At 42.8% G+C, this 57,671-nt stretch carries 52 protein-coding genes (1 of these 52 running past the window's edge); 43 read left to right on the top strand and 9 right to left on the bottom strand.

The window, feature by feature from the left end; all coding sequences use genetic code 11:
- Together DW650_RS12135 and serS are read left to right on the top strand one after the other, a co-directional pair.
- Positions 1–188, top strand: the 3' end of a protein-coding gene (locus DW650_RS12135; protein WP_243102946.1) for a glycosyltransferase. It extends 994 nt beyond the left edge of the window; 188 of the gene's 1,182 nt are visible here — the last part of the coding sequence; its start codon lies off the left edge, out of view; the stop codon is at positions 186–188.
- A gap of 419 nt (positions 189–607) precedes the next feature.
- Complete coding sequence (gene serS, locus DW650_RS12130) at positions 608–1,897, top strand: serine--tRNA ligase (protein ID WP_118210059.1); 1,290 nt, start codon at positions 608–610, stop codon at positions 1,895–1,897.
- Between the two features lie 101 nt (positions 1,898–1,998).
- Here serS and DW650_RS12125 read toward each other — a convergent pair whose 3' ends face one another.
- Positions 1,999–2,517 (bottom strand): peptidylprolyl isomerase, encoded by a 519-nt coding sequence (locus DW650_RS12125; RefSeq protein ID WP_117921529.1) that lies wholly within the window; start codon positions 2,515–2,517, stop codon positions 1,999–2,001.
- Between the two features lie 214 nt (positions 2,518–2,731).
- Here DW650_RS12125 and DW650_RS12120 point away from each other — a divergent pair, with 214 nt between their 5' ends.
- The 13 genes from DW650_RS12120 to DW650_RS12060 all read left to right on the top strand — a co-directional run bounded on the left by DW650_RS12120 (position 2,732) and on the right by DW650_RS12060 (position 15,137).
- Positions 2,732–3,625 carry a C39 family peptidase gene (locus tag DW650_RS12120; RefSeq protein WP_118210058.1) on the top strand — a complete coding sequence of 298 codons (894 nt, stop codon included), beginning with the start codon at positions 2,732–2,734 and terminating at the stop codon, positions 3,623–3,625.
- A 47-nt stretch (positions 3,626–3,672) separates the two neighbouring features.
- Positions 3,673–4,965, top strand: a complete 1,293-nt coding sequence (locus DW650_RS12115; RefSeq protein WP_117921525.1) for a glycoside hydrolase family 3 protein — start codon at positions 3,673–3,675, stop codon at positions 4,963–4,965.
- 94 nt (positions 4,966–5,059) lie between these two features.
- Entirely contained in the window at positions 5,060–5,824 is a 765-nt protein-coding gene (locus DW650_RS12110; protein ID WP_118210057.1) for an adaptor protein MecA, read from the top strand.
- Positions 5,825–6,045: 221 nt separating this feature from the next.
- Entirely contained in the window at positions 6,046–6,228 is a 183-nt protein-coding gene (locus DW650_RS12105) for an aminotransferase class-III (protein ID WP_117921521.1), read from the top strand.
- Positions 6,229–6,443: 215 nt separating this feature from the next.
- The gene (locus tag DW650_RS12100; protein ID WP_118210056.1) at positions 6,444–6,755 is read left to right on the top strand and encodes a hypothetical protein; all 312 of its coding nucleotides are present in this window, start codon (positions 6,444–6,446) and stop codon (positions 6,753–6,755) included.
- A 59-nt stretch (positions 6,756–6,814) separates the two neighbouring features.
- On the top strand, positions 6,815–7,849 hold the full coding sequence (locus tag DW650_RS12095) for a V0D/AC39 family V-type ATPase subunit (protein ID WP_118210055.1): 1,035 nt from the start codon (positions 6,815–6,817) through the stop codon (positions 7,847–7,849).
- Between the two features lie 17 nt (positions 7,850–7,866).
- The gene (locus DW650_RS12090; RefSeq protein ID WP_243102945.1) at positions 7,867–9,804 is read left to right on the top strand and encodes a V-type ATP synthase subunit I; all 1,938 of its coding nucleotides are present in this window, start codon (positions 7,867–7,869) and stop codon (positions 9,802–9,804) included.
- 13 nt (positions 9,805–9,817) lie between these two features.
- Positions 9,818–10,231: an ATP synthase subunit C gene (locus DW650_RS12085; protein WP_117921514.1), complete on the top strand. Its 414-nt coding sequence runs from the start codon at positions 9,818–9,820 to the stop codon at positions 10,229–10,231.
- Between the two features lie 27 nt (positions 10,232–10,258).
- Entirely contained in the window at positions 10,259–10,567 is a 309-nt protein-coding gene (locus DW650_RS12080) for a V-type ATP synthase subunit F (protein ID WP_117921512.1), read from the top strand.
- Positions 10,568–10,582: 15 nt separating this feature from the next.
- Positions 10,583–11,149 (top strand): V-type ATP synthase subunit E, encoded by a 567-nt coding sequence (locus tag DW650_RS12075; RefSeq protein ID WP_118210054.1) that lies wholly within the window; start codon positions 10,583–10,585, stop codon positions 11,147–11,149.
- An 89-nt stretch (positions 11,150–11,238) separates the two neighbouring features.
- A complete protein-coding gene (locus DW650_RS12070; RefSeq protein WP_118210053.1) occupies positions 11,239–13,005 on the top strand; it encodes a V-type ATP synthase subunit A in 1,767 nt (588 codons plus the stop codon).
- Between the two features lie 79 nt (positions 13,006–13,084).
- Positions 13,085–14,470 (top strand): V-type ATP synthase subunit B, encoded by a 1,386-nt coding sequence (locus DW650_RS12065; RefSeq protein WP_118210052.1) that lies wholly within the window; start codon positions 13,085–13,087, stop codon positions 14,468–14,470.
- Between the two features lie 40 nt (positions 14,471–14,510).
- Positions 14,511–15,137: a V-type ATP synthase subunit D gene (locus DW650_RS12060; RefSeq protein WP_117921504.1), complete on the top strand. Its 627-nt coding sequence runs from the start codon at positions 14,511–14,513 to the stop codon at positions 15,135–15,137.
- 116 nt (positions 15,138–15,253) lie between these two features.
- Here DW650_RS12060 and DW650_RS12055 read toward each other — a convergent pair whose 3' ends face one another.
- Positions 15,254–16,489, bottom strand: a complete 1,236-nt coding sequence (locus DW650_RS12055; protein ID WP_117921502.1) for an EAL and HDOD domain-containing protein — start codon at positions 16,487–16,489, stop codon at positions 15,254–15,256.
- 241 nt (positions 16,490–16,730) lie between these two features.
- On the opposite strand from DW650_RS12055, the gene pap reads away from it, so the two are divergent.
- The 4 genes from pap (at position 16,731) to DW650_RS12035 (ending at position 21,123) form a co-directional block, all read left to right on the top strand.
- Positions 16,731–18,203 (top strand): polyphosphate:AMP phosphotransferase, encoded by a 1,473-nt coding sequence (gene pap, locus DW650_RS12050; protein ID WP_117921500.1) that lies wholly within the window; start codon positions 16,731–16,733, stop codon positions 18,201–18,203.
- A 100-nt stretch (positions 18,204–18,303) separates the two neighbouring features.
- Positions 18,304–18,759 (top strand): signal peptidase II, encoded by a 456-nt coding sequence (locus DW650_RS12045; protein ID WP_117921498.1) that lies wholly within the window; start codon positions 18,304–18,306, stop codon positions 18,757–18,759.
- The gene (locus DW650_RS12040; protein ID WP_117921496.1) at positions 18,756–19,256 is read left to right on the top strand and encodes a phosphatase PAP2 family protein; all 501 of its coding nucleotides are present in this window, start codon (positions 18,756–18,758) and stop codon (positions 19,254–19,256) included. The genes DW650_RS12045 and DW650_RS12040 overlap by 4 nt, the downstream gene beginning before the upstream one ends.
- A gap of 94 nt (positions 19,257–19,350) precedes the next feature.
- Positions 19,351–21,123: a GGDEF and EAL domain-containing protein gene (locus tag DW650_RS12035; RefSeq protein ID WP_243102944.1), complete on the top strand. Its 1,773-nt coding sequence runs from the start codon at positions 19,351–19,353 to the stop codon at positions 21,121–21,123.
- Positions 21,124–21,172: 49 nt separating this feature from the next.
- On the opposite strand, the gene DW650_RS12030 is transcribed toward DW650_RS12035, so the two are convergent.
- Positions 21,173–22,072 (bottom strand): AraC family transcriptional regulator, encoded by a 900-nt coding sequence (locus tag DW650_RS12030; protein ID WP_118210051.1) that lies wholly within the window; start codon positions 22,070–22,072, stop codon positions 21,173–21,175.
- 185 nt (positions 22,073–22,257) lie between these two features.
- Between DW650_RS12030 and DW650_RS12025 the strand changes: the two genes are divergently transcribed.
- The 4 genes from DW650_RS12025 to DW650_RS12000 all read left to right on the top strand — a co-directional run bounded on the left by DW650_RS12025 (position 22,258) and on the right by DW650_RS12000 (position 28,992).
- Positions 22,258–24,510 (top strand): glycogen/starch/alpha-glucan phosphorylase, encoded by a 2,253-nt coding sequence (locus DW650_RS12025; protein WP_118210085.1) that lies wholly within the window; start codon positions 22,258–22,260, stop codon positions 24,508–24,510.
- A gap of 1,661 nt (positions 24,511–26,171) precedes the next feature.
- Complete coding sequence (locus DW650_RS12010; protein WP_118210048.1) at positions 26,172–26,513, top strand: PadR family transcriptional regulator; 342 nt, start codon at positions 26,172–26,174, stop codon at positions 26,511–26,513.
- Positions 26,514–26,602: 89 nt separating this feature from the next.
- Entirely contained in the window at positions 26,603–27,916 is a 1,314-nt protein-coding gene (locus DW650_RS12005; RefSeq protein ID WP_243102943.1) for a permease prefix domain 1-containing protein, read from the top strand.
- Between the two features lie 47 nt (positions 27,917–27,963).
- A complete protein-coding gene (locus DW650_RS12000; RefSeq protein WP_118210046.1) occupies positions 27,964–28,992 on the top strand; it encodes a dipeptidase in 1,029 nt (342 codons plus the stop codon).
- A gap of 142 nt (positions 28,993–29,134) precedes the next feature.
- Here the strand turns inward: DW650_RS12000 and DW650_RS11995 are convergent, their stop codons facing one another.
- A complete protein-coding gene (locus DW650_RS11995; RefSeq protein WP_118210045.1) occupies positions 29,135–30,154 on the bottom strand; it encodes a sugar kinase in 1,020 nt (339 codons plus the stop codon).
- Positions 30,155–30,436: 282 nt separating this feature from the next.
- Here DW650_RS11995 and DW650_RS11990 point away from each other — a divergent pair, with 282 nt between their 5' ends.
- From DW650_RS11990 to DW650_RS11975, 3 genes are all read left to right on the top strand, one after another.
- Positions 30,437–31,462 carry a sugar kinase gene (locus DW650_RS11990; RefSeq protein ID WP_118210044.1) on the top strand — a complete coding sequence of 342 codons (1,026 nt, stop codon included), beginning with the start codon at positions 30,437–30,439 and terminating at the stop codon, positions 31,460–31,462.
- A gap of 335 nt (positions 31,463–31,797) precedes the next feature.
- Positions 31,798–32,202, top strand: coding sequence for a site-specific integrase (locus DW650_RS11980; protein ID WP_241070909.1), 405 nt, complete (start codon positions 31,798–31,800; stop codon positions 32,200–32,202).
- Positions 32,203–32,419: 217 nt separating this feature from the next.
- A complete protein-coding gene (locus tag DW650_RS11975; protein ID WP_118210042.1) occupies positions 32,420–32,917 on the top strand; it encodes a CarD family transcriptional regulator in 498 nt (165 codons plus the stop codon).
- Between the two features lie 1,057 nt (positions 32,918–33,974).
- Here the strand turns inward: DW650_RS11975 and DW650_RS11970 are convergent.
- The 5 genes from DW650_RS11970 to DW650_RS11950 form a co-directional block, all read right to left on the bottom strand.
- Positions 33,975–35,231: a DUF4317 domain-containing protein gene (locus DW650_RS11970; protein WP_118210041.1), complete on the bottom strand. Its 1,257-nt coding sequence runs from the start codon at positions 35,229–35,231 to the stop codon at positions 33,975–33,977.
- Positions 35,232–35,345: 114 nt separating this feature from the next.
- The gene (locus DW650_RS11965) at positions 35,346–36,185 is read right to left on the bottom strand and encodes a GDSL-type esterase/lipase family protein (protein ID WP_118210040.1); all 840 of its coding nucleotides are present in this window, start codon (positions 36,183–36,185) and stop codon (positions 35,346–35,348) included.
- 12 nt (positions 36,186–36,197) lie between these two features.
- Positions 36,198–37,550, bottom strand: coding sequence for an MBOAT family O-acyltransferase (locus tag DW650_RS11960; protein WP_118210039.1), 1,353 nt, complete (start codon positions 37,548–37,550; stop codon positions 36,198–36,200).
- A 29-nt stretch (positions 37,551–37,579) separates the two neighbouring features.
- Entirely contained in the window at positions 37,580–38,413 is an 834-nt protein-coding gene (locus DW650_RS11955; RefSeq protein ID WP_243102942.1) for an RsiV family protein, read from the bottom strand.
- Between the two features lie 71 nt (positions 38,414–38,484).
- Positions 38,485–38,994, bottom strand: coding sequence for an RNA polymerase sigma factor (locus DW650_RS11950; RefSeq protein ID WP_330414640.1), 510 nt, complete (start codon positions 38,992–38,994; stop codon positions 38,485–38,487).
- A gap of 328 nt (positions 38,995–39,322) precedes the next feature.
- On the opposite strand from DW650_RS11950, the gene DW650_RS11945 reads away from it, so the two are divergent.
- The 17 genes from DW650_RS11945 to DW650_RS11865 all read left to right on the top strand — a co-directional run bounded on the left by DW650_RS11945 (position 39,323) and on the right by DW650_RS11865 (position 57,464).
- A complete protein-coding gene (locus DW650_RS11945) occupies positions 39,323–39,814 on the top strand; it encodes a GNAT family N-acetyltransferase (protein ID WP_117919870.1) in 492 nt (163 codons plus the stop codon).
- Positions 39,815–39,835: 21 nt separating this feature from the next.
- On the top strand, positions 39,836–40,999 hold the full coding sequence (locus tag DW650_RS11940; protein WP_118210037.1) for a tetratricopeptide repeat protein: 1,164 nt from the start codon (positions 39,836–39,838) through the stop codon (positions 40,997–40,999).
- Positions 41,000–41,019: 20 nt separating this feature from the next.
- Positions 41,020–42,264, top strand: coding sequence for a GTPase HflX (hflX, locus tag DW650_RS11935; RefSeq protein WP_118210036.1), 1,245 nt, complete (start codon positions 41,020–41,022; stop codon positions 42,262–42,264).
- A gap of 113 nt (positions 42,265–42,377) precedes the next feature.
- Positions 42,378–43,703 carry a dihydroorotase gene (locus tag DW650_RS11930; protein WP_118210035.1) on the top strand — a complete coding sequence of 442 codons (1,326 nt, stop codon included), beginning with the start codon at positions 42,378–42,380 and terminating at the stop codon, positions 43,701–43,703.
- Positions 43,704–43,732: 29 nt separating this feature from the next.
- On the top strand, positions 43,733–44,509 hold the full coding sequence (locus DW650_RS11925) for a dihydroorotate dehydrogenase electron transfer subunit (protein WP_118210034.1): 777 nt from the start codon (positions 43,733–43,735) through the stop codon (positions 44,507–44,509).
- The gene (locus tag DW650_RS11920; protein WP_118210033.1) at positions 44,509–45,417 is read left to right on the top strand and encodes a dihydroorotate dehydrogenase; all 909 of its coding nucleotides are present in this window, start codon (positions 44,509–44,511) and stop codon (positions 45,415–45,417) included. The genes DW650_RS11925 and DW650_RS11920 overlap by 1 nt, the downstream gene beginning before the upstream one ends.
- A gap of 20 nt (positions 45,418–45,437) precedes the next feature.
- A complete protein-coding gene (locus DW650_RS11915) occupies positions 45,438–47,681 on the top strand; it encodes a DUF5722 domain-containing protein (protein WP_118210032.1) in 2,244 nt (747 codons plus the stop codon).
- A 24-nt stretch (positions 47,682–47,705) separates the two neighbouring features.
- Positions 47,706–48,626 (top strand): GNAT family N-acetyltransferase, encoded by a 921-nt coding sequence (locus DW650_RS11910; protein ID WP_117919856.1) that lies wholly within the window; start codon positions 47,706–47,708, stop codon positions 48,624–48,626.
- 81 nt (positions 48,627–48,707) lie between these two features.
- The gene (locus DW650_RS11905; protein WP_118210031.1) at positions 48,708–51,020 is read left to right on the top strand and encodes a RelA/SpoT family protein; all 2,313 of its coding nucleotides are present in this window, start codon (positions 48,708–48,710) and stop codon (positions 51,018–51,020) included.
- A 166-nt stretch (positions 51,021–51,186) separates the two neighbouring features.
- Entirely contained in the window at positions 51,187–51,816 is a 630-nt protein-coding gene (locus DW650_RS11900) for an MBL fold metallo-hydrolase (RefSeq protein WP_118210084.1), read from the top strand.
- Positions 51,817–51,831: 15 nt separating this feature from the next.
- A complete protein-coding gene (gene hemZ, locus DW650_RS11895; RefSeq protein ID WP_118210030.1) occupies positions 51,832–53,352 on the top strand; it encodes a coproporphyrinogen dehydrogenase HemZ in 1,521 nt (506 codons plus the stop codon).
- A 275-nt stretch (positions 53,353–53,627) separates the two neighbouring features.
- Positions 53,628–54,092: a DUF6075 family protein gene (locus DW650_RS11890; RefSeq protein ID WP_118210029.1), complete on the top strand. Its 465-nt coding sequence runs from the start codon at positions 53,628–53,630 to the stop codon at positions 54,090–54,092.
- Positions 54,092–54,271 (top strand): hypothetical protein, encoded by a 180-nt coding sequence (locus DW650_RS11885; protein ID WP_118210028.1) that lies wholly within the window; start codon positions 54,092–54,094, stop codon positions 54,269–54,271. The genes DW650_RS11890 and DW650_RS11885 overlap by 1 nt, the downstream gene beginning before the upstream one ends.
- Before the next feature lie 32 nt (positions 54,272–54,303).
- Complete coding sequence (locus DW650_RS11880) at positions 54,304–55,086, top strand: ParA family protein (RefSeq protein ID WP_118210027.1); 783 nt, start codon at positions 54,304–54,306, stop codon at positions 55,084–55,086.
- Entirely contained in the window at positions 55,079–55,963 is an 885-nt protein-coding gene (locus DW650_RS11875) for a ParB/RepB/Spo0J family partition protein (RefSeq protein ID WP_118210026.1), read from the top strand. The genes DW650_RS11880 and DW650_RS11875 overlap by 8 nt, the downstream gene beginning before the upstream one ends.
- A 15-nt stretch (positions 55,964–55,978) precedes the next feature.
- Entirely contained in the window at positions 55,979–57,112 is a 1,134-nt protein-coding gene (locus DW650_RS11870; RefSeq protein WP_118210025.1) for a DUF6017 domain-containing protein, read from the top strand.
- Positions 57,093–57,464, top strand: coding sequence for a DUF6050 family protein (locus DW650_RS11865; protein ID WP_118210083.1), 372 nt, complete (start codon positions 57,093–57,095; stop codon positions 57,462–57,464). Before DW650_RS11870 ends, DW650_RS11865 begins: the two co-directional genes overlap by 20 nt.
- The last annotated feature ends 207 nt before the right edge of the window (positions 57,465–57,671 follow it).

Raw genomic sequence — 57,671 nt, 5'->3', positions numbered from 1 at the left:
GAGATGGTGTCTCGTATTATGACCTGAAACATTTAGAGCAGCTACCGGTAAAAGTAAGTGATCTGCTGAAAAATGAACAGCAGATGAGAGATATTGTTATGCGTGGAGTGGAGAAAACGGCAGGGAAGCATATCTGGGCGATGCGGGCAATCGAACTGGAAGAAAAAATCAGGCAGGAAGCATATTAGACTTGCATTACGGAAATAATGAGTGTATAATAACGAAAGAATTTGGCAGTGATGGAAGCTGCGGCAGCAAGACTGTTTCAGAGAGCCGGTGGGTGCTGGAAACCGGTACAGAAAAGATGCCTTTCCACTTCCGGAGTCAGTGATGAAAGTCACGGGGTCGTATCCCATAGCATACGAATTGAGAGGTCACAGTAGGAGAAACAGATACTGGAAATGAGCATCTGTGTTAAAAAGAAAAAGCAGTGACAAGATGGGTGGCAACGCGGAAGAGTTTTAGAGCCTTTCGTCCCATGTGTAGGATGGCACATAGGGCGGAAGGCTTTTTGTGTTATCGTTAAGAAAATGTCAGACAGATATTAGGTCAGGCAAAATGAAAATCTACAAAAACGGGCGGCATGTTCCGCAGAAAGAGGAGAAAGATGATCGATTTAAAATTTTTAAGAGAGAATCCGGAAGTTGTAAAACAGAATATTAAAAATAAGTTCCAGGATCACAAACTGCCATTAGTAGATGAGGTGATTGAGCTTGATGCAAAAGCGAGAGCTGTACAGCAGGAAGCAGATGATCTGCGTGCAAGCAGAAATAAACTGTCAAAACAGATCGGACAGTTAATGGGACAGGGTAAAAAAGATGAGGCAGAAGCAGTAAAGGCACAGGTAAATGCCAATGCAGCACGTCTTGCAGAGTTAGAGGAGCAGGAAAAAGAACTGCAGGAAAAAGTAACAAAGATCATGATGACGATCCCGAATATCATTGATCCGTCTGTACCGATCGGAAAAGATGACAGCTGCAATGTAGAGATCGAAAAATTCGGCGAGCCGGTCGTACCGGATTTCGAGATCCCATATCATACAGAGATCATGGAGCGTTTTAATGGTATCGATCTTGATGCTGCAGGAAAAGTTGCAGGAAATGGTTTTTATTATCTGATGGGCGATATCGCACGCCTTCATTCTGCAGTGATCTCTTATGCGCGTGATTTTATGATCGACCGTGGCTTTACCTATGTGATCCCGCCATTTATGATCCGAAGCAACGTTGTTACAGGTGTTATGAGTTTTGATGAGATGGATGCAATGATGTACAAGATCGAGGGTGAGGATCTCTATCTGATCGGTACTTCCGAGCATTCCATGATCGGTAAATTCATCGACACGATCAACGATGAGGAGAAATTACCGTATACACTGACTTCCTACTCTCCATGTTTCCGTAAAGAGAAAGGTGCACATGGTATTGAGGAGCGTGGAGTATACCGTATCCACCAGTTCGAGAAACAGGAGATGATCGTTGTCTGCAAACCGGAAGAGTCTAAAACATGGTATGATAAATTATGGCAGAACACGGTAGACTTATTCCGCAGCCTTGATATTCCGGTTCGTACCTTAGAGTGCTGCTCCGGCGACCTTGCAGACTTAAAAGTAAAATCCTGCGATGTTGAGGCATGGTCTCCAAGACAGAAGAAATACTTTGAAGTTGGAAGCTGTTCTAATTTAGGAGATGCACAGGCAAGACGTTTAAAGATCCGTGTGAAAGGTTCCGACGGAAATAAATATTTTGCACACACTTTAAACAATACTGTTGTTGCACCACCTAGAATGTTGATCGCATTCTTAGAGAACAACTTAAATGAAGACGGCAGTGTTAATGTACCGAAGGCATTACAGTCGTATATGGGTGGAAAAGAGAAACTTATTCCGGTAAAATAATTGACGGTTCAAACAATTTATAATAAAAATCCACAGTGCACACGATATGGTGTGCGCTGTGGATTTTTTGTCTTGTCAGGATAACAGATTTGCAGTCTGGATCAGCATTTCTCCGGTTCCGGATAATCCACACCGAAAGTCTCAACAGTAACAGTTTTCATGCGCTGTGTCTCTAATGGCCTGTCACTGTAATCGGTTGCGGTTTCAGCGATTTTATTTACGATATCCATTCCTTCAGTGATTTTACCGAAAGCAGCATAAGCTCCGTCTAAGTGCGGAGATGTTTTGTGCATGATAAAGAACTGGCTGCCGGCAGAATCCGGGTGCATAGCTCTTGCCATGGATAAAACACCTTCGGTGTGTTTTAAATCATTTTTGAAACCATTCTGGGAAAATTCGCCTTTGATATCATAGCCAGGACCGCCCATGCCGGTTCCGTCAGGACATCCGCCCTGGATCATAAATCCTTTGATCACGCGGTGAAAGATCAGTCCGTTATAATAACCTTTCTGGATCAGGCTGATAAAGTTATTGACAGTATTCGGAGCGATTTCAGGATAAAGTTCCGCTTTCATGATATCGCCATTTTCCATTTCAATCGTAACGACTGGATTTGCCATAATTGTGTACCTCTTTTCAAAATAATAGTGTCTGTAATGATACTGCTCTATTGTAGCGGAAAAAAAAGGAGTAGTAAAGTAAATAATTTAAGAAAATCTTTGCTTGAATAAAGATTCTTTACAAGGTAACATAAATATAGACGGGTTTGAGATGAAAATGGGAGATACTATTTAAAAATATCAGAAATCAGATCAGAATTGGGAGGAAGGGTATTTGAATCGTCAGAAAAGAAAGGAGTACAGATTCTATGCGATGTTAGCAGGAATGTTTCTGCTGATTGCTGGGGCATACTGTCTGGATGGAGATTTTACATCAGAAAATGATCAAAATGCTGCAGACGTTTCTGCCACGCAGCCGGAATATGTGCCGGCAGTGAAACTGTATGCTGGTATTTTTACAAAACTGGACGGCGAAGAGTATGCTGTGATCAAAAAAAATAAAGACATTCTGGTAGCTGCGGCAAACAGGGGATATTATGATGAGACGGATGTCTACTCTTTTTTGCAGGGACCAAAATCCTGGGGAGAGGGACGGGCCTGGTCCGGCGAATGGAGTAATCAGTATGTAAGAGGCAATTATTTTGGTAATTTCGGGTGTGGACTGTGCTGTATGGCAAATATATACAGTACATTTTCGGATCATACCTGTTCGCCATGGGATATGTTTCTATATGCACGGGAGACTTCCGGATATACGCCGACGAAAAAGATTGGGGCGATCGGCTGGGGTGATATGAAAACGGTTATGCGTAAATGCGGATTTGATGCGGAGCTTTATACAAAACCACAGACTTATGAGGCATTCCGGGAGCAGATCAAAACAGCAAAAAGTGCCATTGTTTTAGTCAGCAGTCATGATGATAATACTTACTGGAAAAAGACAGGTGGTCATTATGTGAATATCTGTCTGTACAAAGAAGAGACAGATGAAGTATTTCTTGCAGATCCGGCAGACCCGGATGGAAACCGGAATTATATTCCGCTGCGCTATGTTTATGATGCTTTAAAAACGGTCAGTAAATATCAGTATCTGGTTGTAGATGGTTATTCTGAGGAACAGAACCAGTGGAAACAGGATGGAATAGATGAGGCATGGGTGGCACCATAAAAAATGTGCGTACAATATAAACAGAAATATATGGAAATGGAGAATGTATGAATCAGGAAGAAAGAAGACAGAAAAGACAGGACGATTTTAAACATGCAGTAGTTGTAGTAGCTGTGTTTGTGTTGATTTTGGCGGCATTGCTTGCAGGGGCAGCAGCTGCCATACATAAGTTTTTACCAAAGAATGATAAAGCAGAAAAAATACCGGAAACACAAAGTACGGAGATAATGGAGGATTCACAGACCGTACAGGAACAGAGTGAAGCAGCAGAACCTGTAGTTGATCCGTTAGTTGAGCAGGCTGCACAGCTTGTGTCAGGCATGTCACTGGAAGACAAAGTCGCACAGATGTTTGTTATTACACCGGAGGCGCTGACAGGGTATGCGAGTGTGACGGCAGCCGGCGATACAACAAAAGCGGCATATGAAAACAGGCCGGTCGGAGGTCTGATCTATATGGCAGATAATCTTGTCAGTACGGAACAGACGACAGAGATGCTTACCAATATGCAGAATATAGCCATGGAGCGGACCGGGCTGCCCGTCTTTTTAAGTGTGGATGAAGAAGGCGGAACAGTTGCAAGAGTTGCAAAGAATGAAGCGTTTGGTGTTACAGATGTTGGGAACATGAGTGATATCGGTGCGACCGGTGATCTGCAGAAAGCATATGATGCGGGAGCATCGATCGGAACATATTTAAAACAGCTTGGTTTTAATGTGGACTATGCACCAGTAGCAGACGTACTTACCAATCCGGACAATACAGTTATTGGGACAAGATCTTTTGGCTCGGATGCATCTGTGGTGGCAGATATGGTCACAAAAGAACTTGAAGGATTAAGCAGTCAGGGAGTTTTTGGCGTAGTAAAACATTTTCCGGGACATGGCGGCACTTCGGGCGACTCCCATGACGGAGCAGTGACACTTGATAAATCATTAGAAGAACTGATGCAGACCGAACTTGTGCCATTCCAGAGAGCGGTTGAAAACGGTGTGTCATTTGTTATGGTCGGACATATCTCAGTTCCGCAGGTAGTTGGAGATAATACGCCGGCATCACTGTCCCAGATGATGGTAAGCAATGTGTTGAGGGAACAGCTTGGATATCAGGGGATCGTGATCACAGATGCCATGAATATGGGGGCAGTCACAGGCAGTTATACGGCAGACCAGGCAGCAGTCATGGCAGTCAATGCAGGTGTTGATATGATCTTAGCACCTTCTGATTATGAAACAGCATATAACGGACTTCTTCAGGCGGTAAAGGATGGAACGATCACGGAGGAACGTATCAACGAATCGGTTGTGCGTATTGTAAAAGTAAAACTGCAGATGCAGTAAAGAGTTGTTATTCTCCAGTGATTCAGACTTTACAAATAACCGGAAAAATAGGATAATAGTAATAGATTTATGATATACGAATGGGGAATACGACATGGAAATAAAGCGCGTAGGAGAAAATAAAATCAGATGTGCCCTGACCGAGGAAGAAATCCGGGATATGGGTTTTGATATTGATGAGATCATTGGAAATGGAGAAGCAACACAGAAATTTATGCGTGTTGTCTTAAAGATCGTGGAAGAACACGAGAACATCAGTCTGGAGAACATTTCACCGATGGTAAAAGCAGAACTTCTTTCAGATCACAGTATGGCGATCACATTTGGCGGCGATTCAGATACGAGTTTTCAGCAGCTGATGGAGGCAATCTCTGATCTGGTCGGTCAGATGACGCCGGAGAAGATGCAGGAGTTCCGAAAATTAAGCAAAGAGGAGCGCCAGGGAGTACTGGATGCGTTCTTAGACCGGAAGAAAGATACAAAAGAACAGGAATATACGCAGGAAAAAGAAAATCAAAAGAAGTCATCAAAAGAAGAAAAAAAATCAAAAAAACAGCAGATGATCAACAGACAGATGGTCTGTGCACTCCGGTTCTTTGATTTAGATGAAGCATCACGCATGGGAAGGGCATGTTTTGAGGAGATTTTTCCAAAGAGCAGTCTTTACCGGTTAGAGGGTGCATATTATCTGATTATGGATTTTTCGAAGTTCCCAAGAGACGAAATGAGGGCGTTTGCATTCGGTGCTGTCGAGTATGATGCGGGCAGAATTTCGGAGATAGGACAAATTTCCTATATCCGTGAACACGGAGATTGTATTGTTAAAAAAGAGGCTCTGCAAACGCTGATAGCGTTGTAACAAATGAATAAAAGATAGTTTGTAAATAGGCAAAATGGGAAAATCCATCTCCAAAATTTGGTGAAATTGCCGAACAAGTTGATGCTCTAAAATTTACCAGATATGCTATTATGTCATAGGTGCGTGCACAGCATATAGTTATACTTATGGCGAAGGATTTGCCGTATGTCGGCAGATCAGAGAAGGCAGTATAGAATAAGAGCAGGAGATGGAGAAGCGTTATGAGCAGAGAGCAGCTTTTGGAACTCGAAGACATGAAGAGGGGACTTTTAGTACAGGCATATCGAATGAAACAGGAGTGCCCGCATATGTCACCAGTGGGATTAGAGCATGAAATGTATGCGGCTATTATGGCTGAGGTAAGGGATATTACAGCCAGAATACAAAGGTCTGCAGAAGCATAGCGGAGAAAAAGTAAATATTGTATACAAGAAGATCAGCCGGTGTAGCGATACATTGACTGGTCTTTTTTGTATTATAAAAAAGCATCTGACATTTATATTGACTGAAAAAACAACCGAAATAATGCCTTGCTATCAGATTAAGAAACGAATATAATTAATATATCAGTAATTTTTGGGAAACGTAATAGACAACAGAAAGGTTACAGGGGTTTTTCATGAATGAGATCATTACGAAGCTTGATGAGATCGAAAAGAAGGCAGAGTCTATTCTGACGGATGTAGCTGCGGAAAAAGAAATGATGTTAAAACAGTTAGAATTTGATAAACGAGAGATGGACAGGCAATATGCTTCCATGAGACAAAAACAGGAAGAAGAGATAAAACAGCAGCTTTTATCGGAGTCTAAGACAAAACTTTTGGGGCAGAAAGAACATTACGAAGCCAAAATGAGACAGTTGGAAGAGGAATTTCTGCAGAAAAAGGAGACTCTTGCAGAGGAAATTTTTGAAAGTATTATAAGCTCCTGATGTTATGCGCGGTGATAGCTTGAGAAAATGCTGATAGCATGGCGAAATGGGGGAAGATAATGGCAGGAGGATTGTTAGAGTACAGCGGTCTGGTGACAAAGACTAAAGCAATGCGTGCAAGACTGCTTGAGGCGGATGATTATGCGGTAGTTTCGGAATATGAATCTGTGACAGATTTTATTGCTTTTTTGCGGGAACAGCCTGCATATGCACCGGTATTTGAGCGGCACGGGGAAGTGGCACACCGTGGTCAGGCAGAAGCGGTGATAAGGGATTCACTGTATATGGATTACTGCAAGTTATACCGGTTTTCCGGTGTGCAGCCAAGAAGTGCATTGCAGTTTGTATTTTCACGCTATCAGGTCAATGTGATTAAAAACTGTCTGCAGTCTGCGATGGAAGGAAACGGACGTGAGCTTACCTTAAGCGGAGGTTTTTTTGAGCGGCATGCAGATTTTGATTTAAGAGCAGTGATGGCGGCATGCAGTGTGCAGGAGCTGATACAGGCGGTGGCTGGAACGGAATATGAAGCTCTGTTAAGGGAATTAGAGATGGAAACAGGACAAAACTACGCGGATTATGCATTTGCACTTGATATTTATTACTATAAGAAAATATGGAAAGAGATCGCAAAGGTTTCCGACAAAGAAACGAGGCAGATCTTAGAACAGATTTTCGGAACAGAGATCGACTGGCAGAATCTGATGTGGATGTACCGGGCAAAGCGGTTTTATTCGATGGGAGAGGCGGATATGAAAAAGCACCGGATACCGGTAAGCTACCGTTTAAAGCCTGCGGAGACAAACAGACTTTTAGAAACAGAATCGGCAGAGCAATTTGTGGAATTTGTCCGGCAGACTGCATATTTTCGTGGAAAACAGGCAGTGCTTGAGCCGGAGGATGAACTGACGTGGGAGCGGGTCATGATAAGGACATATGAGAAAATATGTAAAAAGCATCCAATGTCTGTGGCACCGGTTCTGCGTTATCTGTATGAGAAAGAGCATGAGATCGATCGCCTGACGACGGCACTTGAGGGAATCCGTTACCACATACCGCCGTATGAGATACGGAATCTTATTTTTGCAATGTAAAGGATGGAGGGGTGCAAGTGGTAGAGAAAATGAAACTGCTTCATATTACCGGACCGAAAAATGATATCGACCGTGTAATGGAGCAGTATCTGAGCAGATATGAGATACATTTTGAAAATGCCACATCCGGGTTTGGCATATCCGGTCATGTAAGACCGTTTGCCGAGACGAATATCTACAAGGATGCCTGTACAAAAGCACAGGCATTGTGGGAGCATATCAAAGATAAGCCGGGTGGGACAGCAGATTATGCCGTACCGGTAAAAATGGAACCTGCAGAAGCAGAGAAAGTAGTGGAAGCCGCGTACCGTCTGACCGACGAGATCGTAAAACGTCAGGAAGAAGTGCGGAAGGAACGCATGGAGAATCAGAGTCTGATGGATCAGATTTCACCATTTCGAAGACTTGATTATGAATTTAAAAAAATTCTGGAATTTCAGTTTATCGCATTCCGTTTTGGAAGGATCGCAAGAGAACATTATCAGAAACTCGAACGTTATATCCATGATACTGATCATGTACTGTTTTATGAATGTGACAGCGATGAGGCATATGTGTGGGGCGGCTATTTTGTGCCGAGAGTCTACGCAAAAGAAGTAGATGCAGTGTGCCTGTCATTTCATTTTGAGCGTATCTATATACCGGATTCTTTTGATGGAACGCCGGAAAGTGCTTATCAGGAGGCATTGCAGAAAAAACAGGCATATGATGAGGAAGAGCAGAAGCTGAAAAAACAGCTTCATGATACGTTAGAAAAACATGCCGGGAAAATTGCAGGTGCATGTGCTGCATTAGAACATTACTGTAATAATTTTGATGTGCGTAAATTTGCGGTCTGTACAACACCGGGAAGAAAACCGGGAGAACAGACAGAATATTATATTTTATATGGCTGGATGAGTGCGGAAGATGCCGTGAAATTAGAAAAAGAGACAGTGGAAGATCCAAAGATCCATGTGATGGAGGAGGATGTGGAGGAGCATATGTCCGTCAGTCCGCCGACAAAATTAAAGAATCCGGCATTGTTTAAGCCGTTTGAAATGTTTGTGGAAATGTACGGACTCCCGGCATATCAGGAAATGGATCCGACGATATTTATTGCCCTTACTTATACGCTGATGTTCGGTATTATGTTCGGGGATGTCGGGCAGGGACTATGTCTTTTGATCGGAGGGTTTGTTTTTTATAAGATAAAACATATGAATCTTGGAGCAATCCTTTCGTTAGCAGGCATCTGGTCTACCGTATTTGGATTTATGTATGGCAGTGTGTTTGGATTTGAGGAAATACTAAAACCTGTGTGGATGCGTCCGATGGATAATATCATGACAACGCTTATGTTGGCGATCGGCTTTGGAATGTTTTTGATCCTGGTTGCGATGGTTTTAAATATCATCAATGCAGTGCGTGCAAAGGATCTGGGGCGCATTCTATTCAGTCCGAGCGGAATTGCAGGAATGATATGTTATGGCTGTGTAGTCCTTTGTATTGTATTGTACGTGATGGGCAGACCGGTTCCGGCGACTGGTATTCTTGGTGTCCTGATCGGGGTGCCGCTCATCGCAATTCTTTTGAAGGAACCGCTTACGAATCTGATCGAGCGAAAGAAGAAGTTGTTTCCGGAAGGAGAGAGCAAGGCAATGTTTTTTGTCGAATCTCTTGTGGAATTGTTTGACGTGGTATTAAGTTATGCAACAAACAGTATATCCTTTGTCCGTGTTGGCGCATTTGCGTTAAGCCATGCGGGAATGATGGGCGTAGTACTGACACTTGCCGGATATGAGAGCGGTTCGCCAAACTGGATCGTTGTGGTACTTGGAAATATTGTCGTGACAGGACTGGAAGGACTTGTCGTAGGGATTCAGGTATTAAGACTTGAATATTATGAGATGTTCAGCAGATTTTATCAGGGAACAGGAAAACCATTTGTGGCTTTTTCCGGAAAACGAAAATAGGAGGAGAAAAGATATGGCAGCAAAAATAACACTGGTGGCAATTTTAATTTTCAGTATGGTGATCCCTTTTTTGGGATACTATCTTGGACAAAAGAAAGAGAAAAGTTTTAAAGCGTCCCTTGCGGTAAATCTGGTATTGTTTTTTGGAACGGTTGTGGTGGCAGACATGCTGCTCTTTAGCGGACATATTTATGCGGCATCGGATACGGCAGCTTCTGCAGCGGAGGGCTGGAGATATATGGCAGCAGCACTGTCGACAGGACTTTCCTGTATCGGTGCAGGTGTTGCAGTTGCAAGTGCAGCTTCCGCAGCAATCGGAGCATTGAGCGAGGATTCCGGTATTATGGGTAAAGCACTCATTTTCGTTGCACTGGCAGAATCTATTGCGCTGTATGGTCTTTTGATCTCATTTTCCATTCTGGGATAAAAGAGACGGAAAGGATGGCGGATTTCCATGAGGATGTATTTGATCAGCGACAATATAGACACATATACGGGGATGCGGCTTTCCGGTGTTGAGGGAGTGGTCGTACATGAGAGAGAAGAATTAGAAGAGGCACTTACCTTTGTGACGGGACAGGCAGATATAGGCATTGTATTGCTGACAGAAAAGTTAGGCAGGGATTTTCCAGAACTGGTGAGCGATCTGAAATTAAACCGGAGAACGCCTTTGTTTGTGGAGATCCCGGACCGGCACGGAAGTGGCAGAAGCAAGAATTTTATTACGGATTATGTTAGTCAGGCGATCGGACTGAAGCTGTAAACGGGGGATGGATGCATGGAGATCAATGAAAAACTGGAAGTTTTTTATGGCGCGGCGATCGGTGCTGCAAACAGTCAGAGTGCGGCGATATTAGGCGAGCAGAAAAATATTTATCAGTCGGCGATGGAAGAACATGAACAGTCATGCCGTGCTGCACTTGAAAGCTCAAGACGTATTTTCTTAGAAAAACAGAAAAAAGAAGTAAACCGTCAGGCTGCGGAGCAGATGATGACCTGGAAAAAAGATTACCAGGCACGAAGAGAGCAGAAAACCAGAGAATTATTTGAAATAGTAACAAAGAAGCTCGCATCATACCGGCAGACAGACGGATATGAGACATTTTTACTTGCCCAGATTAAGAAGGCAGAAGAATTTGCACAGGGTGAGGAAATGATAATTTTTATCAGTCCCTCGGATCGGGAAAGGCAGACAGTGCTGCAGGAAAAGAGTGGGTGTAAGGTAGAGATTGCCGAGGATGAATTTTCCGGTGGCATACGGGCTGTCATTCCGTCAAAGAACGTTCTGATCGATGAATCGTTTGCGGAGAGAATGAGACGCGCACAGGAAACCTGCTGGATATGATATGAGTTGTCTTAGGGCAGAGACTGATTTGCAGGAATATTTCGCAGCAATAGGCTGCCTGAAAACGGATAGTAGTGAGAGGATCAGACATGGGTATAACAGGAAAGATATATGGGATTAACGGACCGGTTATCACGATACAGGGAAATCTCGGTTATAAAATGAATGAGATGGTATATGTCGGAGAGAAACATTTAGTCGGGGAAGTGATCCGGCTGACGAAAGAGAAAACGACGATTCAGGTGTATGAGGAGACTTCCGGGTTAAAGCCGGGGGAAAAAGTTATCGGTGCCGGCAGTGCCATCAGTGTAAAATTAGCTCCTGGAATCTTAAATAATATCTTTGACGGTATTGAACGTCCACTGCAGAAGATTGCAGAAAAAAGCGGGGCATTTATCCCGACAGGTGCGCAGGCGGATGCGTTGGACAGAGAGAAACTCTGGGAGACGCACATCACGGTACAGGCTGGTGATCAGGTAAAAGAAGGTTCTGTTATTGCAGAGGTACCGGAGACAAAGTCGATCGTACACCGTGTGATGCTTCCACCCGGAGTATCCGGGACGGTAACAGCTGTAAAACCGGATGGAAAATATACGATCTGTGAAGGGATCGTTACGATACAGACGGAGGATGGCGGAACAAGAGAACTTACCATGACACAGGAGTGGCCGATCCGTAAACCGCGCCCGGTATCAGACAGGTATCCGGCAGACAGACCGCTTGTGACGGGACAGCGTATCTTAGATACACTTTTTCCTATTGCAAAGGGCGGTACGGCGGCATTGCCGGGAGGATTTGGAACAGGAAAGACCATGACACAGCATCAGCTTGCAAAATGGTGTGATGCAGATATTATCATTTATATCGGCTGCGGGGAACGTGGAAACGAGATGACCAACGTTTTAGAGGAATTTGGTGAGTTAAACGATCCAAAGACCGGCAACCTTCTGATGGATCGTACCACACTGATCGCAAATACTTCCAACATGCCGGTAGCAGCACGTGAGGCAAGTATTTATACCGGCATTACACTGGCAGAATATTATCGTGATATGGGATATCATGTGGCGATCATGGCAGATTCCACATCGCGCTGGGCAGAGGCACTGCGTGAGCTTTCGGGCAGACTTGAGGAGATGCCGGCAGAGGAAGGTTTCCCGGCATATTTAGCATCAAGGCTTTCTGCATTTTACGAGCGTGCCGGATATGTGAAAAATCTAAACGGTTCGGATGGAAGTGTGACGATCATTGGAGCAGTCTCCCCACAGGGAGGCGATTTTTCGGAACCGGTCACACAGAATACCAAGCGGTTTGTCCGCTGTTTCCTTGCGCTTGATAAATCACTTGCCTATGCGAGACATTATCCTGCGATCAACTGGCTGACCAGTTATTCCGAATATATTCCGGATCTGACAGCATGGTATGAAACAAATGTCGGACCGACATTTGTACAGTGCCGGAATGAGATCTTAAATCTGCTTACCATGGAAAATCGTCTGAATGAGATCGTAAAGCTGATCGGAAGTGATGTGCTCCCGGATGACCAGAAGCTGGTGCTTGAGATCGCACGTGTGATACGGCTTGGATTCCTGCAGCAGAACGCATTCCATAAGGAAGATACCTATGTGCCGATGGAAAAACAGCTTCGCATGATGGAGATCATCCTTCATCTGTATGACCGGTGCAAAGCCTTGATCGACCGGAATATGCCGATGGCGCTTCTGCGCGAAAGTGATATATTTGAGAAGATCATATCCATTAAATATGATGTGGCAAATGACAAGTTAGAACAGCTGAATCTGTATGATGACAGAATTGAAGAATTTTATCAGCATCTGATGGCAGAAAACGCATAAAAGGCGGCTGACTACGCATAAATTGTGTTTGCGCACGAACTTAAGATGCGCTGAGGGCAGTGCAGGAATGGAGATTAGTATGGCGATTGAGTATCTGGGATTAAGTGAGATCAATGGACCGTTAGTTGCTGTGGAAGGCGTAAAAGGTGCTTTCTATGATGAGATCGTGGAATTGGTCGTGGATGGAAAACAGAAAAAATTAGGGCGCATTGTAGAGATCAATGATGATTATGCAGTCGTTCAGGTATTTGAGAGCACGGAGGAAATGTCTCTTTTAAATACGCATGCAAGGTTAACCGGCAGACCACTTTGTGTGGGATTATCAGAGGAGATCTTAGGAAGGACGTTTAACGGCTTAGGACAGCCGGTTGATGGGCTTGGGGCAGTACGTGCCGAGGTTGTACGCGACGTGAACGGTCAGCCGATGAACCCGTGCAGCAGGGAATATCCAAGAAACTATATCAGAACCGGTATCTCTGCGATCGATGGTCTTACAACACTGATCCGTGGACAGAAGCTTCCTATCTTTTCAGGTAACGGTCTGCCGCATGACGAGCTTGCAGCCCAGATCGTAGAGCAGGCAAGTTTAGGAGACGGGGAAAATGAGGATGAGCCGTTTGCAGTCGTGTTTGCGGCAATGGGCGTAAAATATGACGTGGCGGAATATTTTAAACGGCGTTTTGCAGAATGTGGTGTAAGTGATCATGTTGCAATGTTTTTAAATCTTTCCAATGATCCGGTCGCAGAGCGTCTGATCACGCCGAAGGTGGCTCTGACTGCTGCTGAATATCTTGCGTTTGAAAAAAATATGCATATTCTTGTAATACTGACGGATATGACATCGTTTGCGGAGGCAATGCGTGAGGTATCGGCACAGAAAGGTGAGATCCCAAGCCGGAAAGGATATCCTGGTTATCTCTACAGTGAATTTGCAGCTCTATATGAGAGAGCCGGAATCGTAAAAGGATCGGCCGGTTCTGTGACACAGATCCCGATTCTGACAATGCCAAATGATGATATCACGCATCCGATCCCGGATCTTACCGGTTATATCACCGAGGGTCAGATCGTACTTGAAAGATCACTTCACCAGAAAAATATTTATCCGCCGATCAATGTGCTGCCGTCTTTGTCGCGTCTGATGAAAGACGGCATTGGTGAAAAATACACGAGAGAGGATCATCAGGATCTTGCCAATCAGCTCTTTTCATCCTATGCCCGTGTGGGAGAGGCGAGAGATCTTGCAAGTGTTATCGGTGAGGATGAACTTTCCGATACCGATAAACAGTATTTAAAGTTTGGTACAGCTTTCGAAAAAGAATTTATCGGGCAGGGAAAAGATGAGAACCGTTCAATGACAGAGACACTTGATATCGGATGGAGACTGCTTCATATTCTGCCACGCGGAGAGCTAGACCGTATTGATACAAAGATCCTTGAAAAGTACTGGGACAGGGAAGAATAATTCTGTTCACCGCAAATTTTTTTACAGGGAGGGATGACGCATGGATCCGAATACGTTTCCGACGAAAGGAAACCTCATACTGGCAAAAAATGCGCTTGCATTATCCAGACAGGGATTCGATCTGATGGATAAAAAAAGAAATATCTTGATCCGGGAATTGATGGAATTAATTACGGAAGCGTCGGATATCCAGAGTCAGATCGATGAGACATTTTCCAATGCCTATCAGGCATTGCAGAAAGCCAATATTCAGATGGGAATCCATCAGGTAGAACAGATCGCAAAGGCAGTTCCGGTGGAAAATTCCATCCGTATCAAGCGCCGCAGTGTCATGGGTACGGAGATTCCAAAGGTAGAGTATGAAAAAAACAAGCAGACCCCTGCGTATTCTTTTTATCATACAAGAATGTCGTTAGATGAGGCATGTCAGCAGTTTGAAAAGGTAAAAGAGCTTACCATCCGCCTTGCAGAGGTTGAAAATTCTGCCTACCGTCTTGCATATAATATAAAAAAAACACAGAAGCGTGCAAATGCGCTATCGAATATTACGATTCCGAAATATGAAAAATTGTCGCGTGAAATACAGGAGTATCTGGAAGAAAAAGAGAGGGAAGAATTCACAAGACAGAAAGTTGTAAAGAAAAACCGGATAAAGAATGAAAAATAAAAAACATGGGTGCCAAAATCTGGATTTTGAATTTATGATTGTGCAATTTGACAGTCTTTAAGTTATGAACCAGATTTTGCACCCATATTTTTATAAGAAGCGAAATGCCTGGCGCATCAGCTCCGGTAGGTATCGGAAAACAGCTCGCGGTACCATTTCAGGGCATCAATATAGGCATCATATACGGTCTGTGTATCGAGATTTTCTAAGATCATAAGTCTTGAAACTTCAGACCAGTTGCCAGCCTCGTACTGTTTGATAAAATATAACGGTTCTGCAAAAATGCCGCTTTGCCGGATGAGTGCATCTTCAATGTCATGCGAAACCTTGACAAGGGATAGTGCTTCCTCCATTGGTTTGTCGAGGATAATATCAAGCACGGAGAAGAGTCCGGTTAAGAACAGTTCGGAAGCCTTTCCGCCAAGTTCAAATGCAGGAGCGAGATTTTCGGCAAATTTTGCACGTAACAAGGATAAACGCGTGATCTCGTTTGGCTTGTCAGAGCACAACTGATTGACAACGGCTGTGTTGATCCAGCGTTTCAACTCTTTCTGTCCGAGCATGGCAGCCGCGTGCCGGATAGAAGTAATCTCCGAGTTGACAGCCATATGATTGACCATACGAAGAAGTGAGATGACAAGCGCAGTGTCATGAGCGATAATGTCTGCTGCTTTTGTCAGGTCAAAGTCTTCTGTATTGACCAGATTCATAAGTTCAATGTAATTGATCTTTAATGGAGCTACCTTGTGTGTTCCTTTTGTGACAGGCAGTCTGTAAAAACTTCCCTCATAAAGGCAGCAGCTCTTATCCTGACGGATCGCATCGAAGGTCTCTGTATCTGTTATGTTTGAAGCACAGAGTCTGATATCCGGATAAACCTGATTAAAGTAAATACGGGCTTTACTGATATCGATCTGTTCACAGTCTAACATGACATAATCCATCAGTGTGAGCAGATCATGATAAGCCTCATAGCTTGATACAGGAAGTTTACGGATGGCAAAACGGTATCCCATCTCTTTGAGCGCTTTTACACGGTCAATATACATTGGTGTACATGGAATATTTCCTTTTAGCAGTAATACGAAAAATTCGTGTGGCAGACCGCATTGTGCAGGAATATCGGAAAAGATCGATATTTCATTGACCGGAACAAAAATCTCTTTTGCAGGGGAAAGTGTTTCAAGCCCCATATTTAAGATCAGTTCGAACCCTTCAATCTGGGCGGCACCGTCATTGCTTCCGCTTCCTAAAAGATTTGGGTGAAGCAGGAAATTCGCTTTCTGCGTATATAGAGAATATGCGCTGACTTTTATGTTTTCATCAAATAGGGGTATTAATGTAACCAGCATAGGCGTTCTCCTTATAGCATGGATTCCTGTTGGAAAAACCATACAAAACTTTAATATTTATCTATCTTTACTATACTATAAATCTGTGAAAAAAGACACATTTTTTTACAATTAATAAACAGAAAACATATTTTTTGAAAAAATATGAAAATGCTTGATATTTCAGAATGAATGTGAAAAACTAAAGAAAGAAGAACTGGATGAACGTGAAAATAAAACATGAAAGAATGGAGGGTTTTGCATGTTAAAACAATGGGAAAAACCAGAGCGTCCGTCGGATGAGAAATTAGAGGGGCGGCTTAAGGATGCACGGATGAAATTACAGGAGCAGCAGCTTAAGGTAAAAGAACACGGACTGCCGGTACTTGTGCTGGTCGAAGGCTGGGGAACCGCAGGCAAAGGTTCTCTGATCGGTCAGATCATCAAAAATATCGATCCGCGATTTTTTAAGGTAGAATCAATGTCAGCACCGACGGAGGAGGAAAAAAGAAAGCCGTTTTTGTACCGTCATTTTGTGAAGATTCCGGAAAACGGCAAGTTCAGTTTCTTAGATTCCGGCTGGATGGACGAGATCATGAAAGAAAGACTGCACGAAAAGATCAGCGATGAGGCATATGCGCACCGTATTGAGAGTGTCAAGCGGTTTGAACGTCAGCTGACAGACAACGGTTATCTTGTTGTGAAATTATTTTTGCAGATTTCCAAATCTGAGCAGGAAAAACGTATAGAGCATCTGTCGAAGGAGAAGGATACCAGATGGCGTGTCAGTAAAAATGACCGTTGGCAGAATGATCACTATGAAAAATGCTCAGATGCATTTGATTCCTATTTAAAGGAAACGAATCTGCCGTCGGCACCATGGTATATCATTGATGCAGAATCAAAAAAATGGACAGAGCTGCAGGCACTTGAGATTCTGACAGAGGGAATTGATGTGGCACTTGCCAATAATGCGATGGCAGTACCGATCTTACAGAATGTATTTTCCATGAAAAAAATGCCGTTATTATCTGAGATTCCACTGGATAAGACGATGGAAGAAGATGCGTACAAAAAAGAGCTGAAACAATTACAGCACAGATTAGGAGAACTTCATAACCGTCTGTACCGTAAAAAGGTTCCGGTTATCATTGCATACGAGGGATGGGATGCGGCAGGAAAGGGTGGCAATATTAAACGGATCACAGGCGCATTGGACCCAAGAGGCTATGAAGTACATCCGATCGCAAGTCCGGAGCCGCACGAGAAAGCGAGACATTATCTCTGGCGTTTCTGGACAAGGCTGCCAAAGACAGGGCATATTGCGATCTTTGACCGTACCTGGTATGGCAGAGTCATGGTAGAACGCCTTGAGGGATTCTGCAGTGAAAATGACTGGAAACGTGCTTACAACGAGATCAATGAGTTTGAAAAAGAGCTGCACGACTGGGGCGCTGTCATTATCAAGTTCTGGGTGCAGATCGATAAGGATACGCAGTTGGAACGTTTCAATGAGCGGCAGAATACACCGCAGAAGCAGTGGAAAATCACAGATGAGGACTGGCGCAACCGTGAAAAATGGGATCAGTATGAAGATGCGGTCAATGAAATGATCCAGAAAACAAGTACCACGTATGCGCCGTGGCATATTTTAGAGTCGGTAGACAAGCGGTATGCAAGGATCAAGGCACTTAAGATCGTGATCGAAGAGTTGGAAAAGGCACTTGGAAAGTGATAAATAAAATATGGTTATGTACTTTTCTTTTTGAAACAAAAGCATTATAATAGGAAGAAATACAACAGACACAACAGATTGTTTAGAAATGGAGATTTGCATGCCATATATATTACTAGCAGGGATTGTATTTGGTTCTGATTTGTGGATCAAGCACCATATGGATAAAAAATATGCCAGATATGTGGTGCATCCGAGGCGGCGGAATAAGATTCTGATCGAAAAATATTATAACCGCGGGGCTGCACTTAATTTCCTGGCAAAAAAGCCCCGTGTAATGCGCACGCTGCATACGGTGATCATGTTTTTTGTCGGAGTTTTATATTATTTCCTGCTTCGTATGCCGGGGCACCGTCTGAGCAAGACAGGTGCATCTTTACTTGTCGGTGGAGGGCTAAATAATCTGCTGGACCGTTATACCAGAGGGTATGTGGTTGATTATGTGAAGTTTAATTTTGGACCGAAGTGGCTGCGTGGGATCATATTTAATATCTCAGATTTCTGTATTTTTATCGGTGCATTTTTATCGGTTGTGGGAAGTGAGGTCTCATCATGACGCAGCAGACTTACCGGAAGATGATGGGGTACTTTTTACAGGATAAAAAAAAAATCTGCCGGATCGTCTGGGCAAACAGGATTTTTACAGGGATCGTTTTTTTCAGTTATCCGCTTTATCTGCTGTATTTGTTTTTTTTAGGAGATACTTTCCTGCTGCAGGCGGTACTGGTACCGGCGGTTTCATTTGTGGTAGTGTCGGTGTCACGTAAGATTATCAATGAACCGCGACCTTATGAAAAATACGGCATTCCGCCGGTGTTAGACAAGGATACCAGTGGAAAATCGTTTCCGAGCCGTCATGTGTTTTCTGTATTTGTGATTGCTGTTACGGTATTTGTAAAGAATCCGGTGGCAGGTTGTATACTTGCAGTGACAGGGATTCTGATCGCAGTGATCCGGGTAATCGGGGGTGTTCATACGGTACTCGATGTCGCAGCAGGCGCAGCAGTGGGGATTGTAAGCGGTGTACTTGGATATTATCTGCTTCCGTATTAGCGATAGTAAACGAATATTACCATATATTTTTGGAAAAATAAAAACAACGAACTGTAAATGAAAATTTTTTGGATTTGCAGAAATGGAGAAGAAGATGGACACGATGATGAATAGTTTTTCAAGAGAACAGATGGAATATATCGTGGAATTGTTTAATCCGTGTATGGACGATTATCTGTATGTGTTTGATCTGCAGAAAGATTTTTATAAGATCTCAAAACATGCGACAGATCGTTTCCTTTTACCGGGAGAAACTTTTGACAATGCAGCAAAAGAGCATCATACATTTGTGTACACAGAGGATCAGCCGCGTCTGGATGAAGAGTTTAACCGTATTATGAAAGGGGAGATTGTTTTTCATAATATGCATTACCGGTGGTTAGACCGTGAGGGGCATCCGGTCTGGATCAACTGCAGGGGGCGTGTGTTAAATGACGCTGACGGAAGACCACATTTTCTGGTTGGATGTATCAATGAGATCGGTCAGAAACAAAAGGCAGACAATGTCAGCGGACTGCTTGGTGAATCGAGCCTTTCGGCTTATGTGGAGCAGTTTGGGGACGGACTGCCGGATGGATTTTTCCTTCGTATTGGCATTGATGATTTTCGGGATATCAATGGTGACTTCGGAATGGAGTATGGCGATTATATCTTAAAAAGTACGGCAGATTGTATCAGCGCTAATATCAAACCGGGGCAGAAGCTGTACCGTGTATTAGCAGATGAGTTCATGGTTGTTGATTTTTCCGGTGGTGATATGGAAGCAGCAACGGAACTCTATAAAGCAATCCGGAAGAGTCTTGACGTATTTATTGAGGAAAATGGATATAAATCTGTATTTACCATATCTGCGGGGGCTGTCGATACAGCAAAGACATCCGGAACATACAAAAATATCATGAAATTGTCCGAGTATGCCCTTAACACTGCCAAAGATCTGGGAAAGAACCGCTGTTATATATTTATGAAGGAAGATTATGACGGTTTTCTACGGAAGAAACAGATCACACGCCAGCTTCATCATGCAGTAAATCATGGATTTGAGGGATTTGAGACTTATTATCAGCCAATCGTGGACACAAAGACACGCCGGCTGGTCGGTGCAGAGGCACTGATGCGTTTTTCCATGCCGGAAAAAATTCAGGCGGGAGAGTCTGAAAAAGAAGTGGTATGTGTAAAGGAAGATGAAAACGGGGCAAAAGATACAGTCCGCTGGGAGCGTATCTCTCCGGTAGAATTTATTCCGCTGCTGGAGGAAACCGGTCTGATCATTCCGGCAGGAAAATGGATGCTTCATCAGGCAATCTCAACCTGCAGCAGATGGCAGAAATATATTCCTGATTTCAGGATCAATATCAATCTGTCCTATGTGCAGGTCATGAAAAGCCGTGTCCTGACAGAGATATTGACAGCACTGCGTCTTTACGGACTTGAACCGTCCGCAGTAGGAATTGAGCTGACAGAAAGTGGTTATCTGGATTCTAATACACATTTCAAAAAACTGTGGGATGGATTAAAGAAAAACGGTGTACTTGTAATTTTAGATGATTTTGGAACAGGATATTCCAATCTTCACTGTCTTGGTGATCTAAGACCGAATTATATCAAGATCGACCGTTCCTTTACATTAAAAGCATTAAATAACCAGTACGAACACGATCTGATGACACAGATCATCACGATGACGCACAAACTTGGGCTGACGCTCTGTGTTGAGGGAATTGAGACAGAGAGTGAGTTTAAAAAGATATCAGAGTTAGATCCGGATTATATCCAGGGATTCTTATTCGGCAGACCACAGCCGGCAGAAGAGTTCTATGAGAATCTGATTGGGCCGGCGGTGGCTGCTGCTCATCTTACTGCGTGATCGGACATGACAGGATCTTAGGCGCAAAGCCTGACAGTGGATGTCAGGCTTATGAATGAACCGTATCCGGCGTCTGCCGCCTGCGGTATTCGCGGGGGGTCTGTCCGAAGCGTTTCTTAAAAATACGGTTAAAATAAGAAAGATTTTCAAAACCGACTTCCGATGCGATCGCAAGGATTGAAGAGTCGGAGGAGATCAAAAGTCTTGATGCCATGGTGAGCCTGTATTCGTTGAGATAATCGACGAAAGAGGTTCCCATGGTATTTTTAAAATATTTCATAAAATGGGACTGGCTTAAGTCCACTTCGTTTGCGATATCTTCGATCGTGATCCTTTCCATATAATTGTTTTCTACATATTTTAGGATCAGCTTCATTTTTTCTAAAGACTTGCTGCGGTCTTTGCCGGAAAGTTCTTTTGTGCTGCACTTATGAAACAAAGTATAAAACAGCAGAAAAAGCTGCCCTTTGATAAAAAGCTGATAACCGGACGGATAAGTTTTGCATATCTCATCATTTGCATCGATACAGGTAGAAATCTCCCCATAATGCGGACTGTCCGGTGTATACAAAAGCGGCAGGGAGACATTGCCGGAGATCAGCGGAACTAAAAAATCCGTATTACAGGTATCCGTTTTCTTGGAGATCAGCATGTTTGGGTGAAAAATGATATTTTCGTACTCCATGGATTCAGACTCAAACTGCCCGATCGAGTGAAGCTGTCCCGGAAGGATCAGGGCAATGTCTCCTGCAGTTACCGTGTGCTGGGCGAAATCGACCGTGATCGTGCCTTTTCCTTTTTTTATATAGATAATTTCCATCTCATCGTGCCAGTGCATCGGCACATACCCGAAATCTAACGGAATTGAGCAGAGATATGTGATATAAGGAAATAAAGGATCGCCATGTGAAATTTTTTCCTGATAGTTTTCATATTCTAAAATATTCATGATGATAGGATTGTACCACTTTTTGAGTCAATATTACAAGAAAAAAGTGAGTATGGAAACTATAATAACATCATAAACAATGATTTTGCGAAAAAAAGCGAAATCAGGACAACAGGAACAAGCATAAACATTAAAATTGGGGAACATAATGAAAACAGCGCAGGGGCGCTGGAATGGAGGAAAAAATGAAATTACAGGAAATCGTATCAAACAGATGTGGCAAAGAAATTTCACAGTGCACAAATGAGGAACTTTACTATGCACTGCTTGAGATGACAAAAGGAATGGCTAAGGAAAAAGAAAGCAATCAGGGAAAACGTAAATTATATTACATTTCCGCTGAGTTCCTGATCGGTAAATTATTATCCAACAACCTGATCAACCTTGGTATTTACGAGGATGTGAAAAAACTTTTAGCAGATAACGGCAAGAGCCTTGCAGAGATCGAGGAGGTTGAGCCGGAGCCGTCATTAGGAAACGGCGGACTTGGACGTCTTGCAGCATGCTTCCTTGATTCTATCGCAAGCCTTGGTTTAAACGGTGACGGTGTTGGTTTAAATTACCATTACGGATTGTTCAAACAGGTTTTCAAAAACAACCTGCAGAATGAGACACCAAACCCATGGATTGAAAAAGAAAGCTGGCTGACAAAAACAGACGTTACTTACCCGATTCAGTTTGGCGGTTTTACGTTACAGTCCAGATTATATGATATCGATGTGATCGGTTATGAGAACCGTACCACAAAACTTCATCTGTTCGATGTTGAGACAGTGGATGAGAGTTTGGTTGGAGACGGCATCGATTTTGACAAAGAGGATATTGCAAAGAATTTAACATTATTCTTATATCCGGATGATTCCGATGATAAGGGAAGAATCCTTCGTGTTTACCAGCAGTATTTCATGGTCAGCAACGCAGCACGTCTGATCATCGATGAGACACTTGCAAGAGGCGGAGATCTTCACAAATTAAATGAATATGCAGTGATCCAGATCAACGATACACACCCAAGTATGGTAATTCCTGAGATGATCCGTCTGTTGATGGAGCGTGGAATCTTAATGGATGAAGCAATCGATATCGTATCTAAGACCTGTGCTTACACAAACCACACCATTTTAGCAGAAGCACTTGAAAAATGGCCGATCCATTTCTTAGAGAAAGCTGTTCCACAGTTACTGCCGATCATTTATGAGTTAAACAGCCGTGTGACAAAGAAATATGATGACAAATCCGTAGCAATCATTGATGATGAGAAACGTGTTCATATGGCACATATGGATATTCATTACGGATACAGTGTTAACGGTGTTGCTTACCTGCACACAGAGATCTTAAAGAATACAGAGTTAAATAACTTCTACAAGATTTATCCGGAGAAGTTCAATAATAAGACAAACGGTATCACATTCCGCCGCTGGTTATTACACTGCGATCCGGAGATGACCGAATTTATCACATCCTTAATCGGACCTGGATTTAAGAAAAACGCAGAAGAGTTAGAGAAACTCGGCGCATATGTAAATGACGAAGAAGTATTAAAGAAACTTCTTGCAGTAAAAGGTAGAAGAAAGACAGAGTTAAAGAATTATCTTGCAAAAACACAGGGGATCGAATTAGATGATAACTCTATCTACGATATCCAGATCAAGAGATTACATGAGTACAAGAGACAGCAGATGAATGCTCTTTATGTGATCCACAAATATTTCGAGATCAAAGCAGGAAAGAAACCGGCTCGTCCGATCACTGTTATTTTCGGTGCAAAAGCAGCTCCGGCATATATCATTGCAAAGGACATCATTCATCTGATCCTCTGCTTACAGGAACTGATCGCAAATGATCCGGAAGTCGCACCATACTTAAAAGTAGTGATGGTAGAAAACTACAACGTAACATTAGCTGAGAAACTGATCCCGGCAGCAGATATCCATGAGCAGATCTCTTTAGCTTCCAAAGAGGCAAGTGGAACATCCAACATGAAATTCATGTTAAACGGTGCCGTTGCAATCGGAACCATGGATGGAGCAAACGTTGAAATGCATCAGTTCGTTGGTGATGACAACATTTATATCTTCGGTGAGTCTTCTGAGGAAGTTATCAGACACTACGAGAAAGCTGATTATGTATCCAGAAGCTACTACGAGAACGATGCAAACATCAAACGTGCGATCGATTTCATCGTAAGCGATCAGATGAAAGCAGTCGGATGTGCAGAGAACTTAGAGCGCCTTTACAACGAGCTGTTAAACAAAGACTGGTTCATGACTCTTCCGGATTTCGAGGAGTACGTTGCAACCAAAGAGCGTATCTACGCAGATTATGAAGACCGTATGGCATGGGCTAAGAAGATGCTTGTCAACATCAGCAAGGCAGGATTCTTCTCATCAGACCGTACCATTGCACAGTACAATGAGGATATCTGGCATTTGTAAAATGCCATGCATCTCGTAAAATGCCATGCATCTTGTAAAATCTTGTAAGCGATTATGTGGCTTGCAGAGCAGCAGTTAATTCACAATATTTAAATTACAAATTCTTCCTAATTGGGAACCGCAAAACTTAGAATGGTTTTGTGGTTCCTTTTTTGCTTTATAGAACGCGTTATCTGATAAATATTGGTTTGCGGGTGACATGAGTTTCCTCGTGTAGGGTGGTTCTGGGGGGTTACGATTGGCAAATTGCATCAAGCCGGGACTGTTTTGTTCCGTTGTACGAAAATAAGGCAAGTCTAAGTCAGCCTGATTTAATGTTTCTCGGAGTGACGTGTGCGTCTTAAACGCCCCGTCCGGGGGCATTAAGACTTGTGCTGCCGTCCGTGGCAGCACAACACTGTGTTACGAACAGGCAGACTAAGATTGCCTAATTTTCTCCCAAGGTCACAAAACGAATCCCGGCTTGATGCGATTTGCCAGCTATTAAGTTGTGAACCACCCTTCGCTGGAAAACTCATTTTACAACCTTGGGGGCGTAAATTTTTAGTGTTTTGTGTCTGAATCTGATTAAAAAAAGATTTCCAAATAACTATATTCAATGGTTTATTATTTGTTTGACAACACTGGCAAAAACCTCGATATATACCACTATGCCCATATTTATTGCCATACACATTTGAAGAATATTTTGTGTTATTGGTCTGACAATTTACGAAACAATTCATGTAGTACAATGTAGCAGATGGAAATTTTGGAAAGTCATCAGGCTAAATATTAATGATACAGCATATTAGGATTTTAAGCATATTTTCATTCGTGCGAATATCAAAAATCCACACCTACGCCCCCAATTTTGAGATGAACCGCCCACCCAAATGGGGTTCATAATCTGGAGGCTGGCATCTTGCGCAAAGCCGGAGCTGATTTTGTGACTTTGGGAGAAAATTAGAAAATCTATCTCAATCTGATAATGGTCAGATTGAGATTGTGTGTCTGTAGATACACAGTGATGTTCTGCCACGGATGGCAGAACAAGGCTTCACGAGCCACGGATGGCTCGTTGAACGCTGGTCACGTCACTCCGAGAAAATCTAACTCAGACACACTTAGACTTTTCTTATTTTCGTACAATGGAACCAAAATTAACTCCGGCTTTGCGCAAGATGCCACTCACAGACCTGCGACACACCATTGGGACGGGCGATTTATTTCATAAACAAATCAGCATTTAACCGGATAGCAGAGTTCCTTTTATTTTGTGATTGAATAATGCGGCTTCTTGTAGTATACTATAAAAATAGTTCTGACAACTCAGTAATTCTATGCCACATCAGCAGCAAGTTTCACAAAACAAAAATATGTAGGAATGGCTTGAAGATGTTTTTGTATATTTAATGATCCAAAGTATTTCCGGGATAAGGTCGACAGTGAAGGGGATGCAGTATTTATTCTTACAAACAAATATGTAAGATCAAAAAATGAGAAAAAACTTGACATATATATAGACAGACTATATACTTTAGATATATAGATAGACTATATAACAAGGAGGAAAATCCTCTCATCGTCAAGGGACTCGGATTTTGCTTCGCAAAACAAGGAGGAAAATCCTCTGCTCGCCAAAGGGCTCGCATTTTCCTTCGGAAAACAAGGAGGATTTTATGTTAAACAAATCATTGATTCAGGGTAGTCTTTCCATGCTGATCTTACGGCTTTTAGACGAGAAAGACATGTATGGTTACGAAATGATCGAAACATTAAGGAAAAGATCGGAAAATGTATTTGAATTAAAAGCGGGATCGCTTTATCCGCTTTTGCATGCCTTAGAGGCAAACAATCTTGTTACGGTCTATGAGGATGATGCAAGTGGGAAAATGCGCAAATATTATCACATTACCGGGGAAGGAAAGCGTATTTTAAAAGAGAAAAAAGACGAATGGAATACGTATGCCGCAGCAGTTACAAATGTATTGTCATGTAAAGCCATGGAAATGTGTATTTGAAAAAATGAAATGGCATCAGGCAGTGAAATATGTAAAAAATGCAGGGATGAAAAAAGCAAACATGGCAGAAAGAGCCGGGAGGGAATACATTGACAGATTACAAAGAATATATGAAGACTCTGGAAGAACAGATTCAAAATAAGCGTGCCAGAGCGCTTGTGTCAGAAGAAATAAACGGGCATATAGAAGAACAGGCACAAGGTTATGAGGAAGAAGGAATGAGCAGGGAAGATGCAAAAAGAGAGGCAGTGCGGCAGATGGGAGATCCGGTGGAAACAGGATGTGCATTAAACCGTATCCACAGACCGGCATTTCCATGGAAACTTTTTGTGCTGGCGGTTCTTTTAACGGCGGCATCTATACTCATGTCAGTTGTTATTTCCGGAAAAACAGAAGGTGGGGCATCACAGGCAGAACAGCTTAGATCATTACTTGTGATAAATGGTGTCAGCTTTGCAATGATCTTTCTGGTGATGTATGTCGATTATACATGGCTGTTTTTACATATCCGTGCGGTTGCTGTCTGTTATCTGATCTGCCTGTGTCTGGTATGGTCAGGTGGTGTTATTGGAAATTATCAGACCGCACTTTTAGCGTGTTACAGTATGCAGGTATTACTGCCGGTTATTTTTGCAGGAGTCATTTACCAGTATCGTGGGAAAGAATTTGCTGGTATCCTGAAAGCAGTGGGATGGATCTTTGTACCATTTCTGGTATTGCTTCTTATGGCAACACCGATGAGTACAGCGGCGGTTTTGGAAAATGCAGTGGTCTGTCTGTTCTTGCTTGTGGCAGCGGTACTTCGTGGGATATTTGGAAATAAGAAGAAACGGTATATGGTAAAACTGACAGGTCTTGCGTTCGGGCTTTTGGGAGCAGGAGTGCTTTTGTATCATCATTTTTTCACAAATGGTTATGTGAAGGCAAGACTTGAACATATGGGGCAATTTGGTTTCCAAAACAGAATGATAAAGAGTGCGGCTGCAGAATACAGCCTGTTTGGAAACAGGACGCTGCTGATGCAGGGGCATGCACAGGACGGCGAATATTTACTTGGAAATATCTTCAGTTATTTTGGAATCATAGCAGGTGTGCTGGTTATAGCAGCCTTTGTGTGGTTTTTACTTCAGGCATTCAGACAGTCACTGATGCAGAGCAACCGGATGGGATTTTTGCTCGGAATGGCATGCAGTATTGCATTGATCGTGCGTGTGCTGGTCATTTATGTTGCAATGAATTTTGGATATGCCGTGATCTATACGGTGGCAGTTCCGTTTTTTTCCACAAATCTGATGATGGCAGTAGTCAATGGAATTTATGTCGGGTTGTTATTTTGTGTGCTGCGGAATAAAATGATATTAAAAGAACCGTGCATTGAAAGAAAAAATACGGCGGTTTTATAAGCCTGACAGGTTTACAGGGGCAGATTTGCAGAAAGGATTCATCGGATATGAATTATATAGACATGCATTGTGATACGCTTGCAAAAGCAGTGGAACAGAAAAAAGAGACGGCAAAAAAACTGGAACATACGATGGTGGATGCAGAAAGGCTGCACCGGTGTGGCACAAAAGCACAGTTTTTTGCCATGTTTTTACAGCAGAAAAAAGAAGAAAACTGGAGTGATCCGGGACATGATCCAGACGACTGCCGGTCAGAAAAGAGAAAGATAAGTCTTTGGTATAACGGGGCAGAGATCGAAAAGCAGATGCAGGATATGTATGCAGTATATCAGAATACGATGGAAAATTGTGCAGATATCATTGCGCCGGCATGCACCTATGAGGATCTGCAGCGCAACTGGCAGCAGAAAAAAGTATCAGCCTTTCTGACGGTGGAAAACGGATGCGTTGTGGATGGAAAAATGGAGCGCTTAGAGCAGCTTTATCAGATGGGAGTACGGCTTATCACGCTGACCTGGAATGATGATAACTGTTTCGGACATCCGCATGCGAAAGATGCAGGAAGGATGCAGCTTGGACTGATGCCGTTTGGGAAGGAAGCTGTCACATATATGACAGAACGTGGAATCCTTGTGGATGTTTCCCATTTATCGGATGGCGGATTTTATGATGTGGCAGAGCTTGTGAAGGGACCGTTTGTGGCATCGCATTCAAACTGCAGGGAACTCGCTCCTGCAACGAGAAATCTGACGGATGATATGATACGGATATTGGCAGAGCATGGCGGTGTATGTGGACTTAATTTTTATCCACCGTTTTTAAATACAGATCCTGTGGATAAAGTAAGCAGGATCGAAAGAATGTGTGAACATGTGAAACATCTGGTCAATGTTGGCGGGATTGAATGTGTGGGCATTGGTACGGATTTTGACGGGATTGAGGGAAATCTTGAGATTGCTGACTGCATGGAGATGGAAAAATTATTTGATGCACTGCAGAAAAAAGGATTTTGTGAGGATGACATAGAAAGAATCGCGTACAAAAATGTGGAACGTGTGATCCGTGAAGTGATGTAAAAACTATTATTGTGAAAAAGAGCAGCCAGGTACCAATATAATGGAATGAAAATATAAAGACCGGAATACCCATAAAAATTGGATATGGATATTCCGGTTCTTTCTATCTGCTGCATGCTCAAAGCAGCAGGCGGTATATTTATTACCGGTTCATCTCAGAATGATAACCTGTATTTTTGTGTTCTGCGATAATGCTGTCGATCTCTTCAAGGTCGGTCGTTATCATATCACCGATGACACTGTGCTTGATGGCTGCCATGGCATTGCCGTATTCTAAGGCTTTACGGCAGTCCTTATGTTTTAAGTAGCCATAGAGGGCACCGGAAACATAGGCATCACCGCTTCCGATACGGTCGACTACGTCGATATTGTTGTAGGGTTCCTCGCGGTAGTAGGCATCATCTTTCGCAGAATAAATAATGGAAGTAAAGTTATGCTTCTTTGGCGTGATGACGGTGCGCTCTGTGGATGCAACCACGGAGATCGGGTACTGCTCGCAGAAAGACTTCTGGATTTCCTCGATCGAGCCTGTTTTGCCAAAGGTCAGGCGGGCGGTATCTTCAGAACAGAAAAAGATATCTACAAAGGGAAGAATCTGTTCGATGCAGGCTCTTGCCTCCTCACCAGTCCAGAGATTGGCACGGTAGTTGACATCAAAAGAGATCAAAGTGCCCTGCTCTTTGAATTTGCGGATACACTCGATGGCAAACTTCTGTGCTTTGCCGCCAAGACCTAAAGTGATACCGCTGGTGTGAAACAGGCGTGTGTTATAAAACATGGTTTCCGGTACATCTTTAATATCGATGTTGTTGATGGAAGAATGTTTTCTGTCATAGACAACACGCGGTTTACGTGGATAGGAACCATATTCGTAATAATAGACACCGATACGGCTGTCGTCTGCTGTATCGGAGATCAGGTAATTTTCACTGACACGGGATGCGTTCATCTGGTTTTTGATGAATGCGGCGAGCAGGTTATTTGGAATCTTAGAGATCATTGCCGTCTTTAAGCCAAGCTGTCCGATCTCGGAGGCAATATTTAACTCGGCACCTCCTAAATGCTTCATTAAAGTATCGCCCTGTGCGAGACGTCCGTTGATCGGAGTGGAAAGACGAAGCAGAATCTCTCCTAATGTGATGACATCATATTTACGGTCCATGGAAAAACCTCCTTAAAAAATATATCATAACAGTTTCAAAATATGAAACCAAGTTCTACAATATGAACCAATACATATGCATTATATAACATATCTCAAAAATAAAAAAGAGAAAGTTGCAAATATTTCACAACTTTTTTGGATAAAAATAACAGAACCTATAAAAATTGCATTAAAGTAAAAACATGTTTGACATTCTATTTTTCAGTGCTATAATAAAAATATAAATTATGAAACAGCGTTTCACAATGTGAAACATTTTATTTTAGGAGGATTTAAATCATGGCAAAGAAAGTCGTTACATTTGGTGAGATCATGCTTCGTCTGGCACCAGAAGGATATTATCGTTTCGTACAGGCTACATCCTACGGCGCAACATACGGCGGAGGAGAGGCTAACGTTGCAGTTTCCTTAGCAAACTATGGTATGGATGCAAGCTTTGTTACAAAGCTTCCGGCACATGAGATCGGACAGGCTGGTGTGAATGCTTTAAGACAGTATGGTGTTGACACATCTGATATCGTTCGTGGTGGTGACCGTGTTGGTATCTACTTCTTAGAGAAAGGCGCAAGCCAGAGACCATCTAAAGTTGTTTATGACCGTGCAGGTTCTTCCATTGCAACAGCTACAACAGCTGATTTTGACTGGGATAAGATTTTTGACGGTGCAGACTGGTTCCACTTTACAGGAATCACACCGGCACTTGGCGATAATGTTGCAGCAATCTGCTTAGAGGCATGTAAAGCTGCAAAAGCAAAAGGAATCACTGTAAGCTGTGATTTAAATTACCGTAATAAATTATGGTCCAAAGAAAAAGCAGGCCAGGTTATGGGCGAGCTTTGCAAATATGTAGATGTATGTATCTCCAATGAGGAAGATGCAAACGACGTATTCGGTATCAAGTCTGAGGGTACAGAGGTAACTGCAGGCGAGTTAAATAAAGAAGGATACAAAGAGGTTGCACAGAAATTAACAGACCGTTTCGGTTTCAAGAAAGTTGCGATCACATTAAGAACATCTATCTCTGCAAACGACAACCGCTGGGCAGCAATGCTCTATGAGGATGGACAGAGCTACTTCTCCAAAGAGTACTTAATGCACATCGTTGACCGTGTTGGTGGAGGAGATTCCTTCGGTGGCGGATTAATCTACGCTTGTTTAAATGATTATGATCCACAGGCTACCATTGAGTTCGCAGTAGCAGCAAGCTGTCTGAAACATTCCGTAGAAGGTGACTTCAACATGGTAAGCGTTGATGAAGTTAAGAAATTAGCTGGCGGAGATGCTTCCGGACGTGTTCAGAGATAATAAGATTACGACAAAATCATTTTGTTAATTCCTTTCCCTAATTTAATATAATTGTCTGCCATGTGCAGATAGTGTACAGTCTTTTTACCCATTTGGACTGTACGAACAAGACGGACTGCCGTTTCATGAGAATATCATGAGACGGCAGTTTTTTTGATTCATAAGATATTACGTCCTATGAATCAAAAAGCCCTCCGGGCGGGATGCGCATCTCGCGGAGAAGAAGTTAGCTGTAAACAGCACCGCTCGAGCGAAAAAGAGTCGCAAGCGACTCTTTATTTTGTGATAATTTTATTTCTTATGGAAAAACTATTAGAAATACGGAGGATTATCATATGAAACGATCAGAAATGTATGAGGAATATTTAAAACAAAGTGAACTGTCAGAACATACCAGACAGGTATATCTGAGGGAGGCAGAAAAATTTATCCGGTATTTAAATGGAAAGGAAGTTACAAAAGAAAGGACACTGCTATATAAACAGAAATTGCAGGATGAGAATCTGGCACCTGCAACGATAAATCTTTACGTGATTGCGGTAAACAGGTATTTAAGATATTTAGAGTGTGAACAGGCATCCATAAAGACGTTGAAAGTGCAAAAAAAGAACAGCGTGGAAAATGTCATTAACCGGAAAGAATATCAGGAATTGTTAGATTATGCCAAAAGCAGTGGCAGAAAAAATATTACTATATCAAAAACGGGCGGCATAAAATTTTGTGCCGCCCGTTTTATGTAAAATATGACTAATAAAGTATAGTATCATGTGCTATAGTTTTCACAAAAATAAACGTTGAACGCTTATTTTGCTGACTTTTTGGAAAAAATAATGATATAGTTAAATAGTGGTATGATATAAAAAATATCAGGTATGAAATACCAGGTAAATATAAGATAGAAAAAATACCTGTAGATGATCATTTAAATTTGAAACCAGGGAAAGGAGAATCAAAAGAATGTTTGAAATCGGAGAATATGTTGTGTGTGGCGCAAAAGGTGTCTGTCAGATCAAAGATATTACCCATATCGATATTTCGGGAGCGGACCAGGAACGTTTGTATTATGTTTTAGCACCGGTCGGGGATTCGAATGGGACTGTCTATGTACCTACGGACAGCGAGAAAATTGTAATGCGTAGGACGATTTCAAAGGAAGAGGCAGAAAAGCTGATTGAGGAAATGCCCCGGATAGAACTTTTGTGGGTGCCTGATGATAAACAACGCGAGGCAAAATATAAAGAAGCACTCCAGACATGTGATTATCATGCATGGGTCAGCATTGTAAAGACATTGTATAAGCGTAAAAAAGAGCGGATCGCGCAGGGCAAAAAAGTGACTGCGGTAGATGAACGTTATATGAAAGTGGCAGAGAATGAACTGTATGGAGAGCTTTCTCTGACGCTCGGTGTACCGCGGGAGAAAATGGAAGATTATATTAAAGAACGGCTTTCATGAAAGAAAACTGCCCATCAAATGCTGGTTTGTGGTTGTGATGTGAGTTCCCCGGCGAAGGGTGGATTTACAGTTTTGTGAGTGGCAAATTGCATCAAGCCGGGACTGTTTTGTTTCCGTTGTCCGAAAATAAGTCAATCTAAGGCTGCCTGGTATAGGTTGTGGCGGAGTGACGTGTGCGTCTTAAACGCCCCGTCCGGGGGCATTAAGACTTTGTGCTGCCGTCCGTGGCAGCACAACACTGTGTTACGGACAGGCAGACTAAGATTGCCTAATTTTCTCCCAAAGTCACAAAACAGGTCTCGGCTTGATGCGATTTGCCAGCCGCAAGGTTGTGAACCACCCTTCGCCGGAAAACTCATTTTACAACCTTGGAAGTGCGTAAATTTTTAGTGTTTTGTGTCTGAATCTGATTAAAAAATATTTCCAAATAACTAGATTCAATAATTTATTATTTGTTTGATAACACTGGTAAAAACATCGATATATACCACTATGCCCATATTTATTGCCATACACATTTGAAAAAATATTCTGCGTTATTAATCTGGCAATTTACGAAAAATTTCATATAATACAATGCAGCAGCTGAAAATTTTGGAAAGTCATCAGGCTAAATATTAATGATACAGCATATAAGGATTTTAAGCATATTTTCATTCGTGCGAATATCAAAAATCCACACCTACGCCCCCCAATTTTGAGATGAACCACCCGCCCAAATGGTGTTCACAACCTGAAGGCTGGCATCTTGCGCAAAGCCGGAGCTAATTTTGTGACTTTGTGAGAAAATTAGAAAATCTTAGTGTGTCTGTAGATACACAGTGATGTTCTGCCACGGATGGCAGAACAAGGCTTCACGAGCCACGGATGGCTCGTTGAACGCCGGTCACGTCACTCCGAGAAAATCTAACTCAGACACACTTAGACTTTTCTTATTTTCGGACAACGGAACCAAAATTACTCCGGCTTTGCGCAAGATGCCGCTCACAGACCTACAACACACCATTTCGACGGGCGATTTATTTCATAAACAAACCATCATTTGTCAGAAAAGCTGTCAGATCGTCGTGTTCACGCCGTTGACGGCAGCATGCTCGTCCTCATCCATTGGAATAACAAGGCATTTTTGACCGTCGATAACCTGAGAGTGGATTTGATCGACTTTTTCCGGCTTGACGCGCAGAATGACATCATAGGTTTTGACTGCCGGGACATCGTCCTCATCAGATTCTCCGACTGGAAGGGCACGTGTTTCTTCTAACTGTTGTTTCAGATTTTCAACCTGTTGTACCAGTTCTAATTTTTCTTTACGTTTTGCATTTGCTTCTACCAGTTTTGGATCTACCAGGTGTTCTGCAACAGGGACTTCTTCACCAAATACATTTTCATAAGTCTGCTCGATCACGGCAGCCTGTTCTTCCGTGACACCGCTCTCGGCGAGAACAGATGAGATCGTGCTTTTTGTAACAGGAACCGGTTCCGGTTCTGGTTCATCTTCTAAAGCGACCGGGATCAGGTCATTTAAGTTGTCCTGGATATCCATGAAAATGGCATCGCTTTCGTCATCATCTTCCCCGATGACTTCTTTTACAATGCTCTGGAACGTAAGTTTCTGTTCGGTAGCTGTAAATTTAGAGCCACAGCCAAGACCGGATTCCATAAATTCGGAGTGCGGTGTCTTGGTGTCTCTGGTGTAAAACATGACAGAGTGGATATCAGTGCTCCGGTCGGTAAAAGCAGGGAAAACAAATCCGGTGTCCGGAGCTCCAACGACCCAGTCGCGGATACGCGGTCCGATGCGGTTTTCATCCTCACGGTAGCCAAGTCCCGGTTTGGTCAGGTTGACCGGGCAGATCGCGCAGAGCAGATACTCGTAAACTTCCTCGGACTCGTCTAATTTATTATTATCAGAAGTTTTTGTCATAACGTCGTAGGCATCGTGGAATACAAGGATCAGATAGTTTCCGACATAGTCGTAGCTGTCAATGACAAGATCATAAAATGCATCCATCAGATCATCATTTTTTAAGGCACTCTCGCGCAGTCCCATCAAAAACTGCTGCCTGCCGCCGGCGGCTTCCTCCGCAGTCGGAAATTCCAGCTCTAAAAGGTTATTTCCGATTGTACCCGACATTACTTTTTTGGCAATCTCTAAGTATTTATAAAATTCCTCATCTTCCAGATTTAAAAATGTCTCCCCGAAAGAAGTTACCTTATTGTGGTCGGCATCCACATAACAGCCGCACAGTCTTGTAAAAGTGCAGGCATCCTTTTTAAAACGCCGTTTTAATTCTAAAATATCTTTTTTGTTCATAAATCTATATCTCCGTTTCTGAGGGGATGCCATACGAAAGATAGCGCAGGCTGTTTCATGTCCCCGTAATCTGCAAGAAATATTATAACGATATTTTAAAACCGGTGCAAGGGGTTATGATTTCCCGTCACGGACAACGGCGTGCTCCATTAACCAGTCACACCATACTGCGTAGTATTTTCCGAGGGGATGCGCATTATCATTGCTGTACTGTGTGCCGAGATTGCCGTTTGCATCGTCAAAAAGTTCATTGATGTCCAGATAATAAATGGTCCGGTGATCGGCTAATGTCGAAATTTTTTGATTAAAGGCGTTGATATTGGCATTATTGAATGTTTTATCCGAGTCTGAGCGCTGTGCAGTCACATGAAGATTTGCTTCCACATAAATGATTGCATCCGGCTGCATGGTTTGCAGAAAATTTACAAACGACGCATATTTTTCAAATGTCTGTGTGACATCGTAGCCAAGTTCATTAATGCCGAGCATCAGATATATTTTATGATAGGTATGGCTGGCTAAAAGATCAGAGATACTGACCTTTCCGATGCCGTCCACCATAATTTTTTTATTTTCCAGATCATAGATACTGAGACCCGAATCACAATAAAAGGTGGCATTGCCCAACGTACCATATTCTTTTAATCCGACGGTGCGGGAATCACCGATCATTAAAGCGTCATCGAAATAATCTGCATCAACAGTGGTCATTTCTGTCATCGGAACTTCTGTGTCCGGGATATCCTGCCGGTCTGTATTGTCAGATGGCGCACCGGAAGTGTCCGATGGTGTCGTGGTGTCCTGTTTTTGTGCGGCGGAGACAGAAGACACGGACAAGGACGTATTTTTGGCTGCATTTATGTTTAACGTTACATATAAGTAAATGAGTGGAATCAAAAGGCAGCTTATCAAAAAGAAAAAATAAAACAATATGGCAGATATTTTTTTTCGCATAGTGTTCCTTCGTTAAAATCTGAAATATAAAAATGGGTCATTAGAGCCAACGTAAATACAGTAAACAGAAGACCAGAAAATTGCCAGATAGACAAAAATTTCTGGCACAGAGCCCCTGATTTTTTTTAAAAGGCGGACCGGAAGCCTTGTAGAAAAAAGGAAGCCGGCAGGGATGATAAAGCGGAAATCATTTAAATTTTTCCAGAAATCATTCACATAAATAATGGCATCATCGGCGGAAAAAAATGGAAATAATTTCCGGATGTAGACTTCGATACTGCCGGGATCACTGATTCCAAAAAGCATCCACGACAATGGGATCAGAACTGCCATATAAAGATGTCCGGCCAGCGCGTATCGGTCCGTCAATTTTTTTAACAGCAGTTTTTCTGTCAATACAATGACAAACAGGGAAAATCCCCACAGAATAAAATGAAATTCTGTGCCATGCCAGATTCCGGTAAGTATCCACACGACAAGCAGGTTGCGGATCCATTTGCATGTACCTGTGCGGTTGCCGCCAAGTGGAATATAGATGTAGGTCTGAAACCATTGTCCAAGTGTAATATGCCAGCGCCGCCAGAATTCTGTCATGCTTGTGGAGAGATAGGGGTGCATAAAGTTTATGGGAAGATTAAAACCAAGCATTCTGCCCAGACCTGCTGCCATCAGGGAATAACCATAAAAATCAAAGTAAATCTGGAAAGAATATGCATAGATTCCAAGCCATGCAAGCGGTGTGGAGATACTTTCATATCCGATCGTGCCAACATTTGCCCACAGACTGCCAAACTGATTCGCCAGAATCGCTTTTAAGCCAAGTCCCCGGATAAAAAGTTTCATACCCTCCGCAAGATTTTCGGGCAGAAAGCGTCTTGCGCTGTGAAGCTGCCTGCGCAGCATCTCATACGGGGTAATTGGTCCGGAAATTAATTTTGGGAACATGCTGATGTAAGTACCGAATGTCACAAAATCCCGTTCCGGTAAAATACGTCCGTAATAGATATCAAAAAGATATGCAGTCAGCTGGAACGTATAAAAACTGATTCCGAGCGGCAGAGATAAATGTCTGGAATATTTAAACAAAAACAACCATAAAAAATCGAAAAAAATAACTTTTGTCAAAAAGAGTTTCTTTTTTCTTGAATTGTGTATCTGATAAAGGCAGATTCCAAACACATAATTGAGATAGGTCAGAACCATTAATAGAAACAGTGCATATGGCTGTTTGATCACCCCGATTGCATAAAACAATACGCTCCCTGCAAAGAGCGTATTGTTTCTGAAAGCAGCAGGTGTGACATAATAGGCAAACAGAAATAATGGCAAAAAAATAAAAATAAAGTTGAGACTGCTGAATACCATGCCAGAATCCTTTACTACATAGACATTTCTTATTTTAAAATATCGGCGATCGCATCGTGTGGGATCGTAAATTCTACAACACCCATAGACATTGGACCGACATCGCCCTCGTTGAAGCTGATGACGAGATTTCCGTCAGCATTAACATAGAAGGAAGTATCATCGTTAATGGAGGTAAAGTTCCATTCAGGAACTTCTGTATCATCCAGCCAGTAGGAGACATTTTCGTCGGCATCCATCTGCCCTCGCATCTGTGATTTGATGTTTTCGCTGATCGGGGTGATATAGTCAGATCCCTCTTTAAAAAGATCTTTTAACGCAAGGCGTTCCCCGGTCTTTAAATCAATCGTGTAATAATAATCCATCTCATAACCGCTGCCGGCAGCCTGATAACACATCAGTTTTAAGGTAAAATAGTCGTCAGTTGTGTTGATGACCTCATGTTTGATCATGACATCCTGATAACCTTCGTTGTTCATATTCTGTTTGAACTCTGCGATCAGGCTGTCACTGATCTTTTCAATCTCTGCATTGATCTCATCGGTTGATTTCTTTAAATTTTCCCCAACCGGGTCTTCCGTTGTATTTTCAGTGGAAGCGACAGTTTCCGGTACTAGTTTTGGAACATTGACATCGGCGTTGTTTTTGTCACTGCTGTACTGGTAATCGCGGAATGTGACGACCTCGATCAGATTTCCAAGCAGCGGGATCTGTTCCATCGCATAGGCGACACTCGGTGAAGTATTTGGCAGGATGACAAACGCTGCGATCGCTGCAGCAGCGCCAACCCAGATTCTTGTGATAATGGTTTTATTGTGTTTGTTCTTCTTCTCGGCTTTCGCCTGATTCATTTTTTCTTTCATTTTTATGACCTCCTTTTCAGGCATTTGCGAGGTGTCATAGGATTTTTTTAATTCATAAAAATCATTTGTGTTCATTCGGTTACCTCCATTTTCAGTTTTAACTTCTGCATACTGCGGTACAGACGGCTTTTTATGGTATTGACATTTTCATTTAAGACGCGGGCGATATCTTCGATTTTTAAGTCCTCGAAATACCGAAGTTCCACGATCGCCTTATCCTCCGGGGACAAAGAATCAAGCGCAGTTCTAAGATCTAAGTCCTGATACTGGTCCGGTTTTCCCTCTGCGATCAGTGAATCCTCGTAAGAAATGGTATCCGGCCGCTTTAAATGATGAAAAATCTCATTTAACATGATGCGGTAAATCCAGGTCGCCGCATATTCCGGCTGCCTTAGGGAAGCACTGTTTTTGATCGCCAGATAGGCTCCGTTTTGTACAATGTCACTGGCATCGTCGGGATTATGTACATAGCTGTATGCAAGATGATAGTAGCGGTTGTAATTTTCAAGCAGTAATCGTTCAATGAGTTCGTCATTGGATTCTGCAGTAAGTTTTTTTTCTTTTCCGGAAAAGAATTTCAAGATCAGATCCTCCTTTGCAAATATTTGATTCTTTCGAATCATCTGACTATTAGATACAGCATAGTCATAAAAAGTTTCAAATACAATGCAAAATATCAAAAAGGTATGGTATAATGTGCGTAAGCATTGAGCAGTGCCAACGAAGTGAACAATAAAAAATGACTGCTTGCAGGCACTTTTTTATTGTTTGCTTCGTTGATAGGGCGAAAGCCCGTCAGTCCGGAAAATCTCTGATTTTTCGGACGTGCACTGCGGACAGGAGTGCAGCCAAATGATAAAAAATGACTGCTTGCAGGCACTTTTTAAGAAATAATGGAGACACACAACAATGGACATAAGATTAGCAACAATAAATGATATAGATGCGATCACGGAAATGGAGAGACAGTGCTTTCCACCGGAAGAAGCAGCAGAAAAAGACTCTTTTGAGAAAAGACTGACCGTATTTCCGAATCATTTCTGGTTACTGGAGGACTCTGGAAAAATAGTGAGCATGATCAATGGAATGACGACCAATATTCCGATTTTGCGGGATGAGATGTTTGAGGATGCCACGATGCACATGGAAGATGGGCAGTGGCAGATGATCTTTGGAGTGGCAACGCTGCCGGCATATCAGAAGATGGGATGTGCGTCAAAGCTCATGGAGCATGTGGTTGAGGACGTGAAAGCACAGGGACGCAAAGGAATTGTTTTGACATGTAAAGAAAGTCTTATTCCATTTTATGAGAAATTTGGTTATATTAATGAAGGAAAGTCCATGTCAAAACATGGGGGAGCCGTGTGGTATGATATGCGGCTGGTGTTTGAAGAATTATAGAGAAAAGGAATTAATATAGAGATGAAGAAACACAGATTGCCGTATATGGTTGCAGGGGCAGTGCTGTTTGCTGCACTTTTTACCGGATGCACCAATGAGCGTTTAGAGGACGAACTGGATTTCCGCAAGATCGGGATCAACAGTATGCAGTCCGGTGACTATGAGGGGGCAGTTGCAGCTTTTAACAGTGCACTTTCCCAGTGTGTAGGTAAGATCACAGATACCGAGTTAGATATCTGTTACTACAAGGCAGCGGCACAGTATGCCGGAGGAGATATTGAGGGAGCACTTGCAACTTACCAGGCGATGATCGATTATGATGGGAAGAATGGAAATGCCTATTACCTGCATGGATGTCTGAGTTTAAAACAGCAGGATACAGATACAGCAAAAAAAGATTTTGCAAATGCAGTGAAATATAACCCGGATGATTATGAATTGTATGTTGGGATTTATGAGAACCTTGCCGCTAATAATATGACTGACGAAGGGGAAGAGTATTTAAACAGGGCTTTTGATATCAAAGGCAATTCTGCAGAAAATCTGACCTGGCGAGGCAGGATTTATTATCTTCTTGGTCAGTATGCAAATGCAGTTAAAGAGTTAGAAGAAGCAGTGAAAAAAGACAGTGCCAAGGCAAATCTCTATCTTGCACAGGTCTATGAAGCTGAGGAAGATTCTGCGAATGCAGAGAAGTATTATCAGGCATATGTGGACAGTGGTACGGCTGATTCGGTTGCAATGAATGCACTTGCCGAGATCCAGATGGGAAAAGGCAACTATGAGGCAGCTTTAGAGGATATCAGACAGGGACTTGCGATGGATAATGTTACGAACCAGCAGGAACTTCTGTCAAATCAGATCATTGCTTATGAATATAGTGGAGATTTTACATCCGCATGGGATGTTGTCCAACAGTATGTTTCGCTTTATCCGGATGATGAGGCGGCACAGAGAGAATATATTTTCTTAAAGAACCGTCAGAGTACGGATGAGAGCAGTAACACAGAATCTACAGAGGAAAGTGCTGCAGGAGATAGTTCCACAGCAGATAGCCCAGCAGAGAATGTCACAGGAGATAGTTCCACAGGAGATAGTTCCACAGCAGATGGCTCAGCAGAAAATGCCACAGGAGATAGTTCCGCAGAGGATAGTTCTTCACAGGATACGGGAAGTCAGAATTAAAAACAGCAAGGGAGGAACAAATGCCAGAACCCATTAAAATAGAAGAGGTAAAAGAACGCGTCATCTTAGTAGGTGTCAGTGAACAGGAGGGAGACGATGCGGAGGATTCTGTTGCAGAGTTAGCAGAACTCGTTAAGACTGCCGGAGCGGTTACCGTTGGAACTCTGATCCAGAAACGCGAACTGATCCATCCGGGCACCTATGTCGGAACCGGAAAAGTTCAGGAGATCGCAGACATGATCGCAGAGCTGGGGGCAACAGGTATTGTCTGTGATGATGAGCTGTCACCGGCACAGCTTAAAAACTTAGAGCAGATGTTAGACACGAAGGTCATGGACCGGACACTTATTATTCTTGATATTTTTGCGGCGCGGGCGACAACAAGTGAAGGAAAGATCCAGGTTGAGTTAGCGCAGTTAAAATACAGACTCAGCCGTCTGACCGGACTTGGCAGGTCAATGTCAAGGCTTGGTGGTGGTATCGGTACAAGAGGACCGGGTGAGAAAAAGTTAGAGATGGACAGGCGTCTTATCAAAGACCGCATCGCCCAGTTGAACCGCGAATTAAAAGAAGTGCGTAAACACCGCGAAATCACGCGTGCCCAGAGAGAAAAGAAACAGATACCTGTGGCTGCGATTGTCGGATACACCAATGCAGGAAAGTCAACACTGTTAAATCACTTAACAGGCGCGGGCGTGTTAGAGGAAGATAAGCTGTTTGCTACTTTAGATCCGACAACTCGTGTCTTAGAGCTGCCGGGCAGACAGGAAATACTTCTGACAGATACGGTTGGTTTTATCAGGAAGCTGCCACATCATCTGATCGAAGCGTTTAAGAGTACTTTAGAGGAAGCAAAATATGCGGACTATATTCTGCATGTGGTGGATGCCTCCAATCCACAGCGCGATAAGCAGATGCATATCGTGTATGACACACTTTACCAGCTCGATATCAAAGAAAAAACGATCATAACGCTGTTTAACAAACAGGATCAGGTAACAGACGGGGAACCGTTACGTGATTTTAAGGCGGATCATACATTAGCGATCTCTGCGAAAGAGGAAACCGGTTTAGAGGAGTTAAAAGAACTTTTCTGTACGCTGCTGCGGGATAATAAAATATTAGTGGAGCGCACGATCGCTTATCAGGATGCGGGAATTTTACAGCAGATCAGAAAGAGTGGAGAACTTTTAGAGGAAGAGTACCGACCGGAGGGCATTTTTATCCGCGCCTATGTCACGCCGGAAATCTATGGCAGTTTATAGAGGCTTTGTGTTTACGAAGATTTTTGCATATGGTACACTGATATAAAATTTGACAGAATACAGACAAAATTTTGCACAGAAGCGATGAAAGCGTGCTTCGGAATGGAGAAATTATGACAATATTAATTCAAAATGGACAGGTGATCAATCCTGCCACAGGGATGAATGAAGTTGCAGATGTATTGGTGGAAGATGGTGTTGTTTCTAAGATTGCAAAAGGGATCAAAGAGAAAGCAGACCGGAAGATCAATGCAAAGGGATGTTTTGTCATGCCGGGATTTATTGACATGCATGTGCATCTGCGTGATCCGGGATTTGAGGAAAAGGAAACGATCGAAACAGGCTGCCGCGCAGCAGCACACGGTGGATATACAACGATTCTTGCAATGCCGAACACCAAACCGGTTGTTGACAATCCGGATGTTGTAAATTATGTGCATAATAAGGCAAAAACGGTCGGACTTGTAAATGTATTACAGGTGGGTGCCGTGACAAAGAACCAGGAAGGAAAAGAACTTGCGGATATTGAGGGAATGGTAAAGGCTGGAATCCCTGCAATCAGTGAGGACGGAAAATCCGTCATGAATGCCCAGTTATACCGCGAGGCGATGGAAAAAGCTGCAAAATTGGGCATTGTGGTACTTGCACATTGTGAGGATAAAAATCTTGTCAATGGCGGTGTCATGAATGAGGATGAGCATGCAAGAGAGCTTGGATTAAAGGGAATCACCAATTCCGTAGAAGATATCATTGTTGCAAGAGATATCATGCTAAGCCACGACACCGGGGCAAAACTTCATTTATGTCATTGCTCGACGGAAGATTCCGTCATGATGGTCGATCTTGCAAAGCAGAAGAATGTAAAAGTTACCGCTGAAGTATGCCCGCATCATTTTACACTGACTTCTGATGATATCCGCAAGATCGCACCGGAAATGGATGTGGAAAAGAATGTGATTGCTGCGGATGCGGATGCAGATACTAATTTTAAGATGAACCCGCCGCTTCGTACTAAAAAAGACGTGGAGGCACTAAGAGTGGGACTTCGTGACAATATTATGGATGTGATTTCTACCGATCATGCACCGCATACATTTGCAGATAAAAATACCTCCATGAAGAATGCGCCGTTTGGAATCGTCGGACTTGAAACCGCAGCATGCTTAACCTATACAGAACTGGTACTTGGCGGTTATCTGACACCGATGCAGATGGCAGAAAAAATGAGCTACAATCCGGCAAAGATCGTTGGAATCGATAAGGGTGATATTGCACCGGGAAAGACAGCAGATATTGTGATCTTTGATCCAAATGAGACTTATAAGATTGATAAAAATAAATTTGCCAGCAAAGGAAGAAATACACCGTTTGACGGCAGAACCGTGACTGGAAAAGTAAAAATGACGATCGTTGGCGGTCACATTGTATATGAAGAATAAGAAAAGCGGTTAATAAAAGGAGAAAATTCATGCAGACAAAGGGTACAAAATTTGAGGAAACTGCGATCATCATCAGGCAGGAAGAGATCGCGGATGACATTTACAGCATGTGGCTTCGCACAGAGAATATCGCAGCACATGCAAAGGCAGGACAGTTTGTCTCTGTTTACTGTAATGAGGGAAGCAGACTGCTTCCAAGACCGATCAGTATCTGTGAGATCGACAGAAAAGACGGCGCCATCCGTCTGGTATACCGTGTGGCAGGAAAGGGAACCGCAGAATTTTCCGGTATGCGCACCGGTATGCAGTTAAAAGTGGTAGGACCGCTTGGAAATGGATTCCCACAGAAAAACAAAAAGGCATTTCTGATCGGTGGAGGAATCGGAATCCCGCCAATGTTAGAACTCGCAAAAGAGTTAGACTGCGAGAAAAAGATCGTGCTTGGATTCAGGGATGAACTGTTTTTATTAGAGGATTTCCGGAATCGCGGACAGATCTATATTGCAACGGAGGATGGCAGTGCCGGAACGGAAGGAAATGTCCTGGATGCGATCCGTGAGAATGGATTAGACGCAGATATCATCTATGCCTGTGGACCGACACCGATGCTTCGTGCGATCAAAGAATACGCGGCAGAGCAGAATATCGAATGCTGGATTTCCATGGAAGAGCGTATGGCATGTGGAATCGGTGCCTGCCTTGCCTGTGTGTGCAAGTCAAAAGAAAAAGATGCACACAGTAATGTGAAAAATAAGAGAATCTGTAAAGAGGGACCGGTATTTCTTGCACAGGAGGTAGAATTCTGATGAACATGAAAGTTGATTTATGTGGAGTGACATTAAATAATCCAGTCATGACTGCGTCCGGAACGTTTGGCGCCGGAGAAGAATATTCTGAGTTCGTGGATTTGAACCGTCTTGGCGCTGTTGTGACAAAAGGTGTTGCAAATGTGCCATGGGAGGGAAATCCGACACCACGTGTGGCAGAAGTGTATGGCGGTATGTTAAATGCGATCGGACTTCAGAATCCGGGTATCGATCTTTTTATCGAGCGTGATATTCCGTTTTTAAAAAAATATGATACCAGAATTGTTGTCAATGTATGTGGACACACAACTGCGGAATATGTTGAAGTTGTAGACAGACTTGCCGATCAGCCGGTCGATCTGTTAGAGATCAATATTTCCTGTCCGAATGTAAAAGAGGGGGGTATCGCATTTGGACAGAATCCGAAAATGGTGGAGGATATTACAAGAGAGATCAAGGCACATGCAAAGCAGCCGGTCATCATGAAACTTTCTCCGAATGTAACAGATATCACTGAGATGGCACGTGCGGCAGAGGCTGGCGGTGCAGATGGTTTATCTTTGATCAATACATTGACAGGTATGAAGATTGATATCCACAGACGTACATTTGCATTAGCGAACAGAACAGGCGGTATGTCGGGTCCTGCAGTGCATCCGGTTGCAGTCCGCATGGTATACCAGACTGCGCAGGCAGTGAATATCCCGATCGTTGGTATGGGAGGCATCATGAATGCGGATGATGCGATTGAGATGATCCTTGCAGGTGCAACAGCAGTGTCTGTTGGAACGGCAAACTTTACCAATCCGCAGGTCACTATGGAGGTCGTAGATGGAATCCGTGATTATATGGAGCGCTATCAGGTAAAAGATATCAAAGAACTTATCGGCGCAGTACATGACCGGTAAACAGTGAGGGAATATAAGTTATGAAAATGTTAAAGAAAGTTATCTGTATCTGTCTCGTGGCCATTATGGCAGCAGGACTTTTACCGGTGGGACAGACAACAGTTATGGCGGCTGGAAAACCGGTACAGTTAGTATCCTGTAAAGTAAATTCAGTTGGAAGCAAGGTAACGGTAAAAGCAAAAGTTGCCAGAATACAGAAAGGAATGGGAAAAAAACTTTACCTGTTTTCGGTAGATGCCAATGTGAAAGAAAATGCAAAACTTGCCGGAAAACCGGTGGCTTCCGCTAACTTTAAAAAAGGTACTGTCACATTTTCTGTAAAATATAAGAGCAGCATGCTTTGCCAGAAATTTGTGGCTGCATACAAAAAAGGAAAAAAATATATAGCAGTCAGTGGTGCACAGTATATTACAAATCCGGAGGCACTGGCATCCTACACCGGTACCGGTGTTAAGACAACGTCTAAAAAAGGACTGCAGCCGGACTGGGCAGATCACACGTCGGTAAAGAAACTCCGTACGCAGCATGTTGTCTTAAACTGGTCAATCGAAGAAATTTTAAATAAAGACTGCGGAAACAAAGAAGTATATAAATACCGCGGGAAAAAATACACATTTGACAGGGATCGTGTAAACTGGCTGCAGGATCAGGTCAGACAGTATATTGACGATGGATCCAAAGTATATGTGATCCTGCTTCTTGGCAAAGACGCAAAAGGCCAGGCGGGCAAAATGAGTTATGGCGGTGGAAAAATATTTTCTTCCATTAAGACAACATCAGCAGCAGGATGCCGTACCTGGGAAGCATTTATGAGTTACATGGCAGAAAAGTTTGGAAATGAACAGCATTTGGTGTCCGGATGGATCTTAGGAAATGAGGTTGACAGCCCTTATGACTGGAACTATGCGGGCGGAAAAAGTTTAAGTGCGTATATGGATGATTATGCGCGGGCATTCCGCATTGCATATAATGCCACAAAGAGTGTCAGCAGCCATTCAAAGGTATATATCAGCCTTGATTATAACTGGAATCAGGATGTCGATGGAGGCGGGAACAGCTTTTTCTCGACGAAGAATACACTGGACACATTTTATTCGAAACTGAAAGCGCAGGGTAAGATCTGTCCAAACATTGCATATCATGCATATTCACAGGGTCTTGTGGAGCCAAAATTCTGGGATGACTCTTTAGCAGGCAGTGGAGTGGATTCTACGATCATCACTATGAAAAACATTTCTGTTCTTACAGAATATGTGAAAAAGAAGATCGGAAAAGATGCGACGATTATGCTCGCAGAGCAGGCGTTCAATTCGACACAGGGAGAAGAGCTGCAGGCAGCAACATATGCGTATGCTTACTATATCAGCGAAGGCAATAAGATGATCGAATCCTTTATCTATGCGAGAGATACCGAACCGCAGTCGGATGTGGATCAGGGCTTTTACTGGGGACTTCGCGATAGCAATGGCAGAGAGCGTAAAATATATAATACATTTAAAGTGATCGATTCAAAGGAGTCTTTGGATAAGACGAAGAATCTTCTCTCCTATACAGACTTAAGTTCATGGACACAGATTCCTGGAATTAAAAAGTCTACTTTTAAAAATAACCGTTCCATCAAAAACAAATGGCCGCTAGTACAGTCAACCAGCCTGTATGTGTGTCTTGCGGATGATAACTGGCAGAGAGAGACAACTTATGTCTACGACGGAAAGAAACATAAACCTGCAGTAACGGTAAAACGTAATTATACCGGAAAGATGGTTCCAAAAAAGAATTATTCCGTAAAATATCTGACAGACTGCAGGAGTATCGGAGTGCATCGTATTCAGATTAAATTAAAAGGTGATTTCCGCGGAACGATCATCCGGGAGTTTACGATCGCACCGCAGAATGCAATGCTGAATGATCTGGTGATGACGTCAAATTCTGCTACGGTAAGCTGGAATGTACCAAAGAAGACTAAAGAGCAGATTACCGGTTATATGATCCAGTATACGGATGGAGAAGGTGGTTTTTATTCGACACCGGAAAAAGATATCCATCTGATCAAGATCAAAAACAGCAATAAATTAAAATATACGATCAAGGGACTTACCAAGGGCAAACGCTATTTTGTAAGAATAACGACCTATAAAACAGTTATGGCAGATGGCAAACCAAAAGATATCATTGCCGGATGGGGATATGATGATATCAAATATGATTATGCCACAGATCCGGTCGTGCCGGAACCGGATACAGAAGAGGATACCTTAGAATAAGCGATTGAGGTAATGTGAAATACGATGCCGGAATTAAGATTTATAATAGCAGACAGACTCCCGGAGCGGGAACTGGATTATTTAAAACAGAATATCAGACCGGAGTCGGATCTGAAACTGGTGGTAACAGGGAAAGAAAATGCCAGTCTTATGACAGAGCTTTCGCTGTTTCCACCGGAAGAGTGTGTGCTCATCTCTACAGATGGGCACATTATTTCTAATATGGATAAAAAAGGAATGGCGGCGTTAGGATTCATCGGCACGGATAAATCAGAAGATGTCAGTGATGATGGTGCGGAGAAAAGGCCATGCAGTATGACACAGAATGAGACAGCAGACTATGGAATGCAGGATGCTGTCATGTTAGTGGAAGGACTTGAGGAAGTAGATGAAACCTTTCTGATCCGTGCATTTAAACGCAAACATGGAATGCCGTGGACGATCATTACGACAGAACGCTGTATTGTGCGGGAGATCACACTGGATGATTTAGACGGCCTGTTTGCACTGTATGCCGGGGAGGGAATGACGGAATATTTAGACCCGCTGTATGAATACGAAAAGGAAAAAGAGTATCAGCGGTCGTATATTAACTATATGTACCGCCTTTATGGGTACGGCATGTGGGTCGTGATCGAAAAGGCGACGGGAAAGCTGATCGGGCGTGTCGGTATTGAAAATCGTGAGGCATGTGACGGAGAGCCGGAACTTGGATATATGATCGACGTATCGTATCAGAGAAAAGGATATGCAACAGAGGTCTGTCTTGCTGTGATCGGTTACGCATGGAATTTTCTTGAATTCGATAAATTAAACTGTCTGATCCAGAAAGGAAATAAAGCATCGGAATGTCTGGCAGAAAAACTGGGATTTATGTTCCGGGAGGAAATGGATCTGGACGGAAAATGCATGAAACGCTATACCATAAGCAAAAGCGGGGCATGATATCATCAATAAACGTTGCATTTTCCATAAAAATAAAATATAATATAAACTACTAAAAAAGGGATAAAGTGGGTGAGGCACATGGCGGATTTTTCATCAGAATCACTGGATCTGCAAAAAAAAGTAAAAGAAGAGGACGATAACATCAAGCCGATGAAAGAGTTTGAGAGTCCGGAAAAACTATATGACGAACTGATCGCCAGCGTGCGAAAGTATCATCCATCGACAGATATATCGCTGATCGAGAAAGCATATCATGTTGCGAGGGATGCACATGAGGGACAGGCAAGAAAGTCCGGCGAGCCATATATCATCCATCCATTGTGTGTTGCGATTATTTTAGCGGAGTTAGAGCTGGATAAGGAGACGATCGTTGCAGGACTTTTACATGATGTTGTGGAAGATACTGTTATGACGGATGAACAGATTGCACAGGAGTTTGGAGATGAGGTTGCTCTTCTGGTAGATGGTGTTACCAAATTAGGACAGCTCTCTTATGATGCGGATAAAGTGGAGGTTCAGGCAGAGAATCTTCGTAAGATGTTCCTTGCAATGGCAAAGGATATCCGTGTTATCCTGATCAAGCTTGCGGATCGTCTTCACAATATGCGTACGCTCAAATACATGACACCTGAGAAGCAGAAGGAAAAAGCGCGTGAAACGATGGATATTTACGCACCAATCGCACAGCGTCTTGGTATTTCCAAGATCAAGATCGAGCTGGACGATCTCTCACTCAAGTATTTAGAGCCGGATGCCTATTATGATCTGGTACATCAGATCGCACAGCGCAAGAGTGTCAGGGACGAATATGTACAGAAACTGGTGGAAGAAGTGCGTCAGCACATCAAAGATGCAGGAATTCCTGCACAGGTTGACGGACGTGCAAAACATTTCTTCAGTATCTATAAAAAAATGGTAAATCAGCATAAGACTTTAGATCAGATCTATGATCTGTTTGCTATCCGGATCATCGTTGATTCTGTCAAGGACTGTTATGCGGCACTCGGTGTGATACATGAGATGTATAAGCCGATTCCGGGACGTTTTAAAGATTATATCGCGATGCCGAAGCCAAACATGTATCAGTCACTCCATACGACTCTGATCGGACCGACCGGTCAGCCGTTTGAGATACAGATCCGTACCTTTGAGATGCATCGTACGGCTGAATATGGTATCGCTGCCCATTGGAAGTACAAAGAGGCAAGTAACAATGGCGGTGTGTCACAGCCAATGACCGTTACCGAAGAGGAAAAGCTGAGCTGGCTCCGTCAGATCTTAGAGTGGCAGCGCGACATGTCAGATAATAAAGAGTTCATGAGCCTGCTAAAGAGCGATCTTGACCTGTTTTCCGATACGGTATTCTGTTTTACACCGACCGGAGATGTCAAGAATCTTCCGACTGGTTCCACGCCGATCGACTTTGCTTACAGTATTCATTCCGCGGTCGGCAATAAGATGATCGGTGCAAAAGTCAACGGAAAACTGGTTCCAATCGACTACATCATCCAGAACGGTGACCGTGTGGAAGTAATCACTTCCCAGAATTCAAAGGGACCGAGCCGTGACTGGTTAAATATTGTAAAAAGCACCCAGGCGAAAAATAAGATCAATCAGTGGTTCCGCAGTGAGTTAAAAGAAGAAAATATTACACACGGCAAGGAACTTTTGATCGCATCGGCAAAATCCAAGGGAATCAATTTCCCGGATATCAATAAGCCGGAATATCAGGAGAAAATTTTAAGAAAATATGGTTTCCATGACTGGAATTCCTGCCTTGCAACGATCGGACATGGTGGTTTAAAAGAAGGTCAGATCGTAAACCGCATGTATGAGGAATACAAAAAAGACCATCTTGCGTGTATCACGGATGATGAAGTGCTTGAGACCATTGCCGAGAATAAAGATAAGGTCGTACAGAAACATTCCAAGAGCGGTATCATTGTAAAAGGACTTTATGATGTGGCAGTGCATTTTTCAAAGTGCTGCAGTCCGGTACCGGGAGACGAGATCGTTGGATTTGTAACCAGAGGCCGAGGTGTTTCCATCCATAGAACAGACTGTATCAATATCATCAATCTGTCGGATATGGAACGTGAGCGTCTGATCGATGCGGAGTGGCAGCATGACGAGGAGTCCGGAAACAGTGGATTATATCGTGCAGAAATCAAGATTTACGGCAATAACCGCACAGGTCTTCTTGTGGATATCACCAAGGTATTTACTGAACGCGAGATCGATATTGATTCAATTCATTCGAAGACGAGCAAGCAGGGAGTTGCAACGATCGATGTTTCTTTCAGCACAAAAGGCAGAGAGGAACTGACAAGCGTTGTGGAGCGGCTGCGCCAGATTGAAAGTATCATTGATATAGAGAGAACGACAGGTTAAAACACAGATTTTATTTTGTCAGACTGAAATGGACAAAAACTATAAAATATATATGACAGGCAGAGCCTGTTATAACTTAGTAAACTGGTTGTCAGAAGGTTGTGGAATAGGTGAGCCGCATCCAGAGAGACAGCCAGTTTTTATGTCAGAAATGAAAGGAGAAATTATGGCACCACTGAAAGTAGAACAATATGTAGTTGGTCCGGTACAGACGAACTGTTATTTTGCGGTCAATGATGACACGAAAGAAGTTTTGATTATTGATCCGGGGGCAAGTGCTGATAAACTTGCAGAAAAGATACGGCAGGAAAATCTGACTCCTGTGGCAATCCTGCTGACACATGGACATTTTGACCATGCGGGTGGAGCAGAGGAACTTGCAAAGCATTTTGATATTAAAATATATGCTGAAGAACATGAGAAAGAGACATTAGATACACCGTCTCTTAACTTAAGTGGCTGGGAAGGCGTACAGAAAACTTACCATGCGGATATTTTCCTGAAAGATGAGCAGGAGATCGACCTTGCCGGTTTTCATATCCGTGTATTCCATACACCGGGACATACGGTGGGTGGCTGCTGCTATTATTTCCCGTATCAGAATGTAGTTTTTTCCGGGGACACCCTCTTTTGCACATCGGTGGGACGCACCGATTTTCCAAAGGGCAGTGCAGCACAGATCATCCGCTCCATTAAGGAGAAACTTCTGCCGCTTCCGGATGAAACGACCGTGTACACCGGACACAATGATATTACAACGATTGGGACAGAGCGGATGTATAATCCGTATCTGTAAGTGAGAGGTTTTGGGATGATAGAAGTTTTATTAAATAAACCGGAATTTGAATATGATATTCATTCTCTGATCAAGGCATTTTTCCCGGAACAGTATGTGGGTGTGTCGGCAGAAAAAAAAGAATATGATGAAAAAATCGATATCCGCATGCAGGTAAACTACGGGGAAGATACGATTCAGATCACATGGCAGGAGATCGTGCATGCAAATGAGGATGCGCAGGCAAATGAAAAACCGGGTCAGGAAGAAGTAAAAGAGATACCGGGTGAGACAATTCAGGTAGATTTTTCGGATCGCGTGCGGACGAAAAATCAGCTGAAGCAGATGCTGTACCGTATGCTCTGTGATTATACGAAACGAACACTTCCATGGGGAAACCTGACCGGAATCCGTCCAACGAAGATTCCTATGAAATTGCTGGAGGAAGGAAAAAGCCGGGAGGAGATCTACCGGTATATGAAGGATACCTATTTTGCTTCCGATGAGAAGATTGAACTTGCAACCGATATTGCAGAACGAGAAAATGCGATCTTAAAGAAAATTGATTATGACAACGGATACAGTCTTTATATCGGAATCCCGTTCTGTCCGACGACCTGCCTGTACTGCTCGTTTACATCATATCCGCTTGTAAGCTGGAAGAACCGTGTGGATGCTTATTTAGATGCACTGGAAAAAGAGATTGATTATACGGCGGCAAAGTTTTATCACAAGCATTTAAATTCCATTTATATCGGTGGCGGAACGCCGACAACATTAGAGCCTTATCAGTTAGACCGTCTGATCCGTAAAATTAAATGTAGTTTTGATTTGTCAGACTGCCTTGAGTTTACCGTGGAAGCCGGCAGACCGGACAGCATCACAAGAGAAAAATTAGAGGTGCTGCGCAAATGGGGAATCACACGAATTTCCATCAATCCGCAGACCATGCAGCAGAGAACGCTCGACCTGATCGGAAGGCGCCATTCGGTAGAACAGACTGTGGAAAGTTTTAAGATCGCAAGAGAACTTGGATTTGATGATATTAATATGGATCTCATTATGGGACTGCCGGAAGAATCTTTAGAGGACGTACGCGATACATTAGAGCAGATCATGCAGTTAAAACCGGACAATCTGACTGTTCACTCTCTGGCACTAAAACGCGCGGCGCGCTTAAATATGTTCAAGGAAGACTATAAAGATTATAAGATGGTCAACACGCAGGAACATATGGACCTGACCGCTTCCTATGCGAAGAAGATGGACCTGTTCCCTTATTATCTGTACCGCCAGAAGGGAATGGCGGGAAACCTTGAGAATGTCGGTTATGCGAAAGAAGGAAAAGCGGGAGTTTATAATATTCTGATCATGGAAGAGAAACAGACCATCGTAGCTTGCGGAGCCGGAGCTTCCACAAAACGTGTCTGGACAGAACCAAATCCGGATGGCACACATCGGATCGAAAGATGCGAGAATGTCAAGGATGTCGGGCAGTATATCGAGAGAATTGATGAGATGATTGAGCGGAAGCAGAAACTTTTTGCAGAAGAATAAAAGGGTTTTTCTTCCTGAAATAGTACATCAAATGAGGGTTAGTACATCAAAAGTACATCAAAAAAATACCCAATAATACTGAATAACCTATGAGATGTATTGAAACAACCTAATAACTGTGCCTTAAAGGACGAATTCATTTTAGAAGATGAGTTCGTCCTTTTCTGTTATAGTCAATTATTTAACACTATATGGTGCGGCAGCAACAGATAGTGTTATGAGCAAGTAGCAAAGCGGATTGCGAATATCCGTTTGACATCAAGGAGGAAAAGAATATGAACAACACAGCGTTAGGAGCAAAGAAACAGGAGATTGTATTTATCAGCGAAGCACATGAAAAATTCTACTATGAGCAGTTAAAAAGGGTACGTTATCAGGATGAGTACCACAAAGCTCTTTGCTATTGTCTTGGTATTAGCGATGATACCAGAAGAAATGTGGATAAGATTTATAATTTTAAGTCAGGATGTGTAAAGACGGAATGTCTGCATGAAGGCTGGCAGACCAGTGGCAGTATGAAAGTCGTGAGAATGGCATTCAATCTTTACTGCAATGGCACACCCAGCGTCAATGATTACAAAGATGCAGAGGAACAGTTAAACGAGTGCAACAGGTACACAGTGGAAAATCTGTTCTGCTGTGCCTATGCACCATATTTTTGGCAGGCGATACAGATTCGTTATCCGGAATACGCAACCTACAACAAGGAACTGTATGCCTTATTTGGAGGAACAGACTAATGTTAAAAGTCAGAGTGATGGGAACAAAGAACGATATTGTTTGGTTTCAGAAGATTTTACAGCGTCACCCGAAAATAGAGGTCATGGAGTTTTCAGAACTCTATACCAATAAGGGGACAAACAAATATTACAGAGCTTATGCAGAAGTGCAGAAAAGCAACGTGAAAAGCAATAAATAACAGCAAAATAGCAAAGAATAGGAGAATTTATCATGTGTAAAGTTATCGCAATCGCAAATCAGAAGGGTGGAGTTGGCAAGACCACTACAACAGGAAATTTAGGAATTGGATTAGCAAAGCAGGGAAAAAGAGTGTTATTGATAGATGCGGATGCACAGGGCAGTCTTACCGCAAGTCTTGGGGTACAGGAGCCGGACAGACTGGAAATTACGCTTGCAACGATTATGTCAAATATCATCAATGATGAAGAAGAAAGCCCGGAATACGGCATTTTAAAGCATGAGGAGGGGGTAGACTTTATGCCGGGAAATATTGAGCTTTCCGGTTTGGAAACCTCGCTTGTAAATGTTATGAGCAGGGAAACGGTACTTCGTACTTACATAGAACAGCAGAAAGACCGCTATGATTACATTCTGATTGACTGTATGCCATCACTCGGCATGATTACCATAAATGCCTTTGCCTGTGCGGATAGTATCTTAATTCCAGTACAGGCGGCATATCTGCCAGTAAAAGGTCTGGAGCAGCTTATCAAGACGATTGGAAAGGTAAAGCGTCAGATCAACCCGAAACTGGAGATAGAGGGTATTCTGTTGACAATGGTTGATAACCGTACCAATTATGCAAAAGACATCAGTACATTGCTGATTGAGAACTATGGAAGTCGTGTAAAGATATTCAGAGAAAGTATTCCGATGTCCGTAAGGGCTGCGGAAATTTCAGCGGAAGGTGTGAGTATCTATCAGCATGATCCACATGGAAAAGTGGCAAGTGCCTACCAGTCATTGACGGAGGAGGTGCTTGGCAATGAGTAAGACAGGAAGTGCCGCAAAGGTAAAATTGAACAGTTTTGATGATTTATTTGGTACAAATGAAGTGCCACAGACAGGTCTGGAGCAGATTATCAATGCTCCGTTACAAGACCTGTATGAGTTCAAAGACCACCCGTTTCGGGTGGTCGATGATGAGAAGATGGAAGAAACCGTTGAGAGCATCAGGCAGTATGGTGTGCTTGTTCCGGGGATTGCAAGACCGAGAACAGGCGGGGGATATGAACTGATTTCTGGACACCGCAGAAAACATGGTTCACAGAGAGCCGGAAAATCAGAAATGCCGGTTATTGTGCGTGATTATTCCGATGATGAAGCAACGATTATCATGGTTGACAGCAACATTCAGAGAGAGGATATTCTTCCGAGTGAAAAGGCGAAAGCCTATAAGATGAAATACGAAGCGATGAAACATCAGGGAAGGAAGTCTGGTAAAAACACATTGGATGAAGTCGGGGAAGCTGCCGGGGAAAATGCAAAGAAAGTGCAGCGTTATATCTGGCTTGCAAGGCTTTCCGATACACTTCTTGAAATGGTTGACACGAAAAGATTAGGATTTTCACAGGGCGTTGATATATCTTTTCTCTCAGAAGAAGCACAGCAGTGGGTAGAGGTGGTAATGGAAGATACCAAGTGTGCAGTAAATATGGTGCAGTCGGCAAAATTAAAGGAATATAGCAAAACCGGAGAGCTGACAATGGCAATGGTCAGGCTGATCTTATCGGAAGAAAAGCCAAAGGAACGCAAGGTGACAATCAAGGCAGATAAAATTCGAGAATATTTTGCTGATGATTACAGCAGTGAAGATATAGAAAACATCATCATTCAGCTTTTGGATGAATGGAAACAGAAAAAGCAATGAAAGGGGGATTGCAGTATGGATAAAGGTTTAAACCTTGATTATTATTATGGCATTGAAGCGGAGCAGTTTTCCTTTTACCGAGTACCAAGAGTGCTGATTAAGGATGAAAGGTTCAGGGAGTTATCCAGTGATGCAAAACTCCTGTATGGTCTTATGCTTGACAGAATGGCATTATCTAGGAAGAATGGCTGGTTTGATGAAGAAAACAGGGCATATATTCATTACACGCTTGAGAATATCATGGAAGATTTGGGATGTGCAAGAGAAAAATGTGCCAAAGTGTTAGCAGAGCTTGACAGTAAAAAAGGGATTGGATTGATTGAGAAGAAAAGACAGGGATTGGGCAAGCCGGATATTATTTATGTGAAGAATTTTGCAACTTTAGAGGTAAGTATAAAGTCTGAAAATGATGAGCAAAGTCCCTCTGATGCCGATGTTTCCACAGAAGTTCGAAAATCGAACTTCAAGAAGTTCGGAAATCAAACTTCAGAAAGTTCGGAAATCGAACTTCAAGAGGTTCGGAAATCGAACTTCAAGGAGTTCGAAAATCAAACTTCAAGAAGTTCGGAAATCGAACTTCAAGAGGTTCGGAAATCGAACTTGCAGAGGTTCGGAAATCAAACTTCAAGAAGTTCGGAAATCGAACTTGCAGAAGTTCGAGAACCGAACCCTAATTATAACAATAATAACTATAACAATAATAGCTATAACAATCCTATCAATCAATCTGAAAACAGTGATGGGGATAGGATGGATGAGATGGATAGTGCAAACGCATACATGGAAATCATCAAGGAAAACATTGAGTATGAGCATCACATGAAGTATGCCCAGTATAGTGAAAAGGAGTTGTATCAAGAACTGTATGAGGTGATCTGTGAAATTGTATGTGTGAAGCATAAGACGGTCAGGATCGGTGGCGATGAGTATCCATACGAACTTGTAAAGTCGAAATTTTTAAAATTGAACTCCAGTCATCTGGATTATGTGATTAGCTGTATGCAAAATACCACAACGAAAATAAACAATATCAAGGCGTATATGGTGACAGCTTTGTATAACGCACCAAGCACCATAAGCCATTATTACCAACAGGAAGTGCAGCATGATATGTATGGGGGTGGATGGAGTGAAAAGGGCATTGTTTAAGGTTATAATTCCGTTATCAGTGACGGGACTGTGGTTGATTACCTGTTATCCGGTATGTAGAAAAGCAGACGGTTTTGATTGGTTTTTGTACTGGATACTGACGGGGTTTCCTTTTGGTATCCGTAGAATGTATTTGTGGCTGATACCAAAGAATTTTGGCATTAGCGGAACAATCGGGGTGCTGGCACTGGATTGTATTGTTGGCGGTCTGATCGGCGGCGTGGTGCTGATCGTAAAGGTTATCCGGGCGATATGGGAACTTGTCAGCATTTTCACAGGCAACTTCTGGACAAAAAGTCCAAAAGTCGGGGCAGTCGGTACATGGTTGCTCCTCTTAGTGATGGAGGTGTGAAAATGGTTGAGAAAAAGTGTAACTGGAAATGGTCAGATATTTTTTGAAAATGTTGAGACAAAAGGACTATCCAATTATGAAGGTTTTTATGGTAAAATAGGAAAGCGTTAGGGAAATGTTAATTTAGGTATTGTTACTGGGTGATATAAGACTAGTATACTGTATCATTGATATTTAATTAATTTTATGGTCTGACAAACCGTTTCA

This window comes from Roseburia sp. AM23-20 (genome assembly GCF_003470905.1).
Classification (GTDB): domain Bacteria; phylum Bacillota; class Clostridia; order Lachnospirales; family Lachnospiraceae; genus Roseburia; species Roseburia rectibacter.
The sequence above is the reverse complement of the archived record's forward strand: the minus strand, read 5'-3'. Positions and strand labels throughout refer to the sequence as shown.

Coding starts and splice junctions, on each gene's coding strand:
- serS (WP_118210059.1), top strand. CDS start 608: ATGATCGATTTAAAATTTTTAAGAGAGAATCCGGAAGTTGTAAAACAG.
- DW650_RS12125 (WP_117921529.1), bottom strand. CDS start 2,517: ATGGCAAATCCAGTCGTTACGATTGAAATGGAAAATGGCGATATCATG.
- DW650_RS12115 (WP_117921525.1), top strand. CDS start 3,673: ATGAATCAGGAAGAAAGAAGACAGAAAAGACAGGACGATTTTAAACAT.
- DW650_RS12110 (WP_118210057.1), top strand. CDS start 5,060: ATGGAAATAAAGCGCGTAGGAGAAAATAAAATCAGATGTGCCCTGACC.
- DW650_RS12105 (WP_117921521.1), top strand. CDS start 6,046: ATGAGCAGAGAGCAGCTTTTGGAACTCGAAGACATGAAGAGGGGACTT.
- DW650_RS12100 (WP_118210056.1), top strand. CDS start 6,444: ATGAATGAGATCATTACGAAGCTTGATGAGATCGAAAAGAAGGCAGAG.
- DW650_RS12095 (WP_118210055.1), top strand. CDS start 6,815: ATGGCAGGAGGATTGTTAGAGTACAGCGGTCTGGTGACAAAGACTAAA.
- DW650_RS12085 (WP_117921514.1), top strand. CDS start 9,818: ATGGCAGCAAAAATAACACTGGTGGCAATTTTAATTTTCAGTATGGTG.
- DW650_RS12080 (WP_117921512.1), top strand. CDS start 10,259: ATGAGGATGTATTTGATCAGCGACAATATAGACACATATACGGGGATG.
- DW650_RS12075 (WP_118210054.1), top strand. CDS start 10,583: ATGGAGATCAATGAAAAACTGGAAGTTTTTTATGGCGCGGCGATCGGT.
- DW650_RS12070 (WP_118210053.1), top strand. CDS start 11,239: ATGGGTATAACAGGAAAGATATATGGGATTAACGGACCGGTTATCACG.
- DW650_RS12065 (WP_118210052.1), top strand. CDS start 13,085: ATGGCGATTGAGTATCTGGGATTAAGTGAGATCAATGGACCGTTAGTT.
- DW650_RS12060 (WP_117921504.1), top strand. CDS start 14,511: ATGGATCCGAATACGTTTCCGACGAAAGGAAACCTCATACTGGCAAAA.
- DW650_RS12055 (WP_117921502.1), bottom strand. CDS start 16,489: ATGCTGGTTACATTAATACCCCTATTTGATGAAAACATAAAAGTCAGC.
- pap (WP_117921500.1), top strand. CDS start 16,731: ATGTTAAAACAATGGGAAAAACCAGAGCGTCCGTCGGATGAGAAATTA.
- DW650_RS12045 (WP_117921498.1), top strand. CDS start 18,304: ATGCCATATATATTACTAGCAGGGATTGTATTTGGTTCTGATTTGTGG.
- DW650_RS12040 (WP_117921496.1), top strand. CDS start 18,756: ATGACGCAGCAGACTTACCGGAAGATGATGGGGTACTTTTTACAGGAT.
- DW650_RS12035 (WP_243102944.1), top strand. CDS start 19,351: ATGGACACGATGATGAATAGTTTTTCAAGAGAACAGATGGAATATATC.
- DW650_RS12030 (WP_118210051.1), bottom strand. CDS start 22,072: ATGAATATTTTAGAATATGAAAACTATCAGGAAAAAATTTCACATGGC.
- DW650_RS12025 (WP_118210085.1), top strand. CDS start 22,258: ATGAAATTACAGGAAATCGTATCAAACAGATGTGGCAAAGAAATTTCA.
- DW650_RS12010 (WP_118210048.1), top strand. CDS start 26,172: ATGTTAAACAAATCATTGATTCAGGGTAGTCTTTCCATGCTGATCTTA.
- DW650_RS12000 (WP_118210046.1), top strand. CDS start 27,964: ATGAATTATATAGACATGCATTGTGATACGCTTGCAAAAGCAGTGGAA.
- DW650_RS11995 (WP_118210045.1), bottom strand. CDS start 30,154: ATGGACCGTAAATATGATGTCATCACATTAGGAGAGATTCTGCTTCGT.
- DW650_RS11990 (WP_118210044.1), top strand. CDS start 30,437: ATGGCAAAGAAAGTCGTTACATTTGGTGAGATCATGCTTCGTCTGGCA.
- DW650_RS11980 (WP_241070909.1), top strand. CDS start 31,798: ATGAAACGATCAGAAATGTATGAGGAATATTTAAAACAAAGTGAACTG.
- DW650_RS11975 (WP_118210042.1), top strand. CDS start 32,420: ATGTTTGAAATCGGAGAATATGTTGTGTGTGGCGCAAAAGGTGTCTGT.
- DW650_RS11970 (WP_118210041.1), bottom strand. CDS start 35,231: ATGAACAAAAAAGATATTTTAGAATTAAAACGGCGTTTTAAAAAGGAT.
- DW650_RS11965 (WP_118210040.1), bottom strand. CDS start 36,185: ATGCGAAAAAAAATATCTGCCATATTGTTTTATTTTTTCTTTTTGATA.
- DW650_RS11960 (WP_118210039.1), bottom strand. CDS start 37,550: ATGGTATTCAGCAGTCTCAACTTTATTTTTATTTTTTTGCCATTATTT.
- DW650_RS11955 (WP_243102942.1), bottom strand. CDS start 38,413: ATGAAAGAAAAAATGAATCAGGCGAAAGCCGAGAAGAAGAACAAACAC.
- DW650_RS11945 (WP_117919870.1), top strand. CDS start 39,323: ATGGACATAAGATTAGCAACAATAAATGATATAGATGCGATCACGGAA.
- DW650_RS11940 (WP_118210037.1), top strand. CDS start 39,836: ATGAAGAAACACAGATTGCCGTATATGGTTGCAGGGGCAGTGCTGTTT.
- hflX (WP_118210036.1), top strand. CDS start 41,020: ATGCCAGAACCCATTAAAATAGAAGAGGTAAAAGAACGCGTCATCTTA.
- DW650_RS11930 (WP_118210035.1), top strand. CDS start 42,378: ATGACAATATTAATTCAAAATGGACAGGTGATCAATCCTGCCACAGGG.
- DW650_RS11925 (WP_118210034.1), top strand. CDS start 43,733: ATGCAGACAAAGGGTACAAAATTTGAGGAAACTGCGATCATCATCAGG.
- DW650_RS11920 (WP_118210033.1), top strand. CDS start 44,509: ATGAACATGAAAGTTGATTTATGTGGAGTGACATTAAATAATCCAGTC.
- DW650_RS11915 (WP_118210032.1), top strand. CDS start 45,438: ATGAAAATGTTAAAGAAAGTTATCTGTATCTGTCTCGTGGCCATTATG.
- DW650_RS11910 (WP_117919856.1), top strand. CDS start 47,706: ATGCCGGAATTAAGATTTATAATAGCAGACAGACTCCCGGAGCGGGAA.
- DW650_RS11905 (WP_118210031.1), top strand. CDS start 48,708: ATGGCGGATTTTTCATCAGAATCACTGGATCTGCAAAAAAAAGTAAAA.
- DW650_RS11900 (WP_118210084.1), top strand. CDS start 51,187: ATGGCACCACTGAAAGTAGAACAATATGTAGTTGGTCCGGTACAGACG.
- hemZ (WP_118210030.1), top strand. CDS start 51,832: ATGATAGAAGTTTTATTAAATAAACCGGAATTTGAATATGATATTCAT.
- DW650_RS11890 (WP_118210029.1), top strand. CDS start 53,628: ATGAACAACACAGCGTTAGGAGCAAAGAAACAGGAGATTGTATTTATC.
- DW650_RS11885 (WP_118210028.1), top strand. CDS start 54,092: ATGTTAAAAGTCAGAGTGATGGGAACAAAGAACGATATTGTTTGGTTT.
- DW650_RS11880 (WP_118210027.1), top strand. CDS start 54,304: ATGTGTAAAGTTATCGCAATCGCAAATCAGAAGGGTGGAGTTGGCAAG.
- DW650_RS11875 (WP_118210026.1), top strand. CDS start 55,079: ATGAGTAAGACAGGAAGTGCCGCAAAGGTAAAATTGAACAGTTTTGAT.
- DW650_RS11870 (WP_118210025.1), top strand. CDS start 55,979: ATGGATAAAGGTTTAAACCTTGATTATTATTATGGCATTGAAGCGGAG.